Raw genomic sequence first — 56,105 nt, 5'->3', positions numbered from 1 at the left:
GATCATCACGATCTGTGCCATCGGCGCGTTCGTCTCCTGGGCACTCCGTGAGGTCGAGATCTGCCGCAAGCTCGGTATCGGCTTCCATATTCCGTTTGCGTTCGCGTTCGCGATCGGCGCCTATCTGGTGCTCGTCGTGGTGCGTCCGATTCTGATGGGCGCCTGGGGCCATGGCTTCCCCTATGGCATCCTCAGCCATCTGGACTGGGTGTCGAATGTGGGGTATCAGTTCCTGCATTTCCATTACAACCCGGCGCACATGCTCGCCATCACCTTCTTCTTCACCAACTGCTTGGCGCTGTCGATGCACGGCTCGCTGATCCTGTCGGTGACCAATCCGCAGAAGGGCGAAGAAGTCAAGACCAGCGAGCACGAGAACACCTTCTTCCGCGATATCGTGGGCTACTCCATCGGCGCACTGGCCATCCATCGTCTGGGTCTGTTCCTGGCCCTGAGCGCGGTGTTCTGGAGCGCGGTCTGTATCGTGATCAGTGGCCCCTTCTGGACGCGCGGTTGGCCGGAATGGTGGAACTGGTGGCTTGAGCTCCCGCTCTGGTAGGATCTAGGAGACTACAATGCCCGAATATCAAAATATCTTCACGACCGTGCAGGTGCGTGCCCCGGCTTATCCTGGGGTGCCGTTGCCGAAGGGCAGCCTGCCGCGCATCGGTAAGCCGATCTTCTCCTACTGGGCCGGCAAGATCGGTGACGCGCAGATTGGTCCGATCTACCTCGGCTTCACCGGCACGCTGTCGATCATCTTTGGCTTCATGGCCATCTTCATCATCGGCTTCAACATGCTGGCCTCGGTGGACTGGAACATCATCCAGTTCGTCAAGCACTTCTTCTGGCTGGGTCTGGAACCGCCGGCGCCGCAGTACGGCCTGACCATTCCGCCTCTGTCCGAGGGTGGCTGGTGGCTGATGGCGGGATTCTTCCTGACCATGTCGATCCTGCTGTGGTGGGTGCGCACCTACAAGCGCGCTGAAGCCCTGGGCATGAGCCAGCATCTGTCCTGGGCCTTCGCCGCCGCGATCTTCTTCTATCTGAGCCTGGGCTTCATCCGCCCGGTGATGATGGGGAGCTGGGCGGAAGCCGTGCCCTTCGGCATCTTCCCTCACCTGGACTGGACGGCCGCTTTCTCGATCCGGTACGGCAATCTGTACTACAACCCGTTCCACATGCTCTCGATCGCCTTCCTGTATGGCTCGGCCCTGCTGTTCGCCATGCACGGTGCGACCATCCTGGCGGTGAGCCGCTTCGGTGGTGATCGCGAGATCGATCAGATCACCGATCGTGGCACAGCGGCTGAGCGTGCGGCCATCTTCTGGCGCTGGACCATGGGCTTCAACGCTTCCATGGAATCCATCCATCGCTGGGCCTGGTGGTGCGCGGTCCTGACCGTGATCACGGCGGGTATCGGTATTCTTCTGACCGGAACGGTCGTCGAGAACTGGTATCTCTGGGCCATCAAGCATGGCGTGGCTCCGGCATATCCAGAGGTCGTGACCGCTGTAGACCCATATGCCACGGCTACGGGGGTGACGCAATGAATCTCGGAAAGCAACTGACCCTGCCCGCTGTCGCCGTCGTCGCCTCCGTGGTGCTGCTCGGCTGCGAGCGTCCGCCACCGGAAGTGGTGCAAAAAGGCTATCGCGGCGTGGCCATGGAGCAGAACTACAATCCGCGTCTGCTCGAGGCCAGTATCAAGGCCAATCTGCCGGTCGAGTCGCTGCCGGCGGCCGCTCCAGGCGGCCCGAAGGTCTCGGACGTCTATGAGAACGTCCAGGTGCTGAAGGATCTGAGCGTCGCCGAGTTCACCCGGACCATGGTCGCCGTGACCACCTGGGTGGCGCCGAAGGAAGGCTGTAACTACTGCCACGTTCCCGGCAACTGGGCCTCCGACGACATCTACACCAAGGTGGTGTCGCGTCGGATGTTCGAGCTGGTTCGGGCAACCAACAGCAACTGGAAGGACCACGTTGCCGAGACGGGTGTGACCTGCTACACCTGTCACCGTGGCAACCCGGTGCCGAAGTATGTGTGGGTGACGGATCCGGGTCCGAATCAGCCTTCGGGCGTGACGCCGACCGGCCAGAACTATGCTTCCTCGACGGTCGCTTACTCGGCACTGCCGCTGGATCCCTACACGCCGTTCCTGGATCAGGCCAACGAGATCCGGGTGATCGGTCAGACGGCGCTGCCGGCAGGCAACACGACCTCGCTCAAGCAGGCAGAGTGGACCTACGGCCTGATGATGCAGATCTCCGACTCGCTCGGCGTCAACTGCACCTTCTGCCACAACAGCCGCTCCTTCTACGACTGGAAGCAGAGCACGCCGCAGCGCACGACGGCCTGGTACGCCATCCGTCACGTCCGCGACATCAACCAGAACTACATCTGGCCGCTCAACGACGCGCTGCCCGCTTCGCGCAAGGGCCCCTACGGCGACCCCTTCAAGGTCGGCTGCATGACCTGCCACCAGGGCGCTTACAAGCCGCTCTATGGCGCTCAGATGGCCAAGGACTACCCGGCGCTGTATGAGTCGGCTCCGGCCGAGGCCGCACCGGCCGCCGAGGAAGCTCCGGCTGCAGAAGCCGAGGCCGCTCCAGTGGAAGAGGCTGCGCCTGCTCCAGTCGAGCAAGCCGCTGCACCTGTCGAGGACGCCGCACCGGCTCCGCAACAGCTGTAAGGCCAGAGAGGATCGAACCGATGAGCAGGGACGCTCGCCAGGTGCCGGGGTAGGGAAGCCGGCACCCAATGCAAGACCCGCGGCGAGGCTCGCATCAGTCCAGTCCGCGGTCGTCCCGGATGGCCAGAGACCCAAGCGTCGAAGCCGTCGCAGTGTTTGACCGAGGAATCATCCAATGGCTGACGAAAACCGTTCGATGTCTGGGCTGACCGAAGATGAGGCAAGGGAATTCCATGGTATCTTCGTATCCAGTTTCGTCGTGTTCACGGGGATCGTCGTCGTTGCACACATCCTCGTGTGGTTGTGGCGTCCTTGGCTGTAACAGCCTAGGGTATTAGTGTTCGTGAGCGAACGGGCGATTGTGACTCAAGCACCGCCCACCAGTAAGAGACCGGAGATATCAAAATGCACAAGATCTGGCAGATTTTCGATCCCCGCAGAACCCTGGTTGCCCTGTTCGGCTTCCTGTTCGTCCTGGGCCTGCTGATCCACTTCATCCTGCTCAGCAGCCCAGCCTTCAACTGGCTGAGCGGCTCCTAAGTCCCGATTTGGGCACCGGCAAGCTCCCTGGATCGCTGCGATGACCGAGACGATCCACGGACTTGCCAACCGATCCCCGGCCGCGGGGACATTCGCGGTAACGGCCGATTAGGCCCAACTTGATTCAAAGTGAGGATAATTCAATGGCTGATCAGAAGAGCATGACCGGGCTGACCGAAGAAGAGGCTAAGGAGTTCCACGGCATCTTCACCCAGAGCATGACCATGTTTTTTGGGATCGTGATCATTGCTCACATCCTGGCATGGCTGTGGCGCCCCTGGCTGTAATCGCCGGATTGCCGCCGCGTCGCGGATAATGACGGGAGGCGGGCGGCCCATGCCGCCGCGTCCCGTTTCATTCGTCAGGAGAACCCCCGATGATGCCCCAACTGTACAAGATTTGGCTGGCCTTCGATCCGCGCATGGCCCTGATCGGGCTTGGCGCCTTTTTGTTTGCGCTGGCTCTGTTCATTCATTACATGCTGCTGCGTTCGCCAGAATTCGACTGGCTGCTGGGTCCGGATTACGCTCCGGTCACCCTGTCGGCCGGAATGTCCGCTCTGCCGGCTGGTCGTTGATTCGAGCGGTCGAGGGCATGCGCGGGCGGGGAGAGTGTCGTTTCCTCCCTCGCCCGTTTTTTCGTTTGGATAGCCGCTGATTCGAGATGCACTTCCACGTCGAGCAGATTCAGCTGACCACCCAGGCCCCGATCGAGATCATCGACCTCTCGGAGCAGGTTCGGCAGGCGTTTGCGCGACACCCCGTCCGCCAGGGCTGGGTGACGATCACCTCGGCGCATACGACCGCCTTCGTGGCCCTGAACGAGCGTGAGCCCAAGCTCCAGCAGGACATGCTCGATTTCCTGACGCGACTCGCGCCGCCGGGTCAGACGCACTACCGGCACGACATCGATCCGATCGACGGTCGTCCCAACACACACTCGCATCTCATCGGGCTGTTCATGAACGCCTCCGAGACCATCCTGGTCGAAGATGGGCGGCTTCTGCTCGGCGAGTGGCAATCGGTCTTCTTCATCGAACTCGATGGGCCGCGTCCGCAACGTCAGGTGCGCGTGCAGATCGCCGGTCTCGCCTGACCGTCGCTGATGATCGCAAGGCCATCGATTCCCTTTCTTTGCACGCGGTTCGTTCCATGACAGCAAGCGATTGGGCCGGCTTCTTCGCCGATGAGGCGTCCCTGGATCGGGAAGCCTATCTCTTCCTCGATTACTACCTGGAATGCTCCGGCGATCCCGAGTTGGCCGCCGCGCACTTCTGCTCCGAGCAGTCGACCGCGCAATGGCGTCGTGTCGGCTCGGACGAGGATCTGCGCCCAAGATTCGGCGCGCGCGTGGTCGATCTCCAGATCCTGGATGGTGCGCGTCCGGAATTCAGCTATGGCGTAGGATCGGGTTCGGATGCACCTGTCACGGCCTGCCGCCTGCGTATCGCCCATCCGCACGGCAATTTCGGCCCGCGTCTGCCGAACCTGCTGAGCGCGATCTGTGGCGAGGGGACGTTCTTCTCGCCCGGCGCGCCCATCGTCAAGCTGCTTGACATCGAGTTTCCCGAGAGCTATCTGGCCTGTTTCCAAGGCCCGCAGTTCGGTGTCGCGGGCTTGCGCGAGCGGTTGCAGGTCCATGACCGGCCGATCTTCTTCGGCGTCATCAAGCCCAACATCGGTCTTCCGCCCGAGGCGTTCAGCGAGCTGGGGCACGAGAGCTGGCTCGGCGGTCTGGATATCGCCAAAGACGACGAGATGCTGGCCGACACCGACTGGTGCCCGCTGGACCGGCGTGCCGAACTCCTGGGCGAAGCCCGGCGACGGGCCGAGGCCGCGACCGGGGCGCCCAAGATCTATCTGGCCAATATCACCGATGAGGTCGATCGGCTGGTCGAGCTGCATGATCGCGCCGTCGAGCGGGGCGCCAATGCGCTGCTGATCAATGCCATGCCGACCGGGCTGAGCGCGGTGCGGATGCTGCGCAAGCACGCCCAGGTGCCGCTGATGGCGCATTTTCCCTTCATCGCGCCCTTTGCACGGTTGGAGCGCTTCGGTGTCCACACCCGTGTCTTCACCAAGCTGCAACGGTTGGCGGGCTTCGATGTCATCATCATGCCGGGCTTCGGTCCGCGCATGCACATGACGGATGACGAGGTACGCGCTTGCGCGACGGCCTGTCTCGAACCCATGGGACCGATCAAGCCGAGTCTGCCGGTGCCGGGCGGCAGCGACTGGGCCGGTACCCTGCGTCCGCTCTATGAAAAGCTCGGTACGGTCGATTTCGGCTTCGTGCCGGGACGCGGTGTCTTCGGGCACCCGATGGGGCCGCGTGCCGGGGCGGCCAGTATCCGTCAGGCTTGGGAAGCGATCGTCGCCGGCGAGAGCCTGGAGGAACGGGCCAAGCATCATCCCGAATTGAGCGCGGCGATCGCGGCCTTCGGCAAGCCGGCGCACACGCAAGCTGCCTCGTCTCAGTCGTCTGATCCGGCCTCTGAATCGAATCGCGCTGGAGGTGGCAGTTGACGGCTCATATCGTGCCTCTGCCGGCGGCGGGTGATCTGGAACGCGCCGCCCAACGTGATGCCGTCGAGCAACTGATCCTGGTCGACGAACAGGATCGCCCCATCGGTGTCGCCGGCAAGCTCGAACCGCACGAACTCGGCCAACTGCATCGCGCCTTTTCGATCCTGGTCTTCAATGCCGAGGGCGAGCTGTTGTTGCAGCGTCGCGCCGACAGCAAGTATCACTTCGCCTCACGCTGGTCGAATACCTGCTGCGGTCATCCGCGTCCGGGCGAGACCACGTCCATGGCGGCGGGGCGGCGGCTGAAGGAAGAGTTCGGCATTCGCGTACCGCTGAACGAACAGGCTGAATTCGTCTACCGAGCCGAGGATCAGGCGAGTGGCCTGATCGAGCACGAATATCTGCACGTCTTCTACGGCGTCCACACCGAAGCCCCGCGTCCCGATCCGACCGAGATCGGGGCCTGGCGCTGGATGTCGGTGCCGGCGATCAAGCGTGCCCTGCGTCGACATCCCGAGTGGTTCACCCCCTGGTTCAAGCTGCTCGTCGAGCGTATGCTGAGCGATTGATTCGCTCAGCTTTTGCGGCTCCCCGCCGCTCGACCAGGACGCCATGTCAACGCCGGATACTCTGAACGCGCCTTCGCGCGCCACACCCGATACCCACCAGCGCGGCCAGGACAAGCTCGCGCGCATTCCGATCAAGGTCGAGACCAACGCTCCTGTGCTGCGCAAGCCGAGCTGGATTCGCGCACGCGCGCCGGTCGGGCCGGGCGTCGCGCGGATCAAGAAGCTGCTGCGCGAGAGCAAGCTGGCTACCGTCTGCGAGGAGGCCCAGTGCCCGAATCTGGGCGAGTGCTTTGCGCATGGCACGGCGACCTTCATGATCCTGGGTGATGTCTGCACCCGTCGCTGTCCATTCTGTGACGTGGCCCATGGTCGTCCCCAGCCGCCCGATCCGGACGAGCCGGCGCATCTGGCCGAATCGATCGCGCTCCTGGGATTGCGCTATGTGGTCATCACCTCGGTCGATCGCGACGATCTGCGCGATGGCGGGGCGGGGCACTTCGCCGACTGTCTGCGCGCCATTCGTGCGCGCAATCCCGATACCCGGCTCGAATGTCTGGTGCCGGATTTTCGCGGCCGCGAGTCGGTGGCGCTCGATCAGTTCGAAGGCGACGCCGTGCCGGACGTCTTCAATCACAATCTCGAAACCGTCCCGCGTCTCTATCGCGAGGCGCGTCCGGGGGCCGATTACGCCGGTTCTCTGACACTGCTCCAGGCGTTCAAAGCCCGTCATCCTTCGGTTCCGACCAAGTCCGGGATCATGCTCGGACTCGGCGAGACCCAGGACGAGGTGCTCGACCTCATGCGCGATCTGCGCGCCCACGACTGTGACATGCTCACGCTCGGGCAGTATCTCCAGCCCTCGCGCGATCATCTGCCGGTGCGCCGCTACTGGACGCCGGACGAGTTCGACGCCCTGCGCCGGGCCGGTGAGGACATGGGATTCTCCAATGTGGCCAGCGGCGCCATGGTGCGCTCGTCCTATCACGCCGACCGGCAGGCCGGCGATCTGGTGCGCTGAATCATCCGGCTTCGGCGAGGTGCTCAAGCAATCGCCTGCAGCTGATAGCGCTCCATCAGATAGCACAGACAGTCCTGGCGGATCACGGTCTCGTCGCGGGTGAGCATGGACGGCATGAGGCAGCGCCGCAGACGCCATTCGCCATCTTCCAGCCGAAAATAGCGCGCGCCGACGTCACGTCCGAGTTCATCGATCACGTCCAGCGCCGTCTCGGCGCCTGGGCGAACCCGCGCGAGGGGCGTTCCGATCGGCAGCTCGCGAAAGTTCATCCGCTCCAGCTCCGGATCCAGCCACAGATCGACGTCGCGCGGATCGAAACCGAAACTGACCGTCTCCGGAATCCGGATCTGAGCCACGGTATGGAAGAGGTCGACCTCGCGCGCCGGAAGCGGATGCGCCGGAATCTCGCTCAGATGCAGCACGGCCTCGACGAACTCGCGCGCGTGCTCGATCCCGGCCTGTTCGCCGACCTTGCCGCATTCCAGGGTGACGGCCGGCGCCAGCTCGGCCATGGCCATGGACTGCACGCCCGTGGGGCGGATGAAATAGACCACGGTGCGACCGAAGAGCCGGGCCAGATGCAGAAAGCGTTCGTCGAGCCGGTTGACGCAGGCATAGTGCGGATTGAGGCCGGTGTTGTTGTGCAGATCCAGGCTGGCGAAGAGGCCGCGCCGGGCCATGATGTCGACGACCTGGCGCATGAGCCGATGTTCGAGCGTCTCGGGATCTTCGGACCCTGGCCAGACCCGGTTGTAGTCCGGCTGGCCGGGCAGACGGCGTACCCCGCCGGCGGCGGCGCTGACGTTGCCGATGAACAGACTCAGCGCGCGCGGGAGCCTGAGTTCGCCGAAGCGTTCGAGCCGTTCACGCAGGAGCGCGCGCACGGCCTCCCAGCCCACGGTCTCGTTGCCGTGCAGCAGCACCGAGACGAAGAGCGCCGGTCCCCGCGCACCGGGCAGATGGATGAGCGTCGGCGCGCCGAGCCGTTCGGCGAGTCGTCGGCTGTCGGTCTCCAGGAGTCCGTCGGGCAGTGAGTCGAGTTCGCGTAGCATGGTTCAATCAAGGCTCCATTCATGCACAGGCCGACCGTGTGTCTGCTGTTCGAGATAGGCCTGAGTCAATCCCATCATATCCGGACCATGCCGCCGGACCCAATCGCGTTGCCAGCGCGTACCCGTGCGTCCGGTCGCCAGACGCCGCTCGATGAGGCCGAGCCAGTGGTCGATCTCGGGCGGATCGAGACCCAGATCGCTCAAACCCTGCCGCGCGCGCGGGATCAGCGCTTCGGCGAGCACCTGGGTCACTGGATGCGTGCGACCATCCAGCCAGCCGATGTCGGCCGACAGCCCTTCGCGGGCGCAGGCATAGAAATTCCGCTTGGTGTGCGCGAACGCCAGCCTGGATTCGGGTGACGGCTGCTCGCGGCTCAGATGCGCGATCAGCCCCAGATAGAGCGCGGCATTGGCGATGAGATCCGCGACCGACGGTCCCGAGGGCAGCGTCCGATGTTCGAGCCGCAGATGCGGTCGGCCATCCGGCTCGAAGCCGATCAGGGGACGATTCCAGCGCCAGATAGTGCCGTTGTGCAACCGCAGATGGGCCAGACGCTCGGGCGGTTCGTCCATCAAGTGCGGGAGCAGCACCGGATAGTCGTCGCGATTGGACTGAAAGGTCTCCAGGAGCGAGTGCCGTGCATAGCGGAAGCCGAAGCCGACGCGCTCCTGCAGGATGGGGCCGCCGACCGAGACGGCCTGCTCGAACAGCGGAATGCGGGTCTCGTCCCAGAGATCGCGGCCGAAGAGATAGGGCGAGTTGGCGCCAATGGCCACCAGTGGACCGCTGATCAGCTTGGCGGCGTTGTAGACGCGGGCCGATTCCTGAGCGCCGATCCGGATATGGATCTGAAACGAGGTCGCCGCCGACTCCAGCATGACGTCGCACCATTCCAGGTCGATGCGTTCGCGTCCTTCGATCCGCAGCCGGAGCGGATGTCCGTGACGCTGGGCGAAGACCTGCTCGTTGAGGGCGCGATAACGCTCGCGCGGCGTCATGAAGTCGAGCCTGAGATCCTCGGGCCGGACCGTGGGCAGGATGCCTATCAAGCCCAGACGGCAGTCGTGGCGTCCGGCGGCCTGCGTCGTGCGTTCGAGCGTCGCGCGCAGATCCTGGGCCAGCGTCGAGAGCGCCGAGCCGCGCAAGTGTGCCGCCGCGCCGTTGAACTCGATATTGAAGGTGGCCAGTTCGGGGACGACCGACGGATCGTCCAGTGTCGCCAGCACGGATTCGATGCGCGGGGCGGGATGTCCGGCCGCGTCGACCAGCCAGGCTTCGAGCTCGAATCCGGCGCTGGGTTCGCCATCATCCAGCCGGCCTTCGGCAAACCACTGTTCCAGAATGCGAGTCTCGTCACGGACTCGCCTGGAGAACTCAGCGAAATCCTGCTCGGTGAAGCGCGAAGACGCGATATCCTGCCCCATGCTCTGACCTCAGCGACTTGAACTCGTCCTGAGTATGGCAGAGGACTTCGAGGCTTGTAGTCCTCGCGGCTTGTCTAGCCTGCCTGGGTACGACCAGCACTCAGCCAGTCGTCGAGTGCGGCCAGTCGTTCGGGCGTCCCGATGTCGAACCAGTGTCCGTCATGGCGTCGACCACTGACACGACCGTTGGCCATTGCCTGACGGAGCAGCGGCGCGAGCGGAAAAGCGCCCGCCCTCTGCCCGTCGAACAGCTCGGGCCGATAAAGACCGATGCCGCTGAAAGTCAGGCGCGGCCCTCCCTCGCTCCGGACGCGCCCGTCGACCAGCGTGAAGTCGCCCTCGGGATGGTGGGGTGGGTTGTCGACCAGCACCAGATGCGCCAGATCTCCGGCATCGATCGCGAGTCCGGCGAGATCGACATCCGTCCAGACATCGCCGTTGACGACCAGGAAGGGTTCGGGACCGAGCAGCGGCAGAGCGCGGAAGATGCCGCCGCCGGTCTCCAGCGCCTGTTCCTCGGGCGAATAACGGATCTCGACTCCAAACGCCGAGCCATCCCCCAGCGCCGCTTCGATCTGCGCGCCCAGATGCGCATGGTTGATGACCAGCTCGCGGATACCCGCCGCCGCCAGCCGCTCGATGTGATGCCGGATCAGCGGTTTGCCGCCCGCGACCAGCAGCGGCTTGGGCGTGTGGTCGGTGAGCGGACGCATCCGCTCGCCGCGACCGGCGGCCAGGATCATCGCCTTCATGCCGGCTTGGCCTCGTTGCACTCCTGGAAGATGCGCTTGTCACAGGTCGCGCACACCGTCTTGTCGAGCTTCTGATAGATCGCCCGCACCGCCGCCGTCTTCGACTGGAAGACATTACGCCCGCCCGTGGCCTCCAGACAGCCGCATTGCTCCAGCGACTCCCACAGGCCCTGCTTGACGTTGATCAGATACATCCCGCCGCCGTCCCGGCGCCGCCGCGTGGCTTCCTCGACCAGGGCATGACCGCCCTGCAAATCGACGAAGTTGATGCCGTTGGCGATCAGGGCCAGATGCTTCTGCTCGGGATGTTCAGCGCGCAGTCGATCGAAATACTGCTCGACATGGGCCACCGAGCCGAAGAACAGCGAGCCGTCGATACGCACGAAGCGCAACTGCGGACATTGGACGACGTCGGGATTACTCGAAAAGGCGTGCTTGGGCAGACGCGGATCGGGCGCCATGCTGACGATGCGTGGTTTGGAGGTGCGATCCAGATAGAGCACCAGCGACAGCAGCACGCCGGCGAAGATCGCGAACTCCAGATCCAGGAACAGCGCCGAGAAGAACGTGACGGCCAGCACGCCAGTCTCGCGCCCGGACGAATGCAGGATATGGCGGATCTCCTTGAAGTCGATCAGCCCCCAGGCGACCAGGAACAACACCCCGGCCATAGCGGCTTTGGGCAGATAGCTCGCATAGGGCGCGACCAGCAGCACGATGGCCATCAGCATGAAGGCGGCGAAGATCGAGGCCAGCGGTGTGCGCGCGCCGGCCTCGTAGTTGACGCCGCTGCGGTTGAACGAGCCGGTGGCCACATAGCCGGAGAAGAAGGAGCCGGCGATGTTGGACAGCCCCTGGCCGATGAACTCCTGATTGCCGTCGATGCGATAGCCGCCCCGCGCGGCGAGCGAACGGGCGATGGAGACCGCCTCGGTCAGGGCGAACAGGGTCACGGCCAGCGCGACCGGCGCCAGCTCGCGAATGTGTTCCAGGGTCAGCGAGGGAGCTGAGAGCGGCGGCAGCGTCGCGGGCAGCGCACCCACGGTGGCGATGCCGGTCGCCTCGGCCCCAAACCAGGTATCCAGGCCCAGCGCCAGCAGACTGCCGCCGAGCATGGCGACGATCATGTACGGAATGCGCGGCAGCCAGCGTTTGCAGGCGATGCCCAGACCCAGGGTCGCCAGCGCCACCAGGGTCGCGCTGGGGTTGATCTCCAGCACATGCCCGAAGAACTCGAACAGGATGTCGTGCAGATGACCCCCGCTGTCCATCTCGACGCCGAAGAAGTGCTTGAGCTGCTTGGCGGCGATCAGCACCGCCGCGCCGGCCGTGAAGCCCACCACCACCGAGTGCGAGATGAAGTTGACCAGCGCCCCCATGCGCGCGAAGCCCAGCGTCAGTTCGATCACACCGACCATGAAGGTCAGGGTCAGGGCCAGCGTGACGTAATCCGGCGTTCCGGGAACGGCCATGGTCGAGAGCGCCGAGAACAGCACCACCGAGGCCGCCGTGGTCGGTCCCGAGACCAGATGACGCGATGAACCGAACCAGGCGGCGATGATCGCCGGCACCATGCCCGCATAGAGACCGTATTCGGGCGGCATCCCGGCGATGGTGGCGAAGGCCACGCCCTGCGGCAGCACCACGATGGCGCCGGTGAGGGCGGCGATGAGATCGGCGCGCACATCGCGCCCCGTCACCTGCGGCAGCCAGACTTTGTGCGGTGTAGTCCAGGACCAATCGATCGCGTGGATGGCTTGTTTGCCGGTCGTCAGCGGATGTTGCGTCCGCAGCGTCTGGAAGAGCGACTGGAGTCGGTTCATGGTTGATTGGGGGTACGACTTGGGTGAGTGGAGCCGGGCGCCGGACAGCGATGGCGCCGTGCTCCTTTTAGAAGGTTGGCGGGTCTCAGGCTGTCAGCCGTTCTTCGGCCTCGCGGTATTTGGCGGCTGTGCGTTCGATGATCTCCGGGGGCAGCGTGGGACCGGGCGGAGTCTTGTCCCAGTCGAGCGTCTCCAGATAGTCGCGCACGAACTGCTTGTCGAAGCTCGGCGGACTCATGCCCGGCTGGTAGTCGTCGGCGGGCCAGAAGCGCGACGAATCCGGGGTCAGCGCCTCGTCGATCAGATACAGCCGACCGTCGTCGTCGAGGCCGAACTCGAACTTGGTGTCGGCGATGATGAGACCGCGCTCCAGTGCATAGGCCGCACAGCGCGTATAGATGGCCAGACTGGCATCGCGCACCCGTTCGGCCAGCTCGCGGCCGATCAATCCGACCGTGTGCGCGAAGTCGACGTTCTCGTCGTGTGCGCCCAACTCGGCCTTGGTCGACGGCGTGAAGATGGGCTCGGGCAGCCGGTCGGCCTGACGCAGACCAGGGGGCAGGGCGATGCCGCAGACCGAACCCGTGGCCTGATAGTCCTTCCAGCCCGAGCCGATCAGATAGCCGCGCACGATGGCCTCGACCGGCAGCGGCTTGAAGCGGCGCACCACCATGGCGCGGTCGCCGAGTTCGGCCAGCGCCGGCGGGTCCGTCACCACGGCGGACACCGGAATGTCGGTGAGATGATTGGGAATGATGTCGGCCGTGCGCCCGAACCAGAAGCGCGACAACCGCGCCAGCACTTCACCCTTGCCGGGGATGGGATCGGGCAGCACCACGTCGAAGGCCGACAGTCGGTCGCTGGCCACGACCAGCAGATGATCGTCATCGATACGATAGAGATCGCGGACCTTGCCGCGCGCGATCAGTTCGAGATGGGGTAGATTGGATTGATAGAGAGCGGGCATGGCGGTTGATCCGGAATCGATAAGACTGCGATTATAAACCGCCATGGCGATGCAGCGCCCAACAACTGCCGTCGCGGCCGGCGACGGCAGTTCGCGTCCTGACAATACTGGAGAGACTGAGACTATGAGCAAACAGATCATCCGTACCGATCAGGCGCCGCGCGCCATCGGCACCTATTCACAGGCGGTCCGCGTCGACCGGACCGTCTATCTGTCGGGTCAGATTCCGCTGGCGCCCGAGACCATGGAGCTGATCGAGGGCGACATGAGCGCCCAGATCCGGCGCGTCTTCGACAATCTGCGCGCCGTGGCGCAGGCGGCCGGCGGCGATCTGAGCGATATCGTCAAGCTCAATGTCTTTCTCACCGACCTCAACGACTTCGTCCTGGTCAATCAGATCATGGCCGAGTATTTCCACGAACCCTATCCGGCGCGTGCCGCCATCGGTGTGGCGGCCTTGCCCAAGGGGGCCGCCGTCGAGATGGATGCCATCCTGGTTCTGGAGTGAGGTCAGTCCATCATGCAACTCACTCGACTTCTGCCCGTGTTACTGATTCTTCCGCTTGTCGGCTGCGGCACCTCGCCGACGCGCGGACCTTCGGCCTATGACGCCAGACCGGCGTCCTTTGGTGTCAGCGGCGACTTCGCCGGAGCGCCCGGTGTCGACGCCTTCGTTGAGCGTATGCGCCAGCACGGTTATTCGCCCGACCGCACGGCGGCCATTCTCTCAGGTGCGCGGCGTCAGCAATCCATCATCGATCTGATGGACCGTCAGGCGCCAAGCAAGAGCACAGGTCCGAACGGCGCCTGGACACGCTATCGGGCCAAGTTCCTCGGCGAGGACTCCATCAACAATGGCGTCGCCTTCTGGCGTCGCAACGAAACGGCGCTCGCGCGTGCCTCCGCGCACTATGGCGTTCCGCCCGAATACATCGTCGCCATCATCGGCGTGGAGACCCGCTACGGCGGCTTCACCGGCAAGACGCGCATCATCGACGCCCTGGCCACGCTCTCCTTCGCCTATCCGCGTCGCGCCGAGTATTTCACCAGCGAACTGGAGAACTTCCTGATCATGGCGCGCGAGGAGAACATCGATCCCTTCGCACCGCGCGGTTCCTTCGCCGGCGCCATGGGGCTGGGGCAGTTCATGCCGTCGAGCTTCCGCGATCATGCGGTCGATCACGATGGCGACGGCCATCGCGACCTCTGGAATCCGGCCGACGCCATCGGCAGCGTGGCCAACTATTTCCGCCACCACGGCTGGCAACCGGGCGAGCCGGTGGCGGTGCCGGCTCAGGTCCAGTCGGCATCGAGTGCGCGCGCGATGAAGACCGGCTTCAAGACCAGCTATGGATTGAACGAGCTCGCCAGTCGCGGCATCACGCCCACGCGCGCGCTCGGCCGGACCGGAACGGTCAGTCTGCTCGAACTCGACGCCCAGGGCGGTTATGAATACTGGCTGGGACTCAAGAACTTCTACGTCATTACACGCTACAATCACAGCACCTACTACGCCATGGCCGTGCACCAGCTCGCCCAGGCGATCCGTTCGCGCAAGGGCGCTCCGGATGGGACGCGCGTCAGCTCGACCTGGTGATTGCGGCTGTGGGTGTCTGGTGCGCCAAATCTGTCTAACCTCGGAGAGCGTCTGCCATGTCTCAACAGCTTGCCCATGCATCGCGTCTGAGTGTCGAGGACTACCTGGCCGGTGAGGACGGCGCCGACATCCGGCATGAGTACATCGACGGCGAGCTGTACGCCATGAGTGGCGCCAGCCGTCAGCATGTGCTCATCGTCGGCAATCTCTATGCGTACCTGCGCCCGCTGCTGCGCGGGACACCCTGCCAGCTCTTCGCCAACGACCTGAAGGTAAGGCTCAAGATCGCCGAGCAGGACATCTTCTATTACCCCGATCTGATCCTGGCCTGCGACCCGGACGACCGCGAGACCTATTACTGCACCCGTCCCTGTCTGCTGGTCGAGGTGCTGTCGGAGTCCACGGCGCGCATCGATCGGCGCGAGAAGCTGCTCGCCTATCAGACGCTCCCGAGTCTGATGGAGTATCTGCTCGTCGATCAGCATCAGCGCCGTGTCGAGGTCTATCGCCGCGCCCAGGGCTGGGCGCTGGACGTGCTCACCGAAGGGGCGGTGCGGCTCGACTGTCTCGATCACGAGGTGCCGCTGGATGTGATCTATGAAGATGTCCTGGCACCGGACAGACGACGCGATGCCTGACGCCGGCGTCAGCGACGGCGTGTCCGATCCGGCCGCCTTGGCGCCGGAGGCCGGGCGGTCGTCGGATCGTGGGCTGGACCGGATTCCGGCGCGCACGCTCGATCGGGTCGGGCCGAAGATCGCCGAGCGGCTCGAACGGCTCGGTATCCGCACGGTCCAGGATCTGCTGTTCCATCTGCCGCTGCGCTATCAGGATCGCACCCGGCTGACGCCGCTCACCGAGATCGAGGTCGGGGTCGAGACCTGGGTCGAGGGTGAGATCCTCGAATCCGGCATCGGCCTGGGGCGGCGGCGTTCGCTCAAGGTCTGGGTCGGGGACGCGCTCGGCGCCGGACTGCTGCTGCGCTTCTTCTATTTCTCTCCCCAGCAGGCCGCCGCGCTCAAGCCCGGCGAGCGGGTGCGCTGCTATGGCGAGGTGCGCCAGGGGCCGCAGTCGCTGGAGATGGTGCATCCCGAATACCGTCTCCTGCGCCCCGAGGCCGATGAGCCGATCGCCGCCTGTCTCACCCCCATCTATCCCTCGACCGAGGGGCTTCAGCAAACGAGCTGGCGCGGTCTGACCGATCAGGCGCTGGCGCTCATGGAGCGCACTGGGCCGGCCGAACTGCTGCCGCCCGAAATCCTCGAATCCATGAAGCTGCCGACGCTGACCGAGGCGTTGGCTTTTCTGCACCGTCCGCCGGTCGGCACGCCGCTCCAGGATCTGACCGAGGGCCGGCATCCGGCCTTCGCCCGGCTGGCCTTCGAAGAACTGGTCGCGCATCAGGTGAGTCTGCGCCGGATGCGGCTGGAACAGCGGCGCGTCTCGGCGCCGGTGCTGGGCGGTGACGGCGGCTTGCGCGAGCGTTTGCGGGCCAGTCTGCCGTTCCGGCTCACCGCGTCGCAGGAGCGGGTGGTGGCCGAGATCGCGGCCGATCTGGCGCAGTCACGGCCGATGCAGCGGCTGCTCCAGGGCGACGTGGGTGCGGGCAAGACGGTGGTGGCGGCGCTGGCCGCGCTCCAGGCGCTGGAGTCGGGCTGTCAGGCCGCGCTCATGGCGCCGACCGAGCTGTTGGCCGAGCAGCATCATCGCAGTCTGAGCGGCTGGCTCGGTGCGCTCGGGCTCGAACCCGTGTGGCTGGCCGGGCGGCACAAGGGGCGCGAGCGCGATGAACGGCTGGCGGCGATCGCCTCGGGCACGGCGCCGATCGTGGTCGGCACCCATGCGCTGTTGCAGGACGACGTGGCCTTTCAGGATCTGGGGCTGGTCATCATCGACGAGCAGCATCGTTTCGGCGTCCATCAGCGGTTGAAACTGCGGGAGAAGGGCGGGGGCGAGGACGGGGCGCCGCATCAGCTCATCATGACCGCGACGCCGATTCCGCGCTCGATGGCGATGACGCTCTATGCCGATCTGGATCTGTCGGTGATCGACGGGCTGCCGCCCGGTCGCACGCCGATCGTCACGCGCGCGGTGCCGGATACGCGGCGCGATGAGGTCATCGAGCGGGTGCGTCAGGCGTGTCTGGCGGGGCGGCAGGCGTATTGGGTCTGTACGCTGATCGAGGAGTCGGAGGTGCTGGAGTGTCAGGCGGCGGAGGATACGGCGCGTCAGTTGAGCGAGTGTCTGGAGGGGTTGCGGGTCGGGCTGGTGCATGGTCGGCTCAAGAGCCAGGAACGCGATGCGGTGATGGGGGCGTTTGCGTCCGGGGCGCTGGATCTGCTGGTGGCGACGACGGTGATCGAGGTCGGGGTGGATGTGCCGAATGCCAGTTTGATGATTATTGAAAATCCGGAGCGGTTGGGGTTGGCGCAGTTGCATCAATTACGCGGGCGGGTTGGGCGTGGGTCGGTGGAGAGTCATTGTCTGCTGCTCTATCACGCGCCGCTGTCGGCGATTGCGCGTGAGCGGTTGGGGATCATTCGTGATTCGAGCAGTGGGTTTGAAATCGCCGAGCGTGATTTGGCGATTCGAGGGGCGGGTGAGGTGTTGGGGACGCGCCAGACGGGGAGTATTCAATTCCGGATTGCCGATCCGTTGCGGGATCAGCCATTGATTGCCGAGGCGCAGCGGGCGGCGGATCGGTTGCTGGTGGGGTATCCTGAACTCGTTACGCCGTTGATTGATCGGTGGCTGGGGGAGCGGGCGCATTATGGTGGGGTTTGAGAAGTCTTTTTATATACACGAGGGGGTTTGGCTTGATGACGAATGGCCAGCTAGTCTTGAGCTAGATTGCAGTCAGTTTAGCACCGAAGTGTCCGTCCGCTGCCTAAATACACTGTTGGGCGTCACGGCCATACACCGGAAGCGCCCGAACTCCACTCAGATACAACTTTTCGGCCCACGAAGGGGAACAGTGATGATTAGCTCGATTAGCTCGTATTCCGCACACCAAACAAGCGGCGCAATGGCTTACAAGGCTGCTTCAATGACGGGGGCTTCTGGCACCTCGGAAAATAAAAGTGAGTCACGCACAGAAAGTAGCAGCACACAGACGATTTCCACTCTGGCCCGTCAACTGGCGGACAGCGCCAGTCGCGCTGCGGAACGTGATAAGACACTCACTCGTTCAGAACTGGGCAACAAGGCAAAAAATCTTCTGAGTCAAATATCTGGGGATTCCTACCAAGCCAACAAGGAAAAGCACGACCGTGAAATCCCAAATACTAGCGATCCAGAGCTATTAGCCAGAGCCAAGCAGGCAACCGAATTTGTAAATAGAAATAGTAACGGCGGCAGCGAAAAAAACCCCTTCGCCAGCCTATCGAATGACCAACTGTCGATCATTATCTATGACGATAGTAGGGCATATACAATCAACGAGCGTCGCGCAGCTTGGAGCGAAGCCTACGACCGAGATGAAGCATGGCGAGAAAAGGTCTGCGCCCAAGCCATGGATGAATACAACCGGACGGGGAAAATGACCAATTTTTTCAAGTCAGTCCTTGATTATTTCAACGAACTACCGGCAATCGAGCAAGCGCAATATCCCAATGATTACGCCAGCGACCTACAGTCCAAGATTGATCTGGATTTTAACTACCGCACACACCGGGCTGAGGGTAAAGGCAAAGACCCCATGAGCTTGATCGAGATGCTGTTCGTGCAAGGCCCGCAACAAACCGATGCACTGTGGCAGGGGCCAAAAAATACCGCCGACCGTGAAGTGTAGAGGATTCTCATGCCGCCCAACACTGCGCTCCAAGGGACGCTGCGCGATAAAGCCGCGCAGCGCCCCTGAGCTTGGACGTTAGGCTTGAGGAAAAGATGAAAAAAATTCTCAAGTATTTCGTGCCCATCTGGTTGTTCTGTTCTGTGCTTTTTGCGCTCTCCAGTTTCTCCACCGGAATGGTCAGCGACAGGCTGATCAGCAGTTTTAAGAAGGCAGATCCACCCGTCGAGAGTTATCACGCCGCCTATATATACAAAGGCAATGTCGTGCTTGAGGGGAAACAGGGACGTACCACATTAATCGCGAATTGACGAGATGACGCGAGTTCAGCGGTGGTTGGCTTTGGCCCATTTTGGATGCGGCTTCCTGCTCCTGCTCGGTATCGCATGGGCGGTGGCGGTTGTGCTTGGAGTGCTGCCGAGGTCGACAGGCGTCCAAGGGGAAACAGGGACGGACCACGTTATTCGCCTAACGATTTATTTCGCCCGAAGCCGGTTTCACTCTCGCTCAACCAGCTCGGCTTATCATCGCATTAGGCAATTACGGTAAACAGGATTGCAAATGCAGTGCCACAGAAAATTCGCGACTTGCTCAAAAATCTGAAATGCGCCGGCTTTACAGAAATAGTTGGAGCTGGAAAAGGGTCGCATCGAAAATTCGTTCACCCAAATTATCCCAGCGTCGTGACGGTAAGCGGACATTCCGGCGATGACGCGAAGCGATATCAAGAAAGAGATGTAGCGCAAGCTATTGAAATGGTGGGCAAATGAAAGAATTCGACAAATATCACAAATGGGTGGATTGGAGCGAGGAAGACCAGGTCTATATCGGTAGATGCCCGGACCTTATCACCGGAATCCATGGCGATGATCCCGTTGCGCTTTATGGAGAGTTGTGCGCCGTCGTTGAGGACGTGATCCGCCACTTCAACGCTGAAGGCCGACCCCTGCCGCCACCACAGGTTCGCCCTATGCGCGAAGTGGCATAGCATAGCTGCCCAAAGATTCAGGATTCCCGCAAGGCTCATACAGCGGCGGTCTTGAGAGATCAAGACGCTTGAGTGGAGGCAAAAATGAAAATCGCCATCAACCTTCCCAATGATTTCGTCGGAATGCAAACTGAGCAAGCCGTAGCCAAAGAGATGCGTCTGGCCTACGCCCTGACCCTCTTTAAAGAGAGTCGCGTCTCTCTAGCCAAGGCCGCCGAACTAGCCGACTTGGATCTCTATGCATTCATCACCGCCTGCAAGAACGAACGCATTTCGGTCATCGACACCTCGCGAGACGAACTCCTGCGTGAGATGTATCTGATTTCGTCGGTGCCAAACGCGCAGGTCTCATCGAAGTCGTGAAGCCCTATGTGCAACGGCTCTCCACCTCCGACCTCTATCTGTCCGATGCGCTTGTTTCGACCGTGCTCGAAATTGCGGGTGAAGGGTAGAATCGCCTCCCCTTAGCCCGCTGTTTATTCAGCTTACCGTTCTCGATGGTCTGCCTGAGCGATCCGATTTCGTGTCGTCCTGTAACCATTTCCACAGCGCCGCCAGCCGTCCATGCGCACTCTCATGCAGCGACAGCAGCGCCGGCGTGAAGACCAGCACCAGCACGGTCGAAAAACCCACGCCAAACGCCAGCGACACCGCCATCGGAATCAAAAACTGCGCCTGAAGACTGGTCTCGAAGATCAGCGGCCCCAGCCCCACCACCGTCGTCGCCGAGGTCAGCAGCATCGCGCGCAGACGCGACACCGCCGCCTCCACCAGCGCCTCATCGACCGCCATCCCCTCCTCGCGCAACTCGTGATACATGCTGACCAGGATGATGGCATTGTTGACCACGATCCCGGACAGCCCGAACAGCCCGAACAGCGACAGCAGCGTCAGATCCAGCCCCAGCAGCCAGTGCCCGCCGATCGCGCCCACCAGACCCAGCGGAATGGCAGTCATCACCACCAGCGGCCAGCCCCAGCTCCCGAACACCGCCGCCAGGATCATATAGATCAGCGCCAACCCCAGGATCAGCCCCAGCCGCATGTCACCGAGCGTCTCGCGCTGATCGGCCGCGCGGCCCTCGAAGCTGTAGTCGATGCCGTAGTGCGACACCAGACGCGGCAGCAGATCGCGCTCCAGCGCCTCGCGGACGTTGTCGGGCGTGGCCAGCGCACGGTCGATGTCGGCCGAGACCTCGACGGCGAGCCGTCCGTCGGCGTGACGCAGCGCCTCGAAGCCGCGCTGCGTCTCCCAGGCCGCGACCGTGGTCAGGGGCACGAACCGTCCGTCCGGCGTGCGCACCAGCAGTTGTTCCAACGCATTGAGCCGGACGCGCTCGGCGCGCGGCAGCAGCACCCGCACCTCCAGCTCGTCCTGTCCGACCTGGACCAGTTGCGCCAGATAGCCATCGAAAGCCGCGCGCAACTGGCGCCCGAGCGATTCAGTGGTGAACCCGAGCGCCTGTCCGGCCGGCGTCAGCCGATAGATGAGCTGTTCGCGTCCGAACGGCATGTCGTCGACCATGTCCGAGACCCCCGGCACGCTCTCCAGACTCTGCGCCAGTTCGAGCGCGGCGGACTTGAGCCGGTTGGCCTCGTCGCCCATGAGCCGGATCGTCAGATCGCGGCCTGGTGGCCCGGCCCGACGCGCCGAGATCACCAGACTCTCCAGTCCGGCCGGCATCCGGGTGTTGGCGCGCCAGGCGGCGAGGAACTGCTCGTTGCGCACCGCGCGATACTCCGAAGGCACGAGCTGCACCAGGATCGAGGCGAGCTGATCGCCGCCGGCGCCCGCGCCGACATCCACCGCGACCGTCGCGCCGAGCCGTGCGACCGCCGACTCGATCAGCCCGCCGCCGAACTGTTCGTCGGTCGCGATCAGCGCGCGCTCCAGCTCGTCCAGGAACGCGGTGGTCTGTTCGCGCGGCGTGCCGGCGACGAAGGTCGCGTTGGCGAAGACCACCTGGGACTCGGGCGTGGGGAAGAACACGAACGACACCCGCCCGCCGATCAGCAATCCGATGGCCAGCAGCATCAGCACCGCGACCACACTGACCGTCACGCCGCGCCAGTGCAGCGCCCAGACCACCAGGGGGCGGTAGACTCCATCGCGGAAGCGGTCGAATCCGGCGTTCACCCGCTCGCGCCAGCGCGGCACGGTGGCGTCCTTGTGATGCTCGAAGGCCGAACGCAGGTGCATCGGCATGACCAGGAACACTTCCAGCAGCGAGGCCAGCAGCACCATGATGGCCACGAAGGGGATGTCACCGAGGATGTTGCCCATGATGCCGCCGACCAGCATCAGCGGCAGGAAGGCGGCGATGGTGGTCAGACCCGAGGCGAGGATCGGCCAGAACATGCGTTGGGCGCCGCTGAGCGCCGCCTCGGCGGGCGACAGACCCTGCCGGAAGCGCGTCTCGGCGTGTTCCCCGACCACGATGGCGTCGTCGTCGATGATGCCGAGCGTCAGCAGCAGCCCGAACAGGCTCATCATGTTGATGGTGCCGCCGAAGGCCCACAGCAGTGCCAGAGCCGCCATGTAGGCGACCGGGATGCCCATCGCCACCCAGAAAGCGACCCGCCCCGGCAGAAAGATGAATAGCATGATCAGCACCAGGGTCAGACCCTGGAGCCCGTTGTGGATCAGCAGATCGATGCGATCGGCGATGACTTCCCATTGCGCATCGAAGACCGTCAGCTCGATGGCCGGCGGCAGGGTCGGGCGGGTGTCGTTGAGCCAGTCGTCGAAGAGACGCGCGGCCTTGAGCGAATGGCCCTGCTCGGCGCGCTGCACCAGGAGTTCGACCGTCGCCGGCTTGTCCGCCAGCGCCTCGGCGTTCAGACCGACCGGGATGGGAGCCAGCGTCAGACTGGCCGGGCGCGCCTCGCGCACGATGGTGGCCACGTCGCCCAGCCGCACCAGCGCGCGTTCGTCGCTGACGATGGCCAGATCCTCGAAAGCGAGCGGGTCGCGACGCTGCTCCAGACTGCGCAGTTCGCGTGCGCCATCGGCCTCGCCGGCGATGCCGGACGGCAGGTCGCGCGCGATCCGTCCGATCTGCTCGCCGATGCCGTCGAGCGAGAGTCCGAGCGTCTCCAGCGCCCGCCCCGGCACCTCGATGGCGATGCGCTCCTCGGGCAGGCCCGAGATGTCGACCCGATCGATGCCGCGCGCCAGCAGTTCGCGCTCGAACTGCCGCACCCAGGGCCGCAGCTCGGCCAGACTCGGCCCCGAGACCAGCAACCGCGCCACAGATTCATAGCGCGAGATCCGGCTGATCTGGGGCGTCTCGGCGTCCTTGGGCAGATTGCGGAATTCGTCGACGCGCTGGCGTACCTGATCGAGCGCCAGCAGCGGATCGGTGTCCTCCTGGAGTTCGACCGACAGACTGGCGATGCCCTGGGCGGCGGTCGCGGTCAGCTTCTTGAGTCCGTCGACGGTCTTGAGCCGTTCCTCCAGCGGGATGAGGATGCCGTTCTCGACGTCTTCGGCCGAGGCGCCGCTCCAGACCACGCGCACCGAGATCACATCGAGCGCGAAGGTCGGGAAGAACTGGATGTTCATCCGCGTCAGACTGATGACGCCCAGGATCAGCATCCCGGCCATCAGCAGATTGGCCAGCAGCCGGTGGCGGACGAAGACCGCGATCAGACTCGTGCTCATTGGACGATCTCGACCTTGAGCGTATCGAGCGCGTTGGGCAGATGGGTGATCATCACCGGCTCGCCGGGCTGGAGTTCGGGCACGCGCAGCAAGACCCGGCCCTCGCCGGCGCCGGTGTCGAGTTCACCGACGCGCTCGATGCGCAGACCATGCAGACGCCCGTCGCGCACCGCGAAGATGCGATCCCCGCCATGGAGCGCGGCGAAGGGCAGGGCGATGGTGTCGGGCGCGGGCGGGCGCTCCAGACGCAGCTCGACGAACGCGCCCAGCGGCAGACGCGACTCGGGAGCAAGTCGCAGCAGGGCATCGACGCCGCGCGCGTCGGCTTCGCCCGAGAGACGTTCGAGCACGGCCGTGACCGGGCGTCCGGCGTGTGAGCCGGAGGCCGTCAGCTGTTCGCCATTGGTGAGCGCGGCGCGCAGTTCCTCGCTGTGTACGCCCGGCACCTTGGCGCGCACATAGAGTCCATCGAGCGGATAGAGGGTCAGGATGGTCTGGTTGGGCTGGAGCTGATCGCCGGCCGCGGCCTCGACCACGCCGATACGTGCCTCGAAGGGGGCGCGAATGGTCCCGCGCGCCAGATCGCGCTCGGCCTCGGCCAGGGCCGCTTCCAGGGTCGCCAGCCGCGCCGGATGCTCGGCGATCGACTGCTCGCGCAGGGTCACGGCGAGCTGGGCGCGGGCGTATTGCTCGCGCGCCTCGTCGACGCTGGAGATCGAGCCGAGTTGCTTGGACTGCACGGTCTCGGCGCGCTCCAGCGCCTGCCTGGCCAGCCGCAGGATCTCGCGTTCCTGTTCCAGTGCTTGGCGGTCATGGACCAGCTTCAGCCGCTCCTTCTCCAGATCGGCTTGCGCCCTGGTCAGGCGCGGTTGCAGATCACGGGGGTCGAGCCGGGCCAGCAGTGCGCCGGCGGCGACGCGCTCGCCGTCACGAACCTGGACTTCCAGCAGCCGGCCAGCGACGGGGGCGGCGGCCTGGATGCGATCCGGCGCCTCGACCTGTCCGAAGAGCGTCAGGATCGGATGATGGGCGGCGGGCCGGACGTCGGTGACGGCGATACGCCAGATCCGTTCACTGGGCTGGACAGGATGCGGGGCGGGGCGGGTCGCCTTGAGGGCGACGAAGATCCCGACCCCCAGAGCGAGGATCAGGATCGGCAGGATACGGCGCGGCATGGATCGGGTCTGGGCTCGTTGGGGTTGAGGGTGGCTCGACCCCGACAAGATGCGGTGTCCGGCGGGCCGGCACAAGGGCAACGGTCACAAAGCCGGAGCTTCCTGACCGGAAGCCTCTCGCTCGTTTTCGCGCCGTTACTTGGCGAGCGGGCCGCTCGACGACGGAGACGAGCCGCTCGCCGTCGTCTGCGGCTCGGTCGTGGTCGCGGGGCGGGGCGTGGTCTTCGCCGGCTCTTCCAGGATGGTGTCGAGCGGATTGTGTCGCGCCTGCTCGTCGAGGATCTTCTTGAGTTCCTCGGCCTTGAGTTCACGATCGATCTCGTGTTTGACGTTGGAGAGCGTGCGCCGCGCGTGCCCGACCCACTTGCCCGCCACGCGCGCCGCGCGCGGCAGACGCTCCGGGCCGATCACGACCAGGGCGACGATGGCCACCAGGATCAGTTCTTGAAAGCCGACATCGAACATCTAGCACCGTCCAGCAGGGTCGAGCATCCGGTTGGCGAGCGGGGATCGGCGGGCGATCAGGTGCGATCGCGATTGGCCGTGGTGTCGCTCTGGCGTGTCTGGGCGGTCGAGTCCGTCGGGCGCGCGTCGTTCGGCTGGCCGATGGCGCCATTCTCGCGCGCGCCGGTGTCGTCCTCGTCGCTCTTGTCGGAATTCGACATCGAACTGCGGAAGCCGCGGATGGCCTCGCCGAGATCCGAGCCGATGTTCTTCAGCCGCTTGGTGCCGAACAACAAGACCACGATCACCAGGATGATCAGGAGCTGCCAAATACTGATGCCGCCGACGCCCATCGTGTTTCTCCGTTGCCCGTGGTCGCGAGCCGACCTCGGGATGTGCTTGTCTGTTCCGTCCGTGCGCGTGGATCGAGACCGCGACGCAGACGGGATTTGAAAATTCAGGAGCGGCGATCATAACGCAAGCCGATTGACGCTGAAAGCGCCCGCTTGGGTCACGGGGGCACGCGCTGACCTCGGTCGGCGCGCGTTTACGTCGGGCACCGGGATGGGGGATGATGTCGGGAGTGATCGAAATCGAGTGTCGTATGCGGATTCATCTGATATGTGTCGGCCGGCGGATGCCGGGCTGGATCGAGGACGGCTATCGCGAGTACGCCAAGCGGCTGCCGCCCGAGTGCGCCCTGCATCTGGTCGAGATCGACCCGGTGCATCGCGCCAAGACCACCAATGTGCGTCAGGCGCGCGAAGAAGAAGGGCGGCGCATCCTCAAGGCGATTCCCAAGGGCGCGGATGTGATCGTGCTCGACGAGCGCGGGCGCTCCTGGAGCACCGAGACGCTGGCGGGCCATCTGCGCGACTGGCTGGCCGATGGGCGCGATCGGGCGCTCGTGGTCGGCGGGGCCGACGGGCTGTCGGACGAGTGTCTGGCGCGGGCGCGTGAGCGCTGGTCGCTCTCGGCCCTGACCTTCCCGCATCCGCTGGTGCGCGTCATCCTCGCCGAGCAGCTCTATCGCGCCTGGAGCCTGACCCAGGGGCATCCCTATCATCGTGCCGGATGACCTGAGCCATGACTGAGACCAGCCACCAGCTCTATCTCGCCTCGCGTTCGCCGCGCCGGGGCGAGTTGCTGAACCAGATCGGCGTGCGCTTCGCTCAGGTCGAGGCGGACGTGGACGAGACTCCAGGTCCGGGCGAGTCGCCCGAGGACTATGTGCGGCGGATCGCGATCGAGAAGGCGCGGACCGGCCGGTCGGCGGTTCCGACCCAAGACCCGCGCCCGGTGCTGGCCGCCGACACCGCCGTGATCGTCGACGGCGAGATCCTGGGGAAACCGCTCGACCGACCCGATTTCCTGCGCATGATGGCGCGTCTGTCGGGCCGGACGCATCAGGTGCTGACCGGGGTGGCGCTCGCCCGAGCCAGTGAGGTCTGGTACGAACTGAGCACGAGCCGGGTCGGCTTTCGCGTCATCGACGAACGCGAGCAACGGGCCTACTGGGCCAGCGGCGAGCCGTGCGACAAGGCCGGCGGCTACGGCATCCAGGGGCTGGGCGCGCTCTTCGTCGCCGATCTCCAGGGCAGCTACTCGGGCGTCATGGGACTGCCGCTGTATGAGACCGGATGTCTGCTGCATCGCGCCGGTATCGCCCTGCTCGCGAACGCTGACGCCATCTGAAGGACATCCGGTTCCGAAGCCACCGGGCGAAAATCCCTGGACAGCGCGCTTTGCGTCCTTCGTACCGTTGCGGTTTCAATGTCTCAGAATCCAGCTATTGAAGGACGTACCGAGTGAGTGAAGAGATTCTCATCAATGTCACCCCGCCCGAGACGCGCGTCGCGGTCGTCGAGAACGGGGTGGTGCAGGAGATCATCATCGAGCGCGCCGAGCGCTGCGGTCTGGTCGGCAACATCTACAAGGGACGCATCTGCCGCGTGCTGCCGGGAATGCAGGCGGCCTTCGTCGACATCGGTCTGGAGCGCGCGGCCTTTCTGCACGCCTCCGACATCATCGGCGCCCCCGGCGAGTCGCGCGGCGATCAGATCCATGAGCTGGTGCGCGAGGGCGACATGATCGTGGTCCAGGTGGTCAAAGATCCGCTCGGCACCAAGGGGGCACGTCTGACCACCAACATCTCGATCGCCTCGCGCTATCTGGTGTGCATGCCGGCGGTGTCGACCACGGGCGTGTCGCAGAAGATCGAGGACGAGGACGAGCGCCGCCGTCTGCGCGAGATCCTGCTGCGCTATGTCGAGGCCCATCAGGGCGAGGGCGGTTTCATCGCCCGCACCGCCGCCGAGGCCGTGAGCGAAGAGGCGCTGGAGAAGGACATGGCCTTTCTGGCCAAGCTCTGGCGCGGCATCAAGGAACGGTGCACCCACGTCAACCAGATCGGTCTGGTCCACGACGATCTGGCCCTGGCGCTGCGCGCCCTGCGCGATCTGGTGACACCCGAGGTCGAGCGCATCCGCATCGACTCGCGCGCCATGGTCGACAAGGCCGTCTCGTTCGCCACCAAGTACATCCCCGAGATCCAGGGTCGCATCGAGTACTACCAGGGCGAGCGTCCGCTGTTCGATCTCTACGGCGTCGAGGAGGAGATCCGCAAGGCGCTCCAGCGCAAGGTCAGCCTCAAGTCGGGCGGTCATCTGGTCATCGACCAGACCGAGGCCATGACCACGATCGATGTGAACACCGGCGCCTTCGTCGGTCATCGCAATCTGGAAGAGACCATCTTCAAGACCAACCTGGAGGCCGCCCAGGCGATCTGCCGTCAGCTCAGACTGCGCAATCTCGGCGGCATCATCATCATCGACTTCATCGACATGACCGAGGACGAGCACAAGCGTCAGGTGCTGCGCGCGCTCGAAAAATGCCTCGCCCGCGATCATGCCAAGACCCACATCACCGAGGTCTCCTCGCTCGGTCTGGTCGAGATGACGCGCAAGCGCACCCGCGAGTCGCTGGAGCACGTGCTGTGCGAACCCTGTCCCTGCTGCGGCGGGCGCGGCTCGATCAAGACCGCCGAGACCACCTGCTACGAGATCTTCCGCGAGATCCTGCGCGAGTCGCGTCAGTTCGAGGTCGAGACCCTGCTGGTGCTGGCCTCGCAGGAGGTCGTCGACCGGCTGCTCGACGAGGAATCGGCGCATCTGGCCGAGCTGGAGGAGTTCATCGGCCGCCCAATCCGGCTCCAGGCCGAGGCGCTCTATACGCAGGAGCAGTACGACGTCGTGCTCATCTAAGGCTTCATGGAGCCGGCGCCAAGACGTGCCGCTCCACGGAGAACGAACATCGAACATCCCAGTCGATCGCGGTCCGGTGGCTCCATTGGCTTGATGTCTCCCATGTCCCTGCTCAGACGCCTCAAGGCCTTGCTGACGACCTCCATGCTTTTGGGGCTGGTGCTCCTGGCGCTGCTGGTCTCGGTCGTGCGTCTGGCGCCGCCGCTGACCGGCGAGTACCGGGACGCCATCGCCGGGAGGCTGTCCGAGCGTCTGGGGTATCGGATGTCGATCGGGACGTTGCGACTCGGCCTGTCCGGCCTGCATCCGCGTCTGAGGCTGGAGGGCGTCGCGCTCGATCGTCCGGGCGCCGGCACGCGGGCGCGGGCGCTGGCGCTGAGGGCGATCGAGCTGGATCTGGATCTCCTGGCCTCGCTGCTGAGTCGTTCGGTCCGGATTTCGGGCGTCACGCTGGTCGGGGCGCGTCTGGTTCTGGAGCGCGGTGCGGATGGGCGTCTGCGCTTGCATGGACTGGACGCACTGGCGAGCGATGATCCGCGCGCGCTCGAAGGCTTCCTGAGTCAGGGGCGGCTCGATCTGATCGAAAGCGAGATCCTGTTCGTCGATCCGGCGCGCGGCGGCAAGCAACTACGTCTGGTCGATGTACGCCTGCGACTGGAGAACGCCGGCGAGCGTCATTGGCTGGATCTCAGTGCGCGGCCGGTGCCGCCCGATCCGCTCGTGCTGGCGACCGATGAGGCGCCCAGCGGCACGGGCGAGTCCTGCGAACCCTGTCTCCAACTGGCCCTGCGGCTGAATGGTCCGGCGTCCGATCCGCGTTTCTGGAGCGGGCGCGGCTATCTGCGTCTGGACGTGGCCAATCTCGGCCTGCTGCCGGCGGCGGCTGTGCTGCTGGAACACGGACGGCTGGATACAGAGCGCGCCGGCGTCGAGAGCTGGTTCGACCTCCAGGCCGGTCGGCTCGAACAGGCGCTGATCCAGGCCGATCTGCGGGGCGTGCGTCTGGCGTCCGACACCATGTCCGGGCAGACACAGGCGTCGGATGACGACGCGCGTGAGCCGCCGCCGGCCTGGCATTTGAGCGGGTTGGCGCGCGTGCGTTCGCTTGAGTCCGGCTGGAGCGCCCGGATCGCCGGCCTGCAAGCCGGATTCGACGGTGCAGCGCTCTCGGGCCTGGATCTGGATCTGCGCCTGAGTCCGAAGGGACGGCTGCTGGGGCTGGGCGGGCATCTATCCCAACTGGATCTGGCCGATCTGAGTGCTATCCTGCGAGCCAGCCCCCGGCCGCTGCCCGAGGCGCTGCAGGCACTCCTGGAGCGCAACCCGCGCGGGAGTGCACGCGATCTGGCGCTGCGCTTCGATCCGGCTGAAGTGAATGCCGATTCGAACGAGCCGCACTGGCAGGTCTCGGGCCATATGTCCGGCCTGGGTCTCGATCGCCGCGACCGCATGCCTGGTTTCGCCGGCCTGGATCTGCGGTTCGCCGGCGATCAGGACGGCGGTTGGATGCGGCTCGGGTCTGAGGGGCTGGATCTGGACCTGAATCCGCTCTTCGATCGACCGCTGCGACTCGATCAGTTGAGCGGCCGGCTCGACTGGACGCGCCGGACGTCCGGCGGCTGGCGCCTCGCGGCGCACAGACTGACGCTGGAGAACGCCGATCTCAGCGGTCAGGCGCGTTTCACGCTGGAACTGCCGGGCGCCGACGGACGACCCTTCCTGGATCTGCGCGCACGCTTCCAGGACGCCAATGCCGCCAATGTGCGTCTCTACCTGCCGGTCGGGATCATGAAGCCGCCGCTGGTCGATTGGCTCGACGCGGCGATCGTCTCCGGGCGCGTCACCCAGGGCGACGCACTCTTTCGCGGCGCTCTGGCCGATCACCCCTTCCGCAAGCGTCAGGGCCGCTTCGAGCTGAAGCTGGAGTTCGAGGATGTGCGACTGGACTATCGACCGGGATGGCCCGCCATCACGTCGGCCGCCGGTCATCTGCGCTTTCTCGACGAGGGCTTGACGATCCGGGTCGATCGCGGGCGCATCCTCGATAGCGATTTCCGCGCCGGCCGGGTCGATCTGCCCGATCTCGCGCAGGTCGAGCAGATGCGCATCCACGGCGAGGCGCGCGGTCCCTTCGAGGACGGTCGGCGCACCCTGGCCGAGACGCCGCTGTCTGAAAAGCTGGGCGGACTCGCCGAGATCCTCCAGGTCAGCGGCCGATCGCAACTGGCGCTGGACATCGATCTGCCATTCGTGAAACAGCGCGCGCTGGGCGTGTCGGGTGTCCTGAGCTGGCCGGAGCCGGCCACGCTGGGCGTGCGCGGGACGGCCGTCCGACTCTCGGGTCTGAGCGGCGCAGTACGCTTCGACGAACGCGGGATCCAAACCTCCAAGGTCGGCGCCAGACTTGCGGACCGGCCACTTGACCTCTCACTGCGCACCCAGGATTCCGGACTCCATCTGGTCGGCCGGATCGACGCGCTGGATCTGAGCACCTGGAAGGATTGGGCCACGGCGACCCAGCTTGGCCGGAACGCGGCGGCCAAGGGCGGTATCGCGCTGGCGGGCCTGGAGTTCGACATCGACCGTCTGAGTCTCGGCGAACGGACGCTCAACGCCTTCGAGCTCAGGGGGACGCCGGACAGATCCGGCTGGCGGTTTAGCGTCGATTCCCGCGAGGTCGCCGGCCTGATCCGGCCAGCCGATACGGACACCGAAACGCGGCTGGATCTCGATCTGGAACGGCTCGATCTCAAGGCATTCGTGGCGCATCCCGAGTCCGATGGGCCGCCGACACCGCGTCCCGATCGTGCGCCCGACCCGATCACCGAGCTCCCCTCGCTCGATCTGCGCGTTGCCCGGCTCGACTGGGGCGAGCGCGAATTGGGCGCGCTCGATCTGTCCCTGCATCGCGATGCCCTGGGGACGCGCCTGCCGCGTCTGCGTCTGAGCCGGCCCGGACTCCTGAACGTCGAGGGCACGGGCGAATGGGTTCGGGGACCAGAGGGTGGTCGCAGTCGTCTGGACCTGAAGGCCGAGACGCCGGATCTGCGCGGCCTCCTGACGCTGCTCGACGAACCGACGACGATCGAGGCCAAGGAAGCGCGCGCGCGCGTCCAGCTGCATTGGCCCGGCGGGCCGGCGCGCTTCGCCTGGGCGCGGGCCAAGGGTGTGCTCGACATCGGCGTCGATCCGGGACGCTTTCTGGAAGCCGAGCCGGGCGTCGGGCGTCTGCTCGGTTTCATCGACGTCGGTTCCATCGGGCGGCGGCTGGCGCTCGACTTCTCGGACCTCTATGGCCAGGGCTTCGCCTTCGAACGTCTGGGCGGACGCATCACCATCGGGCAGGGGCAGGCGCGCTTCGATGAGGTGCTGATCGAGGGACCGGCCGGGCGCGTCATGGTCGGCGGCGCGGCGGATCTCGTCGGTCAGCGGCTCGACCAGTTGGTCACGGTCGAACCCAATCTGGGCACCAGTGTGGCCCTGGCCGGCGCCGTGGCCGGCGGGCCTGTGGTGGGGGCCGCCGTCTATCTGGTCGATCGCGCGACCGGCAACACCCTCGACCGGCTCGGACGCTATCAGTATCGGGTCACGGGCCCCTGGACCGAGCCGGAGTGGACGCGATTGGGCTGGGAGCCGTTGAGCGGTCTCGGCGAGCGTCGCGAGCCGGCGAACGAGGACAGGAAACCGCCGCGCCCGATCAACCATTTCCTCGATGTCCCCTGAGTGCCGGTTTCCGATCGACCGGGTCTGGTAGTATTGTTGCAACGATCGAACGAAACGGCTTTCGAGTGGGACGGCGGCGATCGGTCGCCGACCGAGGTAGAGACATCCGCGCCAGGGGCGGGGCGGGATTGAGTAGTTCAGACATCATGAAAGAAAAACATAAGATCGGGGCCATCCAGATGGCGACTGGCCCCAATGTCGGCGCCAACCTGTTCGAGGTGGAGCGTCTGGTCAGGGAGAGCGTGGAGGAGGGGGCCGAGCTGGTGGTCCTGCCCGAGAATTTCGCTTTCATGGGCCAGGAGGACCGTGATCAGCTCGCGATCCGCGAGGTCGACGGCGACGGGCCGCTGCAAGCCTTCCTGTCGCGCCTGTCCAGGCAACTGGGCGTCTGGGTGGTCGGCGGAACCATCCCGCTGCAAGCCAAGACGCCCGACCGGGTGCGCGCGGCCTGTCTGGTCTTCGACGACCGTGGCGAGCGGGTCGCCCGCTACGACAAGATCCATCTGTTCGACGTCAACCTGCCGGGTCTCGACGAGCGCTATCACGAATCGGCGGTCATCGAGCCCGGCAACGAGCCGGTCGTGATCGACACGCCATTCGGTCGACTCGGACTGGCCGTCTGCTATGATCTGCGCTTTCCCGAACTCTTTCGCCGGCTGCTCGACGAGGACGCCGAGATCCTGGCCGTGCCCTCGGCCTTCACCGCCGTCACCGGCAAGGCGCACTGGGAGCCGCTGATGCGTGCGCGCGCCATCGAGAATCTGGCCTATGTGGTGGCGGCGGCTCAGGGCGGTTTTCATGTCAACGGTCGCGAGACCCATGGACACAGCCTGATCGTCGATCCCTGGGGGACCATCCTGGCTCAGGCGCCGCGCGGGACGGGCTTCGTCTGCGCCTCGATCGATCGCGAATTCCTGGAGTCGGTGCGGCGCAGCTTCCCGACCATCCATCACCGGCGTTTGAAATGCGACGCCTGAGGCCGCAAGTCTGTCCGTGAACGGCCTGACCGCCAACTTTCTCGCTACTGATTCAAGAGTCCGCCCAATATCGAACCCATGATTGATCCCATCGCCATCGCCCGTGACAGCATCCTCGCTCCGGCCGGACTGGACGAGTCCGCACTCGACCGTCTGCTCGGACATCTGACCAGTGCGGCGGTGGACGCGGCCGACATCTATTTCCAGTACAGCCGGCTGCAATCCTGGGTGCTGGAGGACGGCATCCTCAAGGACGGCAACTTCAGCATCGAGCAGGGGGCCGGACTGCGCGCCGTCAGCGGCGAGAAGACCGGCTTCGCCTATTCAGACGAATTGCAGCTCCCGGCCCTGATCGAGGCGGCCACGGCGGCGCGCGCCATCGCGCGTGGCGGACAGGACGGGCGGGTGCGGATCGGTCAGCGCCCCGTCGTCCAACGTTTGTACGAACCGCTCAATCCCATCGACAGCCTGCCGGACGCCGACAAGGTCGCGCTGCTGCAACGGGTCGATGCCGAGGCGCGCCGTGCCGATCCGCGCGTGCGCGAGGTCATCGCCAGTCTGGTCGCGGTGCAGGACACGGTACTGGTGCTGGCCGACGACGGCACCCTGGCCGCCGACGTGCGTCCGCTGGTGCGGCTGAACGTCAGCGTCATCGCCGAGCAGGACGGGCGGCGCGAGCAGGGATCGAGCGGCGGCGGGGCACGGGCCGATCTCGGCTATTTCCTGGTCGAGGATCGGGCGCTGGCCTTCGCGCGCGAGGCGGTGCGGCTGGCGCTGGTCAATCTCGATGCTGTCGAAGCCCCGGCCGGGACCATGACCGTGGTGCTCGGTTCGGGCTGGCCGGGCGTGCTCTTGCACGAAGCCGTCGGTCATGGTCTGGAGGGCGACTTCAACCGCAAGGGCAGTTCGGCCTTTGCTGGGCGCCTCGGGCAACGGGTCGCCGCGAAGGGCGTGACCGTGGTCGACGACGGCACCTTGCCCGGACGGCGCGGTTCGCTCAATCTCGACGACGAGGGCACCCCGACCCAGAACACCGTGCTGATCGAGGACGGCATCCTGCGCGGCTACATGCAGGACAAGCTCAACGCCCGGCTCACCGGCACCGCAACGACCGGCAACGGCCGGCGCGAGTCCTATGCCCATCTGCCGATGCCGCGCATGACCAACACCTACATGCTCGCCGGCGAACGCGATCCGGAGGAGATCATCGCCTCGGTCGACAAGGGGCTCTATGCCGTCAACTTCGGCGGCGGTCAGGTCGACATCACCTCGGGCAAGTTCGTGTTCTCGGCCAGCGAAGCCTATCTGATCGAGAAGGGCCGGATCACCCGTCCGGTCAAGGGCGCCACCCTCATCGGCAACGGCCCGGACGTACTCACCCGCGTCAGCCTGATCGGCAACGATCTCAAGCTCGACGAAGGCGTCGGCACCTGCGGCAAGGAAGGCCAGAGCGTCCCGGTCGGCGTCGGTCAGCCCACGCTGCGCATCGACGGCCTCACCGTCGGCGGCACCAGTCAGTAGATTTCCCGCGTTCGCCCGGTCGCTCCCCGGGGGCGGCCCGGATCTGCCGAAAACTGGCCGTAATCCTGACTCGCCTGTAACATCGCGGATCGAATCGACATCCATCGAACAGGACCGACCATGCAGTGGGAAACCGTCATCGGTCTCGAGATCCACACCCAGCTCGCGACCCAGTCCAAGATCTTCTCCGGCGCGCCGACCGCCTTCGGCGCCGAACCCAACACCCAGGCCTGCGCCATCGACCTCGGGCTGCCGGGCGTGCTGCCGGTGCTCAATGTCGAGGCGGTGCGCCTCGCGGTGCGCTTCGGTAAGGCCATCGACGCCGAGATCGCGCCGCGCTCGGTGTTCGCGCGCAAGAATTACTTCTATCCCGACCTGCCCAAGGGCTACCAGATCAGCCAGTACGAGCTGCCGGTGGTCGGCAAGGGCCGGGTCGAGATCGTCCTCGACGACGGCACGGTCAAGACCATCGGCGTCACCCGCGCCCACCTGGAAGAAGACGCCGGCAAGTCGCTGCACGAGGACTTCCACGGCTTCACCGGCATCGATCTCAACCGCGCCGGCACGCCGCTCCTGGAGATCGTCTCCGAGCCGGATCTGCGCTCGCCGGCCGAGGCCGTGGCCTATGCCAAGAAGATCCACCAGATCGTGCGCTACATCGGCATCAGCGACGGCAACATGCAGGAAGGCTCCTTCCGCATGGACGCCAACGTCTCGGTACGTCCGGTCGGCCAGAAAGAATTCGGCACCCGCGCCGAGATCAAGAACGTCAATTCCTTCCGCTTCCTGGAGAAGGCCATCGCCTTCGAGGTCGAGCGTCAGATCGATCTGATCGAGGGCGGCGGCGCCGTGGTCCAGGAAACGCGGCTGTACGATGCCGTCAAGGACGAGACGCGCTCGATGCGCACCAAGGAGGAGGCCAACGACTATCGCTACTTCCCCGATCCGGATCTGCTGCCGCTGGAGATCGACGACGCCTTTCTGACCGAGGCGACCGCCGATCTGCCGGAACTCCCGGACGCCAAGCGCGCGCGCTTCCAGTCCGAGTACGGGCTGTCGGAGTACGACGCCAATCTGCTGACCGCCAGCCGTGAGCTGGCCGATTACTACGAGACCGTGGCCCGCGCCTGCGGCGAGCCGAAGCTGGCGGCCAACTGGGTGAGCGGCGAGCTGATGGCGGCGCTCAACAAGAGCGAGTGCGAGATCGGCGCCAGTCCGGTGTCGGCGAGTGCCCTGGCCGGTCTGATCGCGCGCATCCAGGACGGCACGGTCTCGGGCAAGCTGGCCAAGCAGGTGTTCGAAGGCATGTGGAACGGCGGCGGCGAGGCCGATGCCGTGATCGAAGCCCAGGGTCTCAAGCAGATCACCGACATCGGCGCCATCGAGTCCATGATCGAGGCCATCGTCGCCGCCAACCCGGAGCAGGTCGAGCAGTACCGCGCCGGCAAGGACAAGGTGTTCGGCTTCTTCGTCGGCCAAGTGATGAAGCAGAGCGGCGGCAAGGCCAATCCGGCCCAGGTCAACGAGATCCTCAAGCGCAAGCTGGCGCCCTGAGAGCGCAGGTCGTGCGGGGCGCGATACGCGCCCCGATTTATGCTTTAGCGTATGGCTGTGGTTTAATGCCGCTTTCGACGCGCGCCGTCCTGGTGCGTCGCCTACGACCACAGTCCCGATCATGTCACAGGCTATATCCGCTCAATCCCGTTGCGCCCAAGTCGAACGTAACACGCTCGAAACCCAGATCCGCGTCAGTCTCGACCTGGACGGTCAGGGTCGGGCGTCCTTCAAGACCGGCGTGCCCTTTCTGGAGCACATGCTCGATCAGGTCGCGCGTCACGGTCTGATCGACCTCGACATCGAGGCGGTCGGCGACCGGCACATCGACGATCATCACACGGTCGAGGATCTGGGCATCACGCTCGGTCAGGCACTGGCCAAGGCACTCGGCGACAAGCAGGGCATCCGCCGCTATGGTCATGCCTATGTGCCGCTGGACGAGGCACTGTCGCGCGTGGTGATCGATCTCTCGGGGCGGCCGGGACTGACCTATGGCGTCACCTTCACCCGCGCCCAGATCGGGGCCTTCGATGTCGATCTGTTCCAGGAGTTCTTCCAGGGGCTGGTCAACCATGCCGGGATGACGCTGCACATCGACAACCTGCGCGGCGTCAACTCCCATCACCAGGCCGAGACCATCTTCAAGGCGTTCGGGCGTGCGTTGCGCATGGCCATCGAACCGGACCCGCGCATGGCCGGCATCACGCCCTCGACCAAGGGGACGCTGTAAGGCGTCACCTCTGAAGCGTTCATTCGACATCCCACAGCCATACAGCGAGAGAGCAATCCGGTGCTGCTGATTCCCGCGATCGATTTGAAGGATGGCCGCTGCGTGCGGCTACGTCAGGGCCGCATGGACGACGAGACCGTCTTCTCCGACGACCCGGTCGAGCTGGCCGGACGCTGGGTGGACGAAGGCGCCCGACGCCTGCATCTGGTCGACCTCAACGGCGCCTTCGCCGGCGAGCCGGTCAATGGCGCAGCCATCCGCGGCATCGCGGCGGCCTATCCCGAGCTGCCGATCCAGGTCGGCGGCGGCATCCGCGACGAGTCGACCATCGACGCCTATCTCAAGGCCGGCGTGCGCTACTGCATCATCGGCACCCAGGCCGTGCGTGAGCCTGAGTTCGTCGCCCGCGCCTGTCGTGCCTTTCCAGGGCACATCATGGTCGGGCTCGACGCCAAGGACGGTCAGGTCGCCATCAACGGCTGGGCCGAGATCACCGCGCATCGGGTCGAGGATCTGGCACGGCGCTTCGAGAACGACGGCGTGACGGCCATCGTCTATACCGACATCGGGCGCGACGGCATGTTGTCCGGCCCCAATATCGAGGCCACGCGCGCCCTGGCCGAGGCGGTGCGGATTCCGATCGTCGCCTCCGGCGGCATCACCGATATCGACGACATCCGCGCCCTGTGCGAGGCGGGCGGCATCGAGGCCGCCATCACCGGACGCGCCATCTACGAAGGGACGCTCGATTTCGCCGAAGGCCAGCGACTGGCCGACAGCCTGAGCGGGGCCGGGCAATGAGCGCGAACGATGTCTGGCTCGACGCCATCGCCTGGGGACCGGACGGACTGGTCCCGGCCATCGCTCAGGAGCACGGGACCGGCAGCGTGCTGATGCTGGCCTGGATGAATCGCGAGGCGCTGCGTCTGACGCGCGAGACCGGACATGCGGTCTACTGGTCGCGCTCGCGCGCGCGGCTGTGGCACAAGGGCGAGGAATCCGGCCACCAGCAGGTGGTCCATTCGATCCGCCTCGACTGCGATGCCGACGTGATCCTGCTTGAAGTCGAGCAGAAGGGCGGCATCGCCTGTCATACCGGGCGCCATGACTGTTTCTACCGCGAGCTGGATGCGGCCGGCGACTGGGTCGAGATCGCGCCCGTGCTCAAGGATCCAAACGCCATCTATAGCGGCTCGAAGTAACCAGGTAGCCTATTGCCATGAACGACGTACTCGACCGACTCGCCGAGGTGCTGGAGTCGCGCAAAGGCGCCGACCCGGACTCGTCCTATGTCGCCAAGCTCTACGCCAAGGGACTCGACGCCATCCTCAAGAAGGTCGGCGAAGAGGCCACCGAGACCGTGATGGCCGCCAAGGATGGCGTGCCCGACAAGCTCGTCTACGAAGTCGCCGATCTGTGGTTCCATACGCTGGTGCTGCTCGCGCAGCAGGGTCTGGGGCCGCGCCAGGTGCTCGACGAGCTGGACCGGCGCTTCGGTCTCTCGGGGCTGACGGAGAAAGCCGGCCGCCAGGGCTGAACATAGATCACCAACCATCGAGCGTCCGCTCAATCTGGGGTTCGAACCATGTCTCTCGCGATGCAGCCCGATGATCCGGGCGCCGAACAGCCGTTCATCTCGCATCTGGTCGAGCTGCGCGATCGTCTGATCCGCATGCTGATCGCCATCGGCGTGATGGTGCTGGTGCTGCTGCCCTTCGCGAACGGTCTCTATGCCTATGTGGCCGCGCCGCTCCTGGCGCAGTTGCCCGACGGCAACACCATGATCGCCACCCAGGTCGCCTCGCCCTTTCTGACGCCCTTCAAGCTGGCGCTGATCGCGGCGGTGTTCCTGTCGATGCCCTATCTGCTCTACCAGCTCTGGGCCTTCGTCGCGCCCGGTCTCTATCAGCACGAGAAGCGTCTGGCCGTCCCGCTGCTGGTCTCCAGCATCTTCCTGTTCTATCTCGGGATGCTGTTTGCCTACTACGTCGTCTTCCCGCTGGTGTTCGCCTTCATGGTCGGCACCACGCCCGATGGCGTGGCCATGATGACCGACATCTCGGCCTATCTGGACTTCGTGCTGACACTGTTCTTCGCTTTCGGCGTCGCCTTCGAGATCCCGATCGCGACCATCCTGCTGGTGGCCATCGGCGCGGTGACGCCCGAGGGACTGGCACACAAGCGGCCCTATGTGATCGTCGGCGTCTTCGTGGTCGGCATGTTCCTGACCCCGCCGGACGTGATCTCGCAGACGCTGCTGGCGGTGCCGATGTGGCTGCTGTTCGAGCTGGGAATCCTGCTGTCGCGAGTGCTGCTCAAGGGACGGCTCGCCGAGGATTCCGACTCCGGCGAGCCGCCGCCGGCCGGTTCAGCGCCGAAGCCGCTGCCAGTCACACCGAGCGCCGGCGGCGGTGCTGTCGGTCGCGAGCTGTCACCCGGCCTCGATGACCCGGATCGCTGGCGCCCCATGACCGACGCCGAGATGGAGACCGAGCTGGATCTGATCGATGCCGAGGACGCGCGTCTGGCCCAAGCCGCCAAGACGAACGCGCCCCCGGTCACGCCGGCCGGGTCATCCGCCGCCGAGACGCCGCCGATGCCCGTCGATCCGGTCGAAGACAAGATCGTCCGCGCCAACCAGTTGCGCGATCTCGGCAACGACTTCGCGGCGCGCCAGATGCTCTATCAGGTGCTGGAAGAGGGTGATGCGACCCAGCGTCAGGTCGCGCGCAACATCCTGAGCCAGCTCGACGAACACTGAGTGTGAGGCACGTCACGAAACGCGATCGAACGACTGGATTTTTTGCACAGCCGATGCTGATATTGCTTTTGTCAATGAATCTTGTGGTATACCATCAATGGTCATCCGTAGGCCAAGAGTGGGTGTGACCGTGGGCTCAGGCTCCCAGATTCATTACAAACAGAACCGACTCAAGCAGTTGCGCGCTTTCTGTCATGCCGCGCGCACCGGCAGCGTCAGTGCCGCCGCTGAAAAGATCTTTCTCAGTCAGCCGACCGTGTCGCTCCAGATCCAGGCGCTCGAACGCGAGTTCGGCACCGTGCTCTTCGAGCGTCGCGGACCCAAGATCAAGCTCACGCCCGAGGGCGATCTGCTCTACCAGATGGCCGAGCCGCTGGTCGAGGGCATGGACAAGCTCCACGAAGCCTTCGCCACCCAGGCCGGGCGCGTGGATCAGGGGGTGTTGAACATCGCCGCCGGCGAGTCGACCATCCTCTACATCCTGCCCGAGCCGATCCAGGCCTTCGTCGAGCAGTATCCGGGCATCGAGCTGAAGATGCACAATGTCACCGGCCGTGACGGTCTGGCGATGCTGCGCGCCGACGAGGCCGATCTGGCGGTGGGATCCATGCTGGAGATCCCGGACGACATCACCTATCGGCCGTTCGTGACCTATCAGCCGACCCTGATCACGCCGCTCGATCACCCGCTCGCCGGCAAGGAGCGGGTGACGCTGGAGGAGATCACGCCCCATGGTCTGATCCTGCCGCCGCGGCATCTGAGCACCTGGCGCATGGTTGATCTGGTGTTCAAGCAGCACAACCTGAGCTATCGCGTGACCATGGAGGCCGGCGGTTGGGAGGTGATCAAGAAATATGTCGAGCTGGGTCTCGGCATCTCGATCGTCACCGACGTCTGTCTCACGGGCGAGGAAAAGCTGAGCCGTATCCCGATCGGGCAGTATTTTCCGCGGCGCAGTTACGGTATCGTGCAACGTCGTGGTAAATTCCTCTCTCCACAAACGAAATGTTTCATCAAGACGCTCGATCGCGCCTTTGCCGATCGTCTCGTCGAACCGCCGCCGCCACCTCAGCCGCAGACCGCCGGCGACACCGAATGGGAAGACGCCCTCTTGGGCTGACGCGCCCCGGAAGGCCGCTCTGAGCCAGAACGCGCGTGTGAGCGTCACCCGCGCCGGATGGCTGTCCGATGTATCCGCCCCCGCATCAAGGATGTGTGTCCCGCCTGCTCCCAGGCGGGGCGGGCATCGTTCGCATCTATCAACCTAGCTTCATCACAACGAGACAGTCTTGCATAACATCAAGATCACCATGGACCTGACGAAACGTATCGGCCAGCGCCTGCGCTCGGCCCGGCATGAGCAAAAGCTCAGTCTCGCCGACCTGTCGGCGCGCACCCAATCCTTGTCCAAGTCGCGTATCAGCAACTATGAGCAGGGTATCCGCCGCATGGGGCTGGAGGAGGCTCATGAGCTATCCGTGGCCCTGGGCACGGTGACACCGACCTATCTGCTGTGTCTCGACGACCGGGGGCCGCTGTCGGATCGGGAGCTGGAGCTGATCGATCACTTCCGCCGCACCGACGAGCGTGGTCGCGACACGCTGCTGAAGCTCGCTCAGTCGCAGCCGGATCACGACCCGGCCGAAGAGGCGGAACCCGAGACTCCGGAGGAGTCCAAGGACGCCTGAGCGTCCGAGGTCAGCAGATGCGCGGCAGTTGCTCGCCCGTGAGCCAATCGAGCAGACGCTCCCCGCCGAAACGGGTCTGCATCTGCACGAAGCCGAGCGGATCTTCGACGACCTCGCCGATGATGGCGGACTGTGCGCCCAGCGGATGGGCGCGCATGGCCGCCAGCAGGGTTTCAGCCCGATCGGCCGGACAGATCGCCACCAGCTTGCCCTCGTTGGCGACATAGGCGGGATCGAGTCCGAGCAGTTCGCAGGCGGCCGAGACCGCTTCGCGGACCGGGATATCGGTTTCACGCACGCGCATCCCGACGCCGGATTGTTGGGCCAGCTCGTTGAGCGTGGTCGCCAGACCGCCACGGGTCGGGTCGCGCAGACAGTGGATGTCGGGCACGGCCGCGATCATGTCGGCGACCAGTCCATGCAGGGCGGCTGAGTCGGACTGGATCGCCGTCTCGAAGCCGAGGTTCTCGCGCTGGGACAGGATGGCGATCCCGTGGTCGCCGATGTGGCCGTTGATCAGGATGACATCGCCCGGCCGCGCCCGGTCGCCCGAGATCGCGATGCCCTCTGGGACCACGCCGATTCCGGTGGTGGTGATGAAGACCCCATCGCCCTTGCCGCGTTCGACGACCTTGGTGTCGCCGGTCACGACGGCGACGCCTGCCTCACGCGCGGCCTGTGCCAGACTCGCGACGATGCGCGCCAGATCGGCCAGCGGGAAGCCTTCCTCCAGGATGAAGCTTGCGGCCAGATGCAGCGGTCGCGCCCCGGACATGGCCACATCGTTGACGGTGCCATGCACCGCCAGTGAGCCGATGTCCCCGCCCGGAAAGAACAGCGGCGAGACCACATGGGCATCCGTGCTCATCACCAGCCGGCCGGGCGGGACGCTGAACAGCGCCTGATCGTTGCCCTGGGACAGCCATTCGTTGTCGAGCGCCTGTTTGAACAGTTCGTCGATGAGCTGAGCCATGGCGCGTCCGCCGGCGCCGTGGCTCATGTCGACCCGGCCGTTTTCGAGATCCAGTCGGGCGGAAAAGCGTGATCTGGCGGTCATCGGTTCAGTCCTGAGGATGGCATGTGTGTTCGATGGCTCCAATAGGCCGCGCACGCGCCCTCGGACGAGACCATACAGGCGCCCATCGGATTGTCCGGCGTGCAGACGGCGCCGAACAGCTTGCACTCGGTCGGCTCCTTGAGTCCGCGCAGGATGGCCGGACATTCGCAACCCTTGATCTCATGACTCGCCTCGACCGTCACTGGAAAGCGGCGCTCGGCGTCCAGGTCGGCGTAGTCATCGGCGAGCGCCAGGGCGCTCTCGGGCAGGAAACCGAGTCCACGCCACTCGAAGCTCGGGCGGGTGACGAAGACGCGGGCCATGAGTTCGAGCGCCCGGGCATTCCCGACCTCGCCGACGGCGCGGCTGTACTGGTTCTCGACCTCACGGCGACCGTCGTTGATCTGGCGCACCAGCATCAACGCCGACTGCATGACGTCGAGCGGCTCGAAACCGGCGATCACCACGGGCAGGCCGAACTCGCGCGGCACGAAGGCGTAGGGCCGGGTGCCGATGACCGTGCTCACATGCGATGGTCCCAGGATGCCGTCGAGCCGCACGCCCTCGGGACCGGCCAGCGACAGGATGGCGCGCAGCGCGGGCGGCGTGAGGACGTGGTTGCACAGGAAGGACAGGTTCTTCAGCCCTTCGGCGCGTGCCTGGAGGATGGCGACCGCCGTGGGCGGGGTGGTGGTCTCGAAGCCGATGGCCATGAAGACCACCTGACGCTCGGGTTCATCGCGTGCGATCCGCAGCACGTCCTGGGTCGAATAGATCATGCGCACATCGGCGCCGGCCGCCTTGGCCTTGAGCAGCGTCTGACGACCGCTCGCCGGCACCCGCATCAGATCGCCATAGGTGCAGAGCGTCACGCCATGCTCGCGCGTCATGGCCATGGCCTGATCGAGCCGTGCCATCGGCAGCACGCACACCGGACAGCCCGGACCATGGACGAAGCGCAGATTGGGCGGCATCAACTGCTGGACGCCATAGCGGAAGATGGCGTGCGTGTGTCCGCCGCAAAACTCCATCAGCCGGTATTGGCGCGCCGGATCGACCTCGGCGGCGATGGCGGCGGCCAGTTGGCGCGCGAGCTGCTGATCGCGGAATTCGTCGACGTATTTCATGCGAGCCTGGACGCCGAAGCGATACCGGCGGCGTCAGCGGCGCCTGATTCCTCATCGAGCAGTCGCGTCATCTCGGCCATGAGCTTCAGCGTCTCCTGAGCCTCCTCCTCGCTGATCCGGTTGAGCGCATAGCCGACGTGCACCAGCACATAGTCGCCGACCTCCACCTCCGGAACCAGCGCGATCGAGACCTCGCGCGACACTCCGCCCAGATCGACCACCGCCGTGTCGATGGCCGGATCGATGCGAGTGACATGGGTGACGCGAGCCGGAATGGCGAGACACATGGTTGACTCCTGGAACACTGTGGGGCTTGGGCCTGGCATTGGACTACGATCCAGACGCCGACTCAAGCCAAGACATGGTGCCGGCCAGGCTGTATTCGCGCACAGTCAGGCGGGTTTTCCTTGGCGTCCCGGCCGTCTTTGCGGTTCAATCCACGCTTTTCGCCCGGAACGACACTAGCATGCTCACTCCCGAACAACTCGCCGGTCTGCGCCGCGACATCCAGTTCTCGGCCCAACTCGGCGGCCGTACCCTCGAATTCCGCAGTACCTGGGGCCTGTTCTCGCCGCGCGAGATCGACGAGGGCACGCGCCTGCTCCTCGACCATCTGCACATCGAGCCGGGCGACGACTGTCTGGATCTCGGCTGCGGCTATGGCCCGATCGGTCTGACCCTGGCGGCGCTGGCTCCCCAGGGCCGAACGCTCCTGGTCGACAAGGATTTCGTCGCCGTCGACTATGCCAACCGCAACGCCCGGCTCAACCGGCTCGACAATGCCGAGGCGCGGCTGAGCAACGGCTTCGACCAGATCGAGCCGGAACGCCGCTTCGACCTGATCGCAAGCAACGTCCCGGCCAAGGTCGGCAAGGAACTGCTGGCGCTCCTGCTGCACGACGCCCACGCCCGCCTGCGTCCCGGCGGTCGGCTCTATCTGGTCACGATCAACGGACTGCGCCAGTACATGAAGCGCAATCTCAACGAGGTCTTCGGCAACTACGACAAGCTCAAGCAGGGCGCGCACTACACCGTGGCTCTGGCGCAGCGCGATTAAAAAAAGGCCGCGACGGCAGGGTGTGTGACTGCCGTGGCGACCCAAGGGCTTGCTGCTCATTGCGGCCCCATCCAGGGGTCATGCATCAGTCGTTTTACAGAAATTCATAATACACTGAATTACTGAATTTTCGGCGCCTGATTCCGACCGTCCGCCGCGAGGCGGGCGCGAGAGTTGACGACCTGAGTCGTCATGCCTACATTCGGCGCATCGTTCAACCCTGTCGATGGAGCACTCACCCATGCTGCAACCCGGCGATCGCGCCCCGGATTTCGCCCTGCCCAACGCCGATATGGAGCCGGTGAGTCTCGCCTCGCTCAGCGGGCGACATCACGCCGTGATCTATTTCTATCCCAAGGACGACACGCCCGGTTGCACCATGGAAGCGCTCGAGTTCACCGACCTGCAAGCCGAGTTCGAGGCCGCCGGCACCGAGATCCTCGGCATCAGCCGCGACAGTTGCGCCAGTCACGGCGCCTTCCGCGACAAATACGGACTCTCGATCCATCTGCTCTCCGACAGCGATGGCGAGGTGTGCGAAGCCTATGGCGTCTGGCGCGAGAAGGAGGCGCACGGCGAGAAGCGCCTCGGCATCCTGCGCTCGACCTTCGTCGTCGACAAATCGGGCGTCGTCCGACACGCGCTCTACGACGTCAAGCCCAAGGGCCACGCCGCCCAGGTGCTCGATCTGGTGCGCGCGCTCTGACCCCGGATGTCCCCGGCCCGCGCGTCCGGCGTCAAGCTGCGCGCCTATATCCTGCTGTTCCTGCTGATCTTCGGCCTGATGCCGCTGATCCTGGCCGCGCTCATCAATCTGCCGCTGGTGCTCGATCGCACCGCGCTCTTCTATCAGCGCGCCTATCTGCAGAATCTGCGCGCGGATTTCCGCGATCTCGACCAGCATCTGGCCAGCCGTCACGAGATGATCCGCTTCCTGGCCAAGCTGCCCGAGCCGGGGCTGATCCTTGGCGCGCGCGGCGAGTCGGATCAGATCGACCGGGCACGCGCGCGCTATACCACCTGGATCAACCAGATCCTGGTCGATCAGCACGATGTCATCCAGATCCTGTTCGTCGACGCCGAGGGGCAGGAACGGTTCTGGCTGGTGCGTGACGCGCACACCCAGGAGTGGCGCCCGACCGCCCAGCCCCCTCAGATCCCAAACCGTCAGTTCATCGATGCCGGATTGCAGAGTCAGACCGGCGCGGTCATGGTCAGCCGTATCCGTGTCGACGCCCGCACCGGAGTCGATGATCCGCGCCGGCTCATGACGCTCGATCTGGTCAGTCCGATCGGCGGCGAACATGGCGACCCGGAGCCGGGCGTGGTGGTGCTGACCATCGATGTCGGCGGGTTGGCGCAGTTCTACCGCAACACGCTCTGGGTCAATCACGACGGCAGCTATCTGCGTCCGGGGCAGCCGGCGAGCGGTCAGCCCGAGGCGTTCGAGACCTTTCCGGGACTGGCGGCGATCTTCGCCGAGGGCAAGCTGGCGCTGTGGAAGGGCGGTCAGGGACGGCAGATGCTGTGGGTGCCCATGTTCCTGACCGAGGACGGCTTTCCGCTCTGGGTCGGGCGCGTGGTCGATCCCTCGCCGCTGGACGCCTTCCGCAACGAGCTGATCGTGCGGGTGCTGACCATCATCGCTGCGCTGGTGCTGGCGGTGATGGTGCTGGCGCGCTGGATCGCGGCGCGTGTCGAGCACTTCGGGCACGAGCTGCTCGGCGGCATCCAGCGCATTCTGCGCGATGGTCAGCCGCTGCGTTTCAGCTGGACCGGACCGCGCGAGCTGCGTGAACTTGGCGAGCGGCTCACCGAACTGGCCGCGACCCATGCCGAACATCTGCATGCGGCACGCGCCCATACCCGCGAGCTGGAACGATCCAACCGCTACAAGTCGCAGTTCCTGGCCAATGTCAGCCATGAACTGCGCACACCCTTGAACTCCATCCTGCTGCTGTCGAAGATGCTCGGCGCCGAAGGCAATGGCCTGAGTCCGGCCCAGCGCCGTCAGGCCCAAGTCATCCACGAGGCCGGACGCGATCTGCGCGCCCTGATCGACGACATCCTCGACATCTCGCGCATCGAATCCGGGCGGCTCGGTCTGAATCCGGAGCCGGTCGAGCTACGGCCCATGCTGGAGGATCTGATCGAACTCTTCAGTCCGCAGCTCGCCGACAAGCCGGTCGAGCTGAGTCTGCGACTGGAACCGGACGCGCCCGAGCAGATCCGGACCGATCGCGACAAGCTGCGCCAGATCCTCAAGAACTTTCTCGCCAATGCCATCAAGTTCACCGAGCGCGGCGAGGTCCGCATCGAGGTCGGCGCGCGCGCGGAGTCGGACCGGCCGCTGGCGCTGAGTGTGATCGACACCGGCATCGGCATCCCGCCCGACAAGCAGGAGATCATCTTCGAAGCCTTCCAGCAGGCCGATGGCTCGACGCGGCGCCGTTACGGCGGCACCGGGCTGGGGCTGGCGATCAGCCGCGAACTGGCGACCCTGCTCGGCGGCGTCATCGAGGTCGAGAGTACGCCCGGAGTCGGCTCGCGCTTTGCTCTGCTGTTGCCGCTGTCGCTGGAAGAGGCGGCCTCGGCACCCGAGTCGATGCCGGCTTCGGCGGTCTCCGAACCACTCGGCGCGGTCGATGAGGACACCAGTGACGTGGAGGTCAACTCCGAATCCTTGTCCGAACCGGGCGCGCCCTGGGTGCTCATCATCGAGCGCGACGTCAAGACGCTGGTGCGACTCACCTCCGAGCTGTCGCGACGTGGTCTGCGCGTCCAGACCGCCGCCGATCTCGACGAGGCGCTGGAGACCCTGCGCGAGGAGGGAGAGGGCTGCGCCCTGGTACTGCTGGCCGCTCAGGTGTCGACCGAAATGACCTGTGATACGATCCGGACCCTTCTGGCCGAGACTCAGGAGCCACATCCGGCCGTGGCGATCCTGGGAGCGGCGGATCCGGACTCAGGCTTGAAGGCCTGTCTCGGCGTCGGTGCGGTCGCGTTGCTCACCAAGCCGTTCGACCCGGATGCGCTGACCAGGCTTCTGACTCAGGTCATCGGTCAGCCGGTATCCGAGGGGCCGAACCGTCGTCAGATAACGGAGGGGACATGACGCGCTACGCCGACTTCAAGCTTCTGATCGTCGACGATCACGCCCACAACCTCTTCACCCTGCGCACGCTCATCGAGAGCCATCTCGACGTCACCGTGCTGGAGGCCGGCTCGGGTCAGGAGGCGATCGATCTGACCCATGCGCACCCGGACATCGATCTGATCATCCTCGACGTGCAGATGCCCGAGATGGACGGCTTCCAGACCGCCTCGCTCTTGAAGCTGCGCAAGCGCACGCGCGACATCCCGATCATCTTCCTGACGGCGGCGTTCAAGTCCGAGGAGTTCCAGCATCGCGGCTTCGCGGTCGGGGCGGCGGACTATCTGCTCAAGCCGATCGAGGACGCCCAGCTCATCAACAAGATCAGCACCTATTTCCGGCTGATCGAGAAGGAGCGCGAACTCAACCGCACCCTGGAACTCAAGGTCGCCGAGCGCACGCGCGAGCTGGCCGAGGCGCGGCAGTATCTGGAGAACATCCTCACCCACATGGGCGAGGCGCTGCTGGTGCTGGAACCGGACGGACGCATCAAGCTGACCAATCCGGCCGCGCGGCGTCTGCTGGGGTACAGTGAGGCGGAACTGCTTGGTCTATCGATCGGTGACGTGTTCGAGGAGGAGGGCGACGAGCAGGCCGGCGCCTTCATGGGCACCTGGCTGGAGGCGCTGATCCGCACCGGGGCGCTGAGCAAGATCGAGGCACGCTTCATCGCCCGTGACGGGCGACGGGTGCCGATCCTGTTCTCGCGCACCGCGGTGAAAGATGCCGAGGACCGGATCAGCGATATCATCTGTATCGCCAAGGACATGACGGGCTACACCCGCATCGAGACCGATTGAAGTTGAGGAGTGAAGGATGAACGAGTCGAACACACCCGAAGTCCCCGAAGAGGACGAAGACACCACCCTGACGGCCAACGCGCTCAAGGCGATGGCCCACCCATTACGCTGGAAGATCCTCTGCTCGCTCGGCAAGAGTGAGCTGTCGGTCGGCGAGATCGTCGAGCGCACCGGCACCTCGCAGAGCAACATCTCGCAGCATCTCGAACAGCTCAGGAACAAGAACATCGTGGTTGCGCGCAAGGAGGCCAACCGGATCTATTACCGCATCCGCAACGCGCAGTTGCTCGATCTCATCGGCATCATGCGCGAGGTGCTCTGTCCGGCCAATCTCGACGATCGCGCGCCGCACTGAAGCATCTGAAGCTACACCGGCTTCAGATTCAGGAGCCGTGCTTCTCGGTCAGCATCCGGTCGACCTCGCGCATGACCTGGAGGCTCGCCTCCTCGGCCGTGCGCATGGCCTGGAGGATGGCTTCCTGGAGTTCGGGGCGATCCTCCCAACCATTGCCCAGCAACGACAGTAGCTGATGCACGCTCTCATGCACGCGGGCATGCGGCTTGTCCAGGCCGGCGTAAGCGCGTGTCTCGCCGAAGTGCTCCTGTCCGCTCGTCGCGTACCAGCGACCGAGACGGCAGTTCTGGTGATCGACGCTGATGGCCTCGACATGCTCGCGCTCGCGCCCATCGGTAGCGATGGCCATATAGGCGCGCTGCTTGTAGATCATGTGATCGACCTTCACCAGGGTGCCGAAGCCCATGTCGCGGGCATGTTGCGCGTGTGACTGGGTCTCGCGCGCCGATCCGGCGAATTGGGCGAAGCGCTCTTCCATCTCGCCGATGACGGCGCTCGACTGACCGGCCATCTCGCGCATGGCATCCGAGTCGTCAAGCATTCGTTCGCTCTCGCCGCGTAGCTCGCCCATGACCTGACCGATGGATTCGGAGGCGCGCCGGCTGCTCTCGGCGAGCTTGCGCACCTCGTCGGCCACGACGGCGAAGCCGCGTCCGGCCTCGCCGGCACGCGCGGCCTCGATGGCCGCATTGAGCGCAAGCAGGTTGGTCTGATTGGCAATGGTCGTGATGAGCTGTACGGCGTCCGTGACCTGCCGGCTTTGGGCATTGAGTCGCGCCACGGCATCGGCGACATGATTGATGCGCTCGGCGATCGCATGGAGATAGTTGACGACCTGACCGACGGTGGCTTGGCCGTCCTCGGCCTCGCGTGCGGTGGCGGTGGCCAGATCGAGCACCGATTGCATCTCCTGGTTGACGCGCGCCAGATCCTGCTGACTGGAGGCGAGGTTGGACAGCAGGTTGGTGCTGTTGAGCGCCTGAGTGCGTTCGAGCAGTCGGTAGCGCCCATGGGTGCGTTCGCGCTCGGCGCATTCGGCGCGCAGTCGCTCGCACTGTTGCATCGCCTGCTCGAAGTCGCCCGACCAGTCGCGGTCGAGCTGTTGTCTGAGTGTTTCGAGGCCGGTGGCGCTGCCGCCGGTCGGGGTCTGGAAATAGACCTCCAGACGATCCAGGAGGTCGTTGACCCCCCAGCAGAGACGGGCGATCTCGTCCTCGCATTCGAGGTGGGTGATGCGTTTCACGAACTGGCCGCGACCGGCCTGCTCGATGACCTGGGTCAAACGTGGCAGGGGGGCGAGACTGCGCCCCAGGGTTCGCTGGCCCCAGACGGCGAGGCCGATGGCCGGCGCTATAATCAAGGCTGTCCAGGGGGCGAGCGCGGGAGCGAGCCAGGCAAGCACCGGAGCGACCAGGGTCAGGCCCGCGAGCGACCAGAGCAACCATGAGATCCTCGATTGCAGGGGCGAGTGCGTCATGGACGAGTCCTGTGCGAGAAGGGTCGGGGAAGGAATCGAGGCGCCTGACCAGTGATCGTCAGCGATCAAGCCATCCGGCGGGCCGAGACCGATGGGCGATCATGCTACGATGGACCGCCTGAACCGACAAGCCTCGGCGGATGCGAGGCACGCACAGTCGGCGACAATCCCGTTCATACAATCCCCCCGCTCGATGACCCCTCTGATTCGCGACTTCGATTATCGACCCGATGCCGGCCCCTACATGGAGCGACTGCTCGATCATCCCTGGCCGGTGTGGCTCGACAGCGGGCGTCCGTTCAGCGATCAGGGGCGTTTCGACATCCTCAGCGCCGATCCGGTCGCGACACTGGTCACGCGCGGCGCTGAAAGTACGTGGTGTGCCGATGGGTCGACGGGGCGCTCGCACGCCGACCCGCTCGATCTGTTGGGCAAGCTCCTGGGGCCGAAGCGTGAGACCGTCCCCGGATTGCCCTTCGTCGGCGGGGCGATCGGCTATTTCGGCTATGACCTGGCACGTCGTTTCGTGCCGCTGCCGAATCTGGCACGCGATGCCGAACGGCTGCCGGAGCTGGCTGTGGGGGTCTATGACTGGGCCTTGATCCTGGACCATGTCGCGCGGCGCGCCTGTCTGGTCGGCTGGGATGCGCGTCGGCTCGACACCTGGGCGGCGCGGCTGTCGGCGCCGGTCGCGCGCCGGGTTCGCGAGCCGTTCAGGACGCTCGGCCCGGTGGAGTCCAATCTGACGCACGCGGGCTATCTTCAGGCGCTGGCAAGGATTCGGGACTATCTGATCGCGGGCGATTGTTATCAGGTCAATTTTGCCCAGCGCTTCGCCGCTCCGGTCACGGGCGATCCCTGGACGGCCTATCAGCGACTGCGGGCGCTCAACGCCGCGCCCTTCAGCGCCTATCTGAGTACGCCGGAGGCGCAGATTCTGTGCTCCTCGCCTGAGCGCTTCCTCCAGGTTCGGGATGGCTGGGTCGAGACCCGACCGATCAAGGGCACGCGCCCGCGCTCGACCGATCCGGCCGAGGATGCCCGTCTGGCCGAGTCGCTGCGTCTGAGTGCCAAGGATCGGGCCGAGAATGTGATGATCGTCGACCTGCTGAGGAATGATCTGGGGCGGGTGTGTGCGACCGGAAGCGTTCGGGTGCCGGCGCTGTTCGAGATCGAGCGTTTCGCCCGCGTGCATCATCTGGTCAGCACGGTCACGGGGCGGCTGGCCGCCGGACGCACGGCGCTCGATTTGCTGCGCGCGGCCTTTCCCGGCGGCTCGATCACGGGCGCGCCCAAGCGCCGCGCCATGGAGATCATCGAGGAACTCGAACCTCACCGGCGCGGGGTCTATTGCGGGGCTATCGGCTATCTGGGCTTCGATGGGGCGATGGACACCAACATCGTCATTCGTACCCTGGTCTACGCTGAGGGTCTTGTCCGCTTCTGGGCCGGCGGTGGCATCGTCATCGACTCCGACCCCGAGTCCGAGTATCGCGAGACCCATGACAAGGCATCGCCCTTGCTCGAACTGCTCCAATCGACCGACAATCCGCCCCGAACCTCGTCCCGATAAGCGAGGTCTTCAGCCACTAAGGGGGCACACGATCATGTCTGCGGACACACACCAGCCGGCGCATCGCTGGCGCTTCAATCGACTCGGCGGTTTCGATCAGGTCATGATCGACTCGGGCGAGGACATCCGTCATCTGCCCGAACTCGACCCCAAACTCTGGGCCGCCCTGAGCTGCCCGACCTCGGGACTGGAGTTCGACAGCCACACCCTGGCCCTGCTCGATACCGGCGGCGACGGACGTATCCGCATCGACGAGATCAAGGAGGCCGTGCACTGGACCTGCCGCCGGCTCAAAGACCCGGGCGATCTGTTCAAGCACGAGGCCGGTCTGCCGCTGGATGCCATCGACGAGACCACCGAGGAAGGACGTCTGATCATGGCCTCGGCCTGGCGCATCCTCGACAACCTGGGGCGTACCGAGTCGACCGTCATCACGGCGGCGGAGACGGCCAACACGGCCCAGATCTTTGCCGGATCGCGCTTCAACGGCGATGGCGTGGTGCAGCCGAGCGCGGCCCGCGACGAATCGGTCGCCCTGGCGATCACCGACATCATGCGCTGTGTCGGCTCGCGGCCCGATCGCAGCGGCGAGGACGGCATCGATCAGGAACTCTGTGATCGCTTCTTCGCCGAGGCGCGCGAGTATCTCGAATGGTGGGCGCAGGCCGAGGCCGATGCAGCCAACATCCTGCCGCTCGGCGAGGACACCGAGTCGGCCGCCGAACTCTTCGAGTCGGTCAAGACCAAGATCGACGACTATTTCACCCGCGCCCGGCTGGCCGACTACGACCAGCGCGCCGCCGAGCTGCTCAACCCGGCCGAGAGCGACTATGCCGCCCTGGCTGGCCGCACCCTGTCGCTGGAAACCGAGGATCTGGCGGGTTTTCCGCTGGCTCGCGTCGAGCCGGGACGTGCGCTGCCGCTGCGCCAGATGCTCAATCCGCGCTGGGCGCGCGAGCTGGACGCCTTCCGCACGCGGGTGGTGGCGCCGCTGCTCGGCGACACCGACAGTCTGAGCGAGGCGCAATGGCTGGATCTGAGCACGCGCTTCGAGGCCCATTCGGTCTGGCGTGCGCGTCGACGCGGCGCGCTGGTCGCTCCGCTGGGCGCGACCCGGCTGCGGGCGCTGGTCGAGGGACCGTACCAGCAGGCCATCGCCGACCTGATCGAGCAGGATCTGGAGCTGGCCGGGGTGTCGGACGCCATCGAGTCGGTCGACCGGCTGGTGCACTACTACCAGCATCTGGAACCGCTGCTCCAGAACTTCGTCTCACTGCGCGACTTCTACACGCCGGGACGCAAGGCCGTCTTCCAGGCCGGCACCCTCTATCTGGACGGGCGCGCGTGCGACCTCTGCGTGCGTGTCGACGACCCGGCCAAACATGCGGCCCTGGCCAATCTCAGTCAGATCTATCTGGCTTACTGCGACTGCCGACGGCGCGGCGGCAGCGAGACACTGACCATCGCGGCGGCGTTCACCGCCGGTGACGGCGACAATCTCATGGTCGGACGCAACGGCGTCTTCTACGACCGCAACGGTGACGACTGGGATGCGACCATCGTCAAGATCGTCGAGCATCCGATCAGCGCCGGGCAGGCATTCTGGTCGCCCTACAAGCGATTGGGGCGGATGATCTCGCAGCAGATCGAGAAATTCGCCGGCGCGCGCGACAAGGCCGTCGATGCCGGCGCCGAGCAGGGCGTGACGACACTGGCGACCAAGGCTCAGGAGCGTCCCGGCGGTGGTTCCGCACCGGCGGCGGCTCCGTTCGACATCGCCAAGTTTGCCGGTATCTTCGCCGCCATCGGTCTGGCGGTCGGCGCCATCGGCACGGCCGTGGCCTCGGTCATGACGGGGCTGCTGTCCTTGAGCTGGTGGCAGATCCCGCTGGCGCTGCTCGGCCTGATGCTGGCGATCTCGGGACCATCGGTGCTGCTGGCCCATCTCAAGCTGCGTCAGCGCAATCTGGCCCCTCTGCTGGATGCCAACGGCTGGGCGGTCAATGCAAAAGCCAGGATCAGTATCCCGTTCGGCGCCACGCTCACCAGTACGGCGCAGTTGCCCAAGGGGGCGATGCGTTCTCTGCGTGATCCCTTCGCCGACAAGAAGCGCCCCTGGAAGACCCTGCTGGTGCTCATCGCCCTGATGGCCGGCGCCGTTCTGGCTTGGAGCGAGGGCTATCTGGACACCTGGATCGAGCGCTGGATGCCGCAACCGGCCGAGGAAACGTCGGCGGTCGAGCCGGCAACCATGCCCGAGTTAACCGAGGCCGTTTCGGAATCGTCTGAAGTCGAAACCGAAGTGCCGCCGACGGACGAACCCGTGACTGCCGCGCCGACGGACATCTCCGAGCCTGTCGCGCCGAACACGGAAGAGCCGGCGGCTGAAATAGCGCACTGAGACTGCGCACACCTGGAAACGAGAGGAGTTAAGAATGCAGATTGGCGACTTGATGGCCGAGAGCGGGGTCGGATTCGGCACCAGCGGCGCGCGGGGGCTGGCGGACCGGATGACCGACTGGGTCTGCTACGCCTATACGCTCGGCTTCCTGAGCTATCTGGAGCAGATCTCGGAATGGTCGCCCGGCTCGGAGGTCGGCATCGGCGGCGATCTGCGCCCCAGCACCCCGCGCATCATGACCGCCTGTGCGCGTGCTGTGCGCGACAAGGGCGGGCGGCCGCTCAATCTGGGCTTCATCCCCAGTCCGGCGGTGGCGAACTATGGTTTCGGACGATCGATCCCAACCCTCATGGTCACCGGCAGCCACATCCCGGACGATCGCAACGGCATCAAGTTCAACCTGCCCAACGGCGAGATCCTCAAGCACGACGAGGAACGCATCCGCACCCAAACGATCGTGCGACCCGAGGGATTGTTCGATGCCGCCGGCGTCTTCGTCGCCGATCAGTCCGACGCACTGCCGGAACTCCTGCCCGAGGCCCTGAAACTGTACATCGAGCGCTATCTGGACTTCTTCCCGCGTGACTGTCTCAAGGGCCTGCGGATCGGAGTCTACGAGCACTCCAGCGTCGCGCGCGAACCCTATGTCGCCGTGCTTTCCGGACTCGGTGCTGAGGTCACATCGCTCGGTCGATCCGAGGTCTTCGTCCCGGTCGACACCGAGGCGGTGCGCCCGGAGGATCAGGCGCTCGCGCGCGAGTGGGCGGCGAGCGGTCGCTTCGATGCCCTGGTCTCGGCCGATGGCGACGGCGACCGCCCGCTGATCGCCGATGAGCATGGTCAGTGGCTGCGCGGCGACGTGGCCGGCGTACTGTGCGCACGCCAGCTCGGCATCGAGGCGCTGGTCACGCCGGTCAGCAGCAACACGGTGGTCGAACGCTGCGGGGCCTTCGAGCAGGTGCTGCGCACGCGCATCGGCTCGCCCTTCGTCATCGAGGGAATGCAACGACTGATGGACGATGGTCTGGGATCGGTCGCCGGCTATGAGGCCAATGGCGGCTTCCTGCTCGCCACCGATCTCTGCCGGAGCGAGGGGCCGCATCTGGAAGGACGCTTCCTGCCCAATCTGCCGACGCGTGATGCACTGGTGGTCGCCATCACCATCCTGCTCGCCGCCGTGGAACGCGGCCAGCCGGTCTCGGCCCTGGCCGCCGACCTGCCGCCGCGCTTCACCCACAGCGACCGGCTCAAAGAGTTCCCGACCGAACTCAGCCGGGCACGGCTCGCCGCCCTGAATACGGGGAAGCGGAAGGCCGACAAGGCCGCTATCGAGTCGGAGTTCGGCGATGCCTTCGGCCGGGTCGCCACGCTCGACGACACCGACGGACTGCGCATCACCTTTGAGAGCGGCGAGATCCTGCATCTGCGCCCGTCCGGCAATGCCCCGGAACTGCGCGCCTATGCCGAGGCCGACAGCCCCGAACGCGCTGAGACCATGGCGCGGATCGCACTGGAGAAGTTGGCCGCGTGGCGGAATTGATGTCGGCATACTCCGCCTTGGGCGTATCATTCGGGTATGGTCTTCATCGAAACATCCCTCTTCACCCGGCTCGTCTCTCAGCATCTCAGCGATGATGAGTACGCCGCCCTGCAAGCGGCCCTGATCCTGCATCCGGAGGCCGGCGACCTGATACCTGGAAGTGGAGGTGTGCGCAAACTGCGTTGGCGCGGGAGCAGTCGGGGTAAGCGTGGAGGTCTGCGTATCATCTACTACTGGCGCAACCGAGCAGGACAGGTCTGGATGCTGACCCTCTACGCCAAGAACGAACAGACGAACATTCCACCCCACATCCTGCGGGCAATC

The 56,105-nt window shown here is 65.3% G+C and carries 56 protein-coding genes (2 of these 56 running past the window's edge); 43 read left to right on the top strand and 13 right to left on the bottom strand.

All coding sequences use genetic code 11. The features are described from left to right. From pufL to lipA, 11 genes are all read left to right on the top strand, one after another. Positions 1-559, top strand: partial view of a photosynthetic reaction center subunit L gene (gene pufL, locus HW932_RS11310; protein WP_012971732.1) — the 3' portion only. 278 nt of this gene lie to the left of the window's left edge; the window shows 559 of its 837 coding nt (coding positions 279-837); the start codon falls outside the window, past its left edge; it ends in the stop codon at positions 557-559. Positions 560-575: 16 nt separating this feature from the next. Then, positions 576-1,553 (top strand): photosynthetic reaction center subunit M, encoded by a 978-nt coding sequence (gene pufM / locus HW932_RS11305; protein WP_012971731.1) that lies wholly within the window; start codon positions 576-578, stop codon positions 1,551-1,553. Then, the gene (gene pufC, locus HW932_RS11300) at positions 1,550-2,692 is read left to right on the top strand and encodes a photosynthetic reaction center cytochrome PufC (RefSeq protein WP_176976590.1); all 1,143 of its coding nucleotides are present in this window, start codon (positions 1,550-1,552) and stop codon (positions 2,690-2,692) included. Before pufM ends, pufC begins: the two co-directional genes overlap by 4 nt. Before the next feature lie 175 nt (positions 2,693-2,867). Then, the gene (gene pufB / locus HW932_RS11295; RefSeq protein WP_176976589.1) at positions 2,868-3,014 is read left to right on the top strand and encodes a light-harvesting antenna LH1, beta subunit; all 147 of its coding nucleotides are present in this window, start codon (positions 2,868-2,870) and stop codon (positions 3,012-3,014) included. An 83-nt stretch (positions 3,015-3,097) separates the two neighbouring features. Then, positions 3,098-3,232, top strand: a complete 135-nt coding sequence (pufA, locus tag HW932_RS11290) for a light-harvesting antenna LH1, alpha subunit (protein ID WP_012971728.1) — start codon at positions 3,098-3,100, stop codon at positions 3,230-3,232. Between the two features lie 143 nt (positions 3,233-3,375). Then, entirely contained in the window at positions 3,376-3,519 is a 144-nt protein-coding gene (gene pufB / locus HW932_RS11285; protein ID WP_012971727.1) for a light-harvesting antenna LH1, beta subunit, read from the top strand. A gap of 89 nt (positions 3,520-3,608) precedes the next feature. Further along, complete coding sequence (gene pufA, locus HW932_RS11280; protein ID WP_012971726.1) at positions 3,609-3,809, top strand: light-harvesting antenna LH1, alpha subunit; 201 nt, start codon at positions 3,609-3,611, stop codon at positions 3,807-3,809. An 86-nt stretch (positions 3,810-3,895) separates the two neighbouring features. Next, positions 3,896-4,327 (top strand): secondary thiamine-phosphate synthase enzyme YjbQ, encoded by a 432-nt coding sequence (locus HW932_RS11275; RefSeq protein WP_176976588.1) that lies wholly within the window; start codon positions 3,896-3,898, stop codon positions 4,325-4,327. Between the two features lie 56 nt (positions 4,328-4,383). Continuing rightward, the gene (locus HW932_RS11270) at positions 4,384-5,757 is read left to right on the top strand and encodes a RuBisCO large subunit C-terminal-like domain-containing protein (RefSeq protein WP_176976587.1); all 1,374 of its coding nucleotides are present in this window, start codon (positions 4,384-4,386) and stop codon (positions 5,755-5,757) included. After that, the gene (gene idi / locus HW932_RS11265; RefSeq protein WP_176976586.1) at positions 5,754-6,326 is read left to right on the top strand and encodes an isopentenyl-diphosphate Delta-isomerase; all 573 of its coding nucleotides are present in this window, start codon (positions 5,754-5,756) and stop codon (positions 6,324-6,326) included. The genes HW932_RS11270 and idi overlap by 4 nt, the downstream gene beginning before the upstream one ends. 43 nt (positions 6,327-6,369) lie before the next feature. Then, positions 6,370-7,344 (top strand): lipoyl synthase, encoded by a 975-nt coding sequence (lipA, locus tag HW932_RS11260; RefSeq protein WP_176976585.1) that lies wholly within the window; start codon positions 6,370-6,372, stop codon positions 7,342-7,344. Between the two features lie 23 nt (positions 7,345-7,367). Here the strand turns inward: lipA and HW932_RS11255 are convergent, their stop codons facing one another. The 5 genes from HW932_RS11255 to HW932_RS11235 form a co-directional block, all read right to left on the bottom strand. After that, complete coding sequence (locus HW932_RS11255) at positions 7,368-8,396, bottom strand: M14 family metallopeptidase (protein ID WP_176976584.1); 1,029 nt, start codon at positions 8,394-8,396, stop codon at positions 7,368-7,370. Between the two features lie 3 nt (positions 8,397-8,399). Further along, positions 8,400-9,821: a glutamate-cysteine ligase family protein gene (locus HW932_RS11250; RefSeq protein ID WP_176976583.1), complete on the bottom strand. Its 1,422-nt coding sequence runs from the start codon at positions 9,819-9,821 to the stop codon at positions 8,400-8,402. A gap of 74 nt (positions 9,822-9,895) precedes the next feature. Further along, the gene (gene murU / locus HW932_RS11245; protein ID WP_176976582.1) at positions 9,896-10,573 is read right to left on the bottom strand and encodes an N-acetylmuramate alpha-1-phosphate uridylyltransferase MurU; all 678 of its coding nucleotides are present in this window, start codon (positions 10,571-10,573) and stop codon (positions 9,896-9,898) included. Next, on the bottom strand, positions 10,570-12,396 hold the full coding sequence (locus tag HW932_RS11240; protein ID WP_176976581.1) for a SulP family inorganic anion transporter: 1,827 nt from the start codon (positions 12,394-12,396) through the stop codon (positions 10,570-10,572). The genes murU and HW932_RS11240 overlap by 4 nt, the downstream gene beginning before the upstream one ends. An 85-nt stretch (positions 12,397-12,481) precedes the next feature. Then, complete coding sequence (locus tag HW932_RS11235) at positions 12,482-13,363, bottom strand: phosphoribosylaminoimidazolesuccinocarboxamide synthase (RefSeq protein WP_176976580.1); 882 nt, start codon at positions 13,361-13,363, stop codon at positions 12,482-12,484. Between the two features lie 124 nt (positions 13,364-13,487). On the opposite strand from HW932_RS11235, the gene HW932_RS11230 reads away from it, so the two are divergent. From HW932_RS11230 to HW932_RS11190, 9 genes are all read left to right on the top strand, one after another. Then, complete coding sequence (locus HW932_RS11230) at positions 13,488-13,871, top strand: RidA family protein (protein ID WP_176976579.1); 384 nt, start codon at positions 13,488-13,490, stop codon at positions 13,869-13,871. Positions 13,872-13,883: 12 nt separating this feature from the next. After that, positions 13,884-14,960: a lytic murein transglycosylase B gene (gene mltB / locus HW932_RS11225; RefSeq protein WP_176976578.1), complete on the top strand. Its 1,077-nt coding sequence runs from the start codon at positions 13,884-13,886 to the stop codon at positions 14,958-14,960. Between the two features lie 56 nt (positions 14,961-15,016). Next, on the top strand, positions 15,017-15,598 hold the full coding sequence (locus HW932_RS11220; protein ID WP_176976577.1) for a Uma2 family endonuclease: 582 nt from the start codon (positions 15,017-15,019) through the stop codon (positions 15,596-15,598). Further along, complete coding sequence (gene recG / locus HW932_RS11215; protein WP_176976576.1) at positions 15,591-17,744, top strand: ATP-dependent DNA helicase RecG; 2,154 nt, start codon at positions 15,591-15,593, stop codon at positions 17,742-17,744. The genes HW932_RS11220 and recG overlap by 8 nt, the downstream gene beginning before the upstream one ends. Positions 17,745-17,985: 241 nt before the next feature. Continuing rightward, on the top strand, positions 17,986-18,750 hold the full coding sequence (locus HW932_RS11210) for a hypothetical protein (RefSeq protein WP_222932317.1): 765 nt from the start codon (positions 17,986-17,988) through the stop codon (positions 18,748-18,750). Between the two features lie 95 nt (positions 18,751-18,845). After that, positions 18,846-19,061, top strand: coding sequence for a hypothetical protein (locus tag HW932_RS11205; protein ID WP_176976575.1), 216 nt, complete (start codon positions 18,846-18,848; stop codon positions 19,059-19,061). Between the two features lie 255 nt (positions 19,062-19,316). Continuing rightward, positions 19,317-19,520, top strand: a complete 204-nt coding sequence (locus tag HW932_RS11200) for a type II toxin-antitoxin system HicA family toxin (protein WP_176976574.1) — start codon at positions 19,317-19,319, stop codon at positions 19,518-19,520. Further along, on the top strand, positions 19,517-19,738 hold the full coding sequence (locus tag HW932_RS11195; RefSeq protein ID WP_176976573.1) for a pilus assembly protein HicB: 222 nt from the start codon (positions 19,517-19,519) through the stop codon (positions 19,736-19,738). The genes HW932_RS11200 and HW932_RS11195 overlap by 4 nt, the downstream gene beginning before the upstream one ends. 84 nt (positions 19,739-19,822) lie before the next feature. Then, entirely contained in the window at positions 19,823-20,101 is a 279-nt protein-coding gene (locus tag HW932_RS11190; RefSeq protein ID WP_176976572.1) for a UPF0175 family protein, read from the top strand. Between the two features lie 117 nt (positions 20,102-20,218). On the opposite strand, the gene HW932_RS11180 is transcribed toward HW932_RS11190, so the two are convergent. The 4 genes from HW932_RS11180 to tatA form a co-directional block, all read right to left on the bottom strand. Continuing rightward, positions 20,219-23,401 (bottom strand): efflux RND transporter permease subunit, encoded by a 3,183-nt coding sequence (locus tag HW932_RS11180; protein WP_176976570.1) that lies wholly within the window; start codon positions 23,399-23,401, stop codon positions 20,219-20,221. Next, entirely contained in the window at positions 23,398-24,576 is a 1,179-nt protein-coding gene (locus tag HW932_RS11175) for an efflux RND transporter periplasmic adaptor subunit (RefSeq protein ID WP_176976569.1), read from the bottom strand. The genes HW932_RS11180 and HW932_RS11175 overlap by 4 nt, the downstream gene beginning before the upstream one ends. 135 nt (positions 24,577-24,711) lie before the next feature. Beyond that, positions 24,712-25,041 carry a Sec-independent protein translocase protein TatB gene (tatB, locus tag HW932_RS11170; RefSeq protein ID WP_176976568.1) on the bottom strand — a complete coding sequence of 110 codons (330 nt, stop codon included), beginning with the start codon at positions 25,039-25,041 and terminating at the stop codon, positions 24,712-24,714. 56 nt (positions 25,042-25,097) lie between these two features. Then, positions 25,098-25,373 (bottom strand): twin-arginine translocase TatA/TatE family subunit, encoded by a 276-nt coding sequence (gene tatA / locus HW932_RS11165; RefSeq protein ID WP_176976567.1) that lies wholly within the window; start codon positions 25,371-25,373, stop codon positions 25,098-25,100. Positions 25,374-25,624: 251 nt separating this feature from the next. Between tatA and rlmH the strand changes: the two genes are divergently transcribed. The 14 genes from rlmH to HW932_RS11095 all read left to right on the top strand — a co-directional run bounded on the left by rlmH (position 25,625) and on the right by HW932_RS11095 (position 41,240). Then, the gene (gene rlmH, locus HW932_RS11160) at positions 25,625-26,098 is read left to right on the top strand and encodes a 23S rRNA (pseudouridine(1915)-N(3))-methyltransferase RlmH (RefSeq protein WP_176976566.1); all 474 of its coding nucleotides are present in this window, start codon (positions 25,625-25,627) and stop codon (positions 26,096-26,098) included. A gap of 8 nt (positions 26,099-26,106) precedes the next feature. After that, complete coding sequence (locus HW932_RS11155; protein WP_176976565.1) at positions 26,107-26,715, top strand: Maf family protein; 609 nt, start codon at positions 26,107-26,109, stop codon at positions 26,713-26,715. A gap of 113 nt (positions 26,716-26,828) precedes the next feature. Continuing rightward, positions 26,829-28,283: a ribonuclease G gene (rng, locus tag HW932_RS11150; protein ID WP_176976564.1), complete on the top strand. Its 1,455-nt coding sequence runs from the start codon at positions 26,829-26,831 to the stop codon at positions 28,281-28,283. A gap of 102 nt (positions 28,284-28,385) precedes the next feature. Beyond that, positions 28,386-32,006 carry a YhdP family phospholipid transporter gene (locus tag HW932_RS11145; protein ID WP_176976563.1) on the top strand — a complete coding sequence of 1,207 codons (3,621 nt, stop codon included), beginning with the start codon at positions 28,386-28,388 and terminating at the stop codon, positions 32,004-32,006. 146 nt (positions 32,007-32,152) lie between these two features. After that, positions 32,153-32,983, top strand: coding sequence for a carbon-nitrogen hydrolase family protein (locus HW932_RS11140; RefSeq protein WP_176976562.1), 831 nt, complete (start codon positions 32,153-32,155; stop codon positions 32,981-32,983). A gap of 78 nt (positions 32,984-33,061) precedes the next feature. Continuing rightward, complete coding sequence (gene tldD / locus HW932_RS11135) at positions 33,062-34,504, top strand: metalloprotease TldD (RefSeq protein ID WP_176976561.1); 1,443 nt, start codon at positions 33,062-33,064, stop codon at positions 34,502-34,504. A 120-nt stretch (positions 34,505-34,624) separates the two neighbouring features. Next, the gene (gatB, locus tag HW932_RS11130; protein WP_176976560.1) at positions 34,625-36,058 is read left to right on the top strand and encodes an Asp-tRNA(Asn)/Glu-tRNA(Gln) amidotransferase subunit GatB; all 1,434 of its coding nucleotides are present in this window, start codon (positions 34,625-34,627) and stop codon (positions 36,056-36,058) included. A gap of 121 nt (positions 36,059-36,179) precedes the next feature. Next, entirely contained in the window at positions 36,180-36,791 is a 612-nt protein-coding gene (hisB, locus tag HW932_RS11125; protein ID WP_176976559.1) for an imidazoleglycerol-phosphate dehydratase HisB, read from the top strand. Between the two features lie 60 nt (positions 36,792-36,851). Then, positions 36,852-37,592 (top strand): 1-(5-phosphoribosyl)-5-[(5-phosphoribosylamino)methylideneamino]imidazole-4-carboxamide isomerase, encoded by a 741-nt coding sequence (gene hisA / locus HW932_RS11120; protein ID WP_176976558.1) that lies wholly within the window; start codon positions 36,852-36,854, stop codon positions 37,590-37,592. Then, positions 37,589-37,993, top strand: a complete 405-nt coding sequence (hisI, locus tag HW932_RS11115; RefSeq protein WP_176976557.1) for a phosphoribosyl-AMP cyclohydrolase — start codon at positions 37,589-37,591, stop codon at positions 37,991-37,993. Before hisA ends, hisI begins: the two co-directional genes overlap by 4 nt. 17 nt (positions 37,994-38,010) lie before the next feature. Beyond that, entirely contained in the window at positions 38,011-38,328 is a 318-nt protein-coding gene (locus tag HW932_RS11110) for a phosphoribosyl-ATP diphosphatase (protein WP_012971968.1), read from the top strand. A gap of 48 nt (positions 38,329-38,376) precedes the next feature. Next, on the top strand, positions 38,377-39,552 hold the full coding sequence (gene tatC / locus HW932_RS11105) for a twin-arginine translocase subunit TatC (protein WP_176976556.1): 1,176 nt from the start codon (positions 38,377-38,379) through the stop codon (positions 39,550-39,552). Positions 39,553-39,682: 130 nt separating this feature from the next. Beyond that, positions 39,683-40,672 carry a LysR substrate-binding domain-containing protein gene (locus HW932_RS11100; RefSeq protein ID WP_176976616.1) on the top strand — a complete coding sequence of 330 codons (990 nt, stop codon included), beginning with the start codon at positions 39,683-39,685 and terminating at the stop codon, positions 40,670-40,672. Between the two features lie 190 nt (positions 40,673-40,862). After that, the gene (locus HW932_RS11095; protein ID WP_176976615.1) at positions 40,863-41,240 is read left to right on the top strand and encodes a helix-turn-helix domain-containing protein; all 378 of its coding nucleotides are present in this window, start codon (positions 40,863-40,865) and stop codon (positions 41,238-41,240) included. Positions 41,241-41,250: 10 nt separating this feature from the next. Here the strand turns inward: HW932_RS11095 and hypE are convergent, their stop codons facing one another. Genes hypE through HW932_RS11080 form a run of 3 tightly spaced genes read right to left on the bottom strand, consistent with a single transcriptional unit; the run spans position 41,251 to position 43,711 of the window. Continuing rightward, the gene (gene hypE, locus HW932_RS11090) at positions 41,251-42,297 is read right to left on the bottom strand and encodes a hydrogenase expression/formation protein HypE (protein WP_176976555.1); all 1,047 of its coding nucleotides are present in this window, start codon (positions 42,295-42,297) and stop codon (positions 41,251-41,253) included. After that, the gene (gene hypD, locus HW932_RS11085) at positions 42,294-43,424 is read right to left on the bottom strand and encodes a hydrogenase formation protein HypD (protein ID WP_176976554.1); all 1,131 of its coding nucleotides are present in this window, start codon (positions 43,422-43,424) and stop codon (positions 42,294-42,296) included. Before hypD ends, hypE begins: the two co-directional genes overlap by 4 nt. Then, positions 43,421-43,711, bottom strand: a complete 291-nt coding sequence (locus HW932_RS11080; RefSeq protein WP_176976553.1) for a HypC/HybG/HupF family hydrogenase formation chaperone — start codon at positions 43,709-43,711, stop codon at positions 43,421-43,423. Before HW932_RS11080 ends, hypD begins: the two co-directional genes overlap by 4 nt. A 179-nt stretch (positions 43,712-43,890) precedes the next feature. Here HW932_RS11080 and HW932_RS11075 point away from each other — a divergent pair, with 179 nt between their 5' ends. From HW932_RS11075 to HW932_RS11055, 5 genes are all read left to right on the top strand, one after another. After that, positions 43,891-44,481 carry a class I SAM-dependent methyltransferase gene (locus HW932_RS11075; RefSeq protein WP_176976552.1) on the top strand — a complete coding sequence of 197 codons (591 nt, stop codon included), beginning with the start codon at positions 43,891-43,893 and terminating at the stop codon, positions 44,479-44,481. Between the two features lie 241 nt (positions 44,482-44,722). Continuing rightward, complete coding sequence (locus tag HW932_RS11070) at positions 44,723-45,187, top strand: peroxiredoxin (protein ID WP_176976551.1); 465 nt, start codon at positions 44,723-44,725, stop codon at positions 45,185-45,187. A gap of 6 nt (positions 45,188-45,193) precedes the next feature. After that, complete coding sequence (locus HW932_RS11065) at positions 45,194-47,596, top strand: ATP-binding response regulator (protein WP_176976550.1); 2,403 nt, start codon at positions 45,194-45,196, stop codon at positions 47,594-47,596. Beyond that, complete coding sequence (locus HW932_RS11060; protein ID WP_176976549.1) at positions 47,593-48,435, top strand: ATP-binding response regulator; 843 nt, start codon at positions 47,593-47,595, stop codon at positions 48,433-48,435. The genes HW932_RS11065 and HW932_RS11060 overlap by 4 nt, the downstream gene beginning before the upstream one ends. A gap of 16 nt (positions 48,436-48,451) precedes the next feature. Beyond that, entirely contained in the window at positions 48,452-48,790 is a 339-nt protein-coding gene (locus HW932_RS11055) for an ArsR/SmtB family transcription factor (protein ID WP_176976548.1), read from the top strand. Between the two features lie 28 nt (positions 48,791-48,818). On the opposite strand, the gene HW932_RS11050 is transcribed toward HW932_RS11055, so the two are convergent. Then, positions 48,819-50,267, bottom strand: a complete 1,449-nt coding sequence (locus HW932_RS11050; protein WP_176976547.1) for a methyl-accepting chemotaxis protein — start codon at positions 50,265-50,267, stop codon at positions 48,819-48,821. Between the two features lie 193 nt (positions 50,268-50,460). On the opposite strand from HW932_RS11050, the gene pabB reads away from it, so the two are divergent. The 4 genes in view from pabB to HW932_RS11030 are tightly spaced (at most 36 nt apart) and all read left to right on the top strand, a layout consistent with a single transcriptional unit that may run on beyond the window. Next, positions 50,461-51,840: an aminodeoxychorismate synthase component I gene (gene pabB / locus HW932_RS11045; RefSeq protein WP_176976546.1), complete on the top strand. Its 1,380-nt coding sequence runs from the start codon at positions 50,461-50,463 to the stop codon at positions 51,838-51,840. Positions 51,841-51,874: 34 nt separating this feature from the next. Then, the gene (locus HW932_RS11040; protein ID WP_176976545.1) at positions 51,875-54,241 is read left to right on the top strand and encodes a hypothetical protein; all 2,367 of its coding nucleotides are present in this window, start codon (positions 51,875-51,877) and stop codon (positions 54,239-54,241) included. Between the two features lie 34 nt (positions 54,242-54,275). Beyond that, entirely contained in the window at positions 54,276-55,781 is a 1,506-nt protein-coding gene (locus tag HW932_RS11035) for a phosphomannomutase (RefSeq protein WP_176976544.1), read from the top strand. Positions 55,782-55,817: 36 nt separating this feature from the next. Continuing rightward, positions 55,818-56,105, top strand: the 5' portion of a protein-coding gene (locus HW932_RS11030; RefSeq protein ID WP_176976543.1) for a type II toxin-antitoxin system RelE/ParE family toxin. The gene runs 30 nt beyond the window's last position; only the first 288 of its 318 coding nucleotides appear in the window; its start codon is at positions 55,818-55,820; its stop codon lies off the right edge, out of view.

This window comes from Allochromatium humboldtianum, from assembly GCF_013385175.1.
Taxonomy (GTDB): Bacteria; Pseudomonadota; Gammaproteobacteria; order Chromatiales; family Chromatiaceae; genus Thermochromatium; species Thermochromatium humboldtianum.
Note: the sequence above shows the minus strand (reverse complement) of the source record. Positions and strands in the feature narration are given on the sequence as shown.

Bases quoted from the DNA above. Each gene is read 5' to 3' on its own strand.
- HW932_RS11210 (WP_222932317.1), top strand. From the start codon at position 17,986: ATGGCTTACAAGGCTGCTTCAATGACGGGGGCTTCTGGCACCTCGGAA.
- HW932_RS11070 (WP_176976551.1), top strand. From the start codon at position 44,723: ATGCTGCAACCCGGCGATCGCGCCCCGGATTTCGCCCTGCCCAACGCC.
- pufB (WP_176976589.1), top strand. From the start codon at position 2,868: ATGGCTGACGAAAACCGTTCGATGTCTGGGCTGACCGAAGATGAGGCA.
- HW932_RS11190 (WP_176976572.1), top strand. From the start codon at position 19,823: ATGAAAATCGCCATCAACCTTCCCAATGATTTCGTCGGAATGCAAACT.
- tatC (WP_176976556.1), top strand. From the start codon at position 38,377: ATGTCTCTCGCGATGCAGCCCGATGATCCGGGCGCCGAACAGCCGTTC.
- HW932_RS11270 (WP_176976587.1), top strand. From the start codon at position 4,384: ATGACAGCAAGCGATTGGGCCGGCTTCTTCGCCGATGAGGCGTCCCTG.
- HW932_RS11065 (WP_176976550.1), top strand. From the start codon at position 45,194: ATGTCCCCGGCCCGCGCGTCCGGCGTCAAGCTGCGCGCCTATATCCTG.
- HW932_RS11220 (WP_176976577.1), top strand. From the start codon at position 15,017: ATGTCTCAACAGCTTGCCCATGCATCGCGTCTGAGTGTCGAGGACTAC.
- HW932_RS11195 (WP_176976573.1), top strand. From the start codon at position 19,517: ATGAAAGAATTCGACAAATATCACAAATGGGTGGATTGGAGCGAGGAA.
- HW932_RS11040 (WP_176976545.1), top strand. From the start codon at position 51,875: ATGTCTGCGGACACACACCAGCCGGCGCATCGCTGGCGCTTCAATCGA.
- pufA (WP_012971728.1), top strand. From the start codon at position 3,098: ATGCACAAGATCTGGCAGATTTTCGATCCCCGCAGAACCCTGGTTGCC.
- HW932_RS11240 (WP_176976581.1), bottom strand. From the start codon at position 12,396: ATGAACCGACTCCAGTCGCTCTTCCAGACGCTGCGGACGCAACATCCG.
- HW932_RS11060 (WP_176976549.1), top strand. From the start codon at position 47,593: ATGACGCGCTACGCCGACTTCAAGCTTCTGATCGTCGACGATCACGCC.
- HW932_RS11035 (WP_176976544.1), top strand. From the start codon at position 54,276: ATGCAGATTGGCGACTTGATGGCCGAGAGCGGGGTCGGATTCGGCACC.
- gatB (WP_176976560.1), top strand. From the start codon at position 34,625: ATGCAGTGGGAAACCGTCATCGGTCTCGAGATCCACACCCAGCTCGCG.
- HW932_RS11175 (WP_176976569.1), bottom strand. From the start codon at position 24,576: ATGCCGCGCCGTATCCTGCCGATCCTGATCCTCGCTCTGGGGGTCGGG.
- pufA (WP_012971726.1), top strand. From the start codon at position 3,609: ATGATGCCCCAACTGTACAAGATTTGGCTGGCCTTCGATCCGCGCATG.
- pufB (WP_012971727.1), top strand. From the start codon at position 3,376: ATGGCTGATCAGAAGAGCATGACCGGGCTGACCGAAGAAGAGGCTAAG.
- HW932_RS11145 (WP_176976563.1), top strand. From the start codon at position 28,386: ATGTCCCTGCTCAGACGCCTCAAGGCCTTGCTGACGACCTCCATGCTT.
- HW932_RS11275 (WP_176976588.1), top strand. From the start codon at position 3,896: ATGCACTTCCACGTCGAGCAGATTCAGCTGACCACCCAGGCCCCGATC.
- hypD (WP_176976554.1), bottom strand. From the start codon at position 43,424: ATGAAATACGTCGACGAATTCCGCGATCAGCAGCTCGCGCGCCAACTG.
- HW932_RS11075 (WP_176976552.1), top strand. From the start codon at position 43,891: ATGCTCACTCCCGAACAACTCGCCGGTCTGCGCCGCGACATCCAGTTC.
- HW932_RS11235 (WP_176976580.1), bottom strand. From the start codon at position 13,363: ATGCCCGCTCTCTATCAATCCAATCTACCCCATCTCGAACTGATCGCG.
- tatA (WP_176976567.1), bottom strand. From the start codon at position 25,373: ATGGGCGTCGGCGGCATCAGTATTTGGCAGCTCCTGATCATCCTGGTG.
- pufM (WP_012971731.1), top strand. From the start codon at position 576: ATGCCCGAATATCAAAATATCTTCACGACCGTGCAGGTGCGTGCCCCG.
- HW932_RS11140 (WP_176976562.1), top strand. From the start codon at position 32,153: ATGAAAGAAAAACATAAGATCGGGGCCATCCAGATGGCGACTGGCCCC.
- tldD (WP_176976561.1), top strand. From the start codon at position 33,062: ATGATTGATCCCATCGCCATCGCCCGTGACAGCATCCTCGCTCCGGCC.
- HW932_RS11110 (WP_012971968.1), top strand. From the start codon at position 38,011: ATGAACGACGTACTCGACCGACTCGCCGAGGTGCTGGAGTCGCGCAAA.
- pabB (WP_176976546.1), top strand. From the start codon at position 50,461: ATGACCCCTCTGATTCGCGACTTCGATTATCGACCCGATGCCGGCCCC.
- HW932_RS11250 (WP_176976583.1), bottom strand. From the start codon at position 9,821: ATGGGGCAGGATATCGCGTCTTCGCGCTTCACCGAGCAGGATTTCGCT.
- HW932_RS11050 (WP_176976547.1), bottom strand. From the start codon at position 50,267: ATGACGCACTCGCCCCTGCAATCGAGGATCTCATGGTTGCTCTGGTCG.
- mltB (WP_176976578.1), top strand. From the start codon at position 13,884: ATGCAACTCACTCGACTTCTGCCCGTGTTACTGATTCTTCCGCTTGTC.
- HW932_RS11095 (WP_176976615.1), top strand. From the start codon at position 40,863: ATGGACCTGACGAAACGTATCGGCCAGCGCCTGCGCTCGGCCCGGCAT.
- lipA (WP_176976585.1), top strand. From the start codon at position 6,370: ATGTCAACGCCGGATACTCTGAACGCGCCTTCGCGCGCCACACCCGAT.
- HW932_RS11205 (WP_176976575.1), top strand. From the start codon at position 18,846: ATGAAAAAAATTCTCAAGTATTTCGTGCCCATCTGGTTGTTCTGTTCT.
- HW932_RS11080 (WP_176976553.1), bottom strand. From the start codon at position 43,711: ATGTGTCTCGCCATTCCGGCTCGCGTCACCCATGTCACTCGCATCGAT.
- tatB (WP_176976568.1), bottom strand. From the start codon at position 25,041: ATGTTCGATGTCGGCTTTCAAGAACTGATCCTGGTGGCCATCGTCGCC.
- HW932_RS11255 (WP_176976584.1), bottom strand. From the start codon at position 8,396: ATGCTACGCGAACTCGACTCACTGCCCGACGGACTCCTGGAGACCGAC.
- HW932_RS11155 (WP_176976565.1), top strand. From the start codon at position 26,107: ATGACTGAGACCAGCCACCAGCTCTATCTCGCCTCGCGTTCGCCGCGC.
- murU (WP_176976582.1), bottom strand. From the start codon at position 10,573: ATGAAGGCGATGATCCTGGCCGCCGGTCGCGGCGAGCGGATGCGTCCG.
- hisB (WP_176976559.1), top strand. From the start codon at position 36,180: ATGTCACAGGCTATATCCGCTCAATCCCGTTGCGCCCAAGTCGAACGT.
- HW932_RS11230 (WP_176976579.1), top strand. From the start codon at position 13,488: ATGAGCAAACAGATCATCCGTACCGATCAGGCGCCGCGCGCCATCGGC.
- recG (WP_176976576.1), top strand. From the start codon at position 15,591: ATGCCTGACGCCGGCGTCAGCGACGGCGTGTCCGATCCGGCCGCCTTG.
- rlmH (WP_176976566.1), top strand. From the start codon at position 25,625: ATGCGGATTCATCTGATATGTGTCGGCCGGCGGATGCCGGGCTGGATC.
- HW932_RS11055 (WP_176976548.1), top strand. From the start codon at position 48,452: ATGAACGAGTCGAACACACCCGAAGTCCCCGAAGAGGACGAAGACACC.
- pufC (WP_176976590.1), top strand. From the start codon at position 1,550: ATGAATCTCGGAAAGCAACTGACCCTGCCCGCTGTCGCCGTCGTCGCC.
- hypE (WP_176976555.1), bottom strand. From the start codon at position 42,297: ATGACCGCCAGATCACGCTTTTCCGCCCGACTGGATCTCGAAAACGGC.
- hisI (WP_176976557.1), top strand. From the start codon at position 37,589: ATGAGCGCGAACGATGTCTGGCTCGACGCCATCGCCTGGGGACCGGAC.
- HW932_RS11180 (WP_176976570.1), bottom strand. From the start codon at position 23,401: ATGAGCACGAGTCTGATCGCGGTCTTCGTCCGCCACCGGCTGCTGGCC.